Here is a 57,671-nt window from a genome sequence, read left to right on the forward strand (position 1 = left end):
CAGGACCTTGCCGAACTGATCGCTGAAGCTCGGCGCCTGGGCTACTACACCAACCTGATCACCTCCGGCATCGGCCTGACCGAACAGAAGATCGCCGCCTTCAAACAGGCCGGGCTGGACCATATCCAGATCAGCTTCCAGGCCAGCGACGAGCAGGTAAACAACCTCCTGGCCGGCTCGAAAAAGGCCTTCGCGCAAAAGCTGGAGATGGCCCGGGCGGTGAAGGCCCACGGCTACCCGATGGTGCTCAACTTCGTCACCCATCGGCACAACATCGACCGGATCGACCGCATCATCGAGCTGTGCATCGCCCTTGAGGCCGACTTCGTGGAGCTGGCCACCTGCCAGTTCTACGGCTGGGCGCACCTCAACCGCCTTGGCCTGCTGCCGACCCGCGCCCAGCTGGAACGGGCCGAGCGCATCACCAATGAGTACCGCGACAAGCTCAAGGCCGAAGGCAGCCCGTGCAAGCTGATCTTCGTCACCCCCGACTACTACGAAGAGCGCCCCAAGGCCTGCATGAATGGCTGGGGCAGCCTGTTCCTGACCATCACCCCGGACGGCACCGCCCTGCCCTGCCATGGCGCGCGCCAGCTGCCGGTGCAGTTCCCCAATGTGCGCGACCATGACCTGCGCCACATCTGGTACGACTCGTTCGGCTTCAACCGCTTCCGAGGCTATGACTGGATGCCCGCGCCGTGCCGCTCGTGCGACGAAAAGGAAAAGGACTTCGGCGGCTGCCGCTGCCAGGCCTTCATGCTCACTGGCGATGCCAGCAAGGCCGACCCGGTGTGCGCCAAGTCACCGGACCACGGCATCATCCTCAAGGCCCGCGAGGAAGCCGAGCACGCCACGTTGGAGATTGAACAGATGACCTTCCGCAACGAGCGCAACTCCCATGTCATTGCCCGCGGCTGAGTTCAGCGCCACCCAGGCGGTGGCCGCCGGGACCGATTTCGCCGAGCTGAAGGTCGGCGAACAGGGTGTGTTCTGGAACGAGTTCCGGCCCGCCGATGGCGCCTGCCGCATCTGGCATTGGCTCGACCACCAGGCTCGCTGCCTGACCCCGGACGGCTACAGTGTGCGCAGCCGGGTCTATGAATACGGCGGCGGCAGCTTTTGCCTCGGTGGCGACGGGCTGGTGTTCGTCAACGAACAGGACCAGCAGGTCTACACCCAGGGTTTCGACGGCAGCCCCCCGCGTCCGCTCAGCCACGCCGGCGATTGTCGCTACGGCGATGTCCAGTGGCATGCCGGCCAGGTGCTGGCCGTCGAGGAACGCCATGCCCAACAGGTCGAGCATCGCCTGGTCAGCCTCGCGGCGGGTCATCGGGAAGTCCTGGCCGAAGGCGCCGACTTCTACGCCTCGCCAACGCTGAGCCAAGATGGCTGCCGCCTGGCCTGGATCGAATGGGACCGCCCGGCGCAACCCTGGACCGTTACCCGGCTGATGTGTCGCGAGCGCGCCCCGTCCGGTGCCTGGGGAACGGCACGCTGCATCGCCGCGCAGGACGAATCGTTGCAGCAGCCGCGCTTCGATGAGCAGGGCCGCTTGCACTGCCTGTCCGACCGCGAGGGTTTCTGGCAGCCTTGGGGCGAACTCGACGGGGGCTGGCAACGCCTCCCCGCAGCGGCCGCCGATCATGCCACCGCGCCCTGGCAACTGGGCGCCAGCACCTGGCTGGCCCTCGGCCCCACCAGCTACCTGGCCAGCTGGTTCGAGAACGGCTTCGGGCAACTGGGGTTGCGCCGTGACACTGGCGAAGTGGAGCGTTATGCCAGTGCTTACACACGGTTCCGTAGCCTGGCCTTGGACAACGAGCGCATCTATGCAGTGGCCGCCTCGCCGATCAGCCCACCGGCGGTGATCGCCATCGACCGGCGCAGCCACGAAGTCGAAGTACTGGCAGGCGGCGCCGAGGTGCTGCCGGTGGAATACATCAGCCGCCCGCACCCGATCCACTATGCCAGTGGCGATGGCTCGGCCCACGGTTTCTTCTATCCGGCCATGCAAGGTACGGCCGGCCTCCCCCCACTGGTTGTGTTCATCCATGGCGGCCCGACCTCGGCCTGCTACCCGGTGCTCGACCCGCGCATCCAGTACTGGACCCAACGCGGCTTCGCCGTGGCCGACCTCAACTACCGAGGCAGCAGCGGCTACGGTCGCGCCTACCGCCAGGCGCTGCACCTGCGTTGGGGCGAATGCGACGTCGAGGACGCTTGCGCTGCGGTCAGGCATCTTGCCGAGCAGGGCTTGATCGACCCGGCCCAGGCCTTCATCCGCGGTGGCAGCGCCGGCGGCTACACCACCCTGTGCGCCTTGGCCTTCCAGGATGTGTTCCGTGGCGGCGCCAGCCTGTACGGCGTCAGCGACCCCGAGGCGCTGGGCCGGGCCACCCACAAGTTCGAAGGCGACTACCTGGGCTGGCTGATCGGCGACCCGCAGCGCGATGCCGAGCGGTATCGCCAGCGCACACCATTGCTGCACGCCGGGCAGATCAAGGTACCGGTGATTTTCTTCCAGGGTGAGCTGGATGCGGTGGTGGTACCGGAGCAGACACGCTTGATGCTCGAGGCCCTACAGGCCAATGGCATCCAAGCCGAGGGGCATTTTTATGCGGGCGAGCGGCATGGGTTCCGCCAGGCGGCGAATCTAGCGCATGCGCTCGACGCAGAGTGGAAGTTCTACTGCCGGCTGCTTGGCCGGTAGGGCAAAACATAGCTTCAGGCTTCAACTGCAACGGCGTGGGAGCGGCGGTGCGCCGATGCGACTTGCCCCGCGAACACGGGCAAAGCCGCTCCCACGCTGATCATGCTTGCAGCGCGGTCTATGCGCTCAGCGCTTGGCAATGATGTACACCGCGTGCACGATCCCGGGGATGTAACCCAACAAGGTCAGCAGGATGTTCAGCCAGAACGCGCCACCGAACCCTACCTGGAGGAAAACGCCCAGCGGCGGCAGGAGGATGGCGATGATGATGCGGATGAAGTCCATGCGGTGTGCTCCTTGAAGGTGTATCAAAACAGACTAGCCGTACCTGCCGGAGGTTCCACCGGGCAAAAAAACGCCCCTGGCCATGTATTTCAGACCAGAGGCGATGCGCAGGAACGCGAGACGGTTCGTTGAAATTCTGTACGTCGGCTGCCGGGTCAGGCCGGCACTTCACGGCGATTGTGCTGCTGGGCATGCAGCCGGGTGAACGCCCGGGCCAGGCGCAAGAGCATCTCGTCGATGTTGCCCTTGCTCACGGTCAATGCCGGCGAGAAGCGCACCACGTCGGCCTGCGGCGCATTGAGCAGCAAGCCTTCCTGCAACGCAGCCTCGACCAGCTGCGCCGCGGCACCCTCGCGCAGTTGCAGCCCCCATAACAGCCCCTGGCCGCGCACTTCGCCCTGGCCATAGCGACCAGCCAGGCGGCTGAGGCCATCGCGCAGGTGGCGACCACTGTCCATCACCTGCTCGAAGAACCCCGTCTCCAGCACGGCCTGCAGCACAGCCAGCCCGGCAGCGCTCATCAATGCGTTGCCATGGTGGCTGCCTTCCAGCTCGCCCGGCTCGGCGCAGCAGGCACGCCCACGGGCCAGCAGTGCGGCCAATGGCACACCACCACCGAGTCCCTTGCCGAGAGTGATGATGTCAGCCCGCACGCCGTAGGTTTCTTCTGCCAACAGGGCGCCGCAACGTCCTACACCGGTCTGCACCTCATCGAGGATCAGCAGAATGCCCAGTTCACGGCACAAGCGCTCGACACCTTGGAGGTACTCACGGGTGGCCGGGATCACGCCGGCCTCACCCTGTATCGGCTCGAGCATGATCGCCACGGTGCGCGAGTCGACCGCCGCATGCAGCGCCGCCAGGTCGTTGAATGGCACCTTGCTGAAGCCCGGCAAGCCGGGCTCGCAACGGTTGCATGGCAGCGGGTCGGACGCCGACAACGCCCCGAGCGTGCGCCCATGGCAGCCTTGGCTCGCGGTAATGATGTGATAGGCGCCGTTGCGGTGCAGCTGGCCCCATTTACGCGCCAGCTTGATCGCACCCTCACAGGCCTCGGCGCCACTGTTGAGCAGGTAGGCCTGATCACTGCCGGTACGCTGGCACAGCAGCTCGACCAGGCTCAGCAGGCCGCGGCTGTGGTAGCCCGCGCCGGGATTGACCAACGCCTGGGCCTGGTCGCCCAGGGCCTTGACCAGCACGCTCGGGCTGTGACCCAGACTGTTCACCGCACAACCCTGGGTGAAGTCCAGGTAGGCGTGCCCTTCGTCATCCCACAACCACGATCCCTGACCGCGCACGAACACGTGCGGCGCACGTTCGATGCTGGGCATCAGCCGCTCGCGGGAGCACTGCGCTGCGGCCGGCACGCTCACCAAGGCACGCTTGGGCTCGGCGACGGCGGGTGCCGAACGGCGCAGGTTGAACAGGTTCATCGGGACTCCGGCCAATCACGGTGGTGGGCGGTCAAGGTTCCGGTCTGGCGCCGGAATTGAATATTCTGCCTTGCCTATCAAAAGTGTTTTTCACCTGGGGTAACAATCGCCGGGATGAGCGCTGTAACCCGTTGGAATACGGCGATAGACTAGGCCTCTGGTCGATTCGCGGCCATTTCGTTTTCTCAGCTTTTTCGATAAGTATCACTTATGGATTTTCGCCAACTGCGCTACTTCGTCGCGGTCTATGAAGAAGGCCATGTGGGCCGCGCCGCCGAACGCCTGTCACTGTCCCAGCCAGCGCTGTCGCAGCAGATTCGCCAGCTGGAGCACAGCCTCGACCTGAGCCTGTTCGAACGCAGCAACAAACGCCTGCTGCCCACACTCGCCGCGCATACCCTGTACAACCACGCCGTGCCCTTGCTCGATGGCCTGCAACGGGCCCACGAGGCCATGGGCAATTTCAAGGGCCAGTCGCTGCGCACCCTGGCCATCGGCGTGCTGCAGACCGTACGGCCAAGTCTGGTACCGCAACTCCTGGAGCGGGTGCGCAAAGCCCAACCGCACCTGGTGGTACAGATCTATGAACTGTCGGGGTCGGAGATCGAACGGCGCCTGCTCAACGGTAGCCTGGACATCGGCATCAGCTACCTGCCACCACGCCAGCCGGGGCTGCACGGCTTGCTGCTGTACGAAGATGAACTGCAGTTGGTCATCCCCCGTACCCACCCCTTGAAAGACTTCAAGAAGGTCTCGATCCGTCAGGCGGCCGAGTTGCCGATGTTGATGCTTGGCGAGGAGTTCCAGATCCGCCAGATCTGGAAGGCGCAGCTGGCCAGCCAAGGGCGCAGGCCGCAGGTGCAGGCCGAGATGAACAACATGGCGGGGATCCTCGACAGCCTGGCGCACACGGCGCTGGTGACCATCCTGCCGGGCCGGGCCAAGGATGCCGCACAGGACGACCAGGAGCTGCTGTGGAAGCCTCTCAGCGAGCCACGTATACCGCTGAAGGTAGGCCTGGTGTTTCGTGACGCGCAACGTCAACAGGCCTCGGTCGAGCTGCTGCGTAGCTTGCTGGAGGAAGAGGCCGAGCCACGCCAGCTGGGTGTTTCGCCGCTGGACGTGCTTGGCTGAAACACGCGCACAAAGAAAACCCCGCCTAAGCGGGGTTTTCCAGACTGTTTCCCTTCGACATCCTTATCACCCCGCCATCCTGGCAGGAAATCCTTCTTGTCCCTGTTCTATCTTTTCGCGCTTCCTGCGCAACTTCCTTGTAAGGCGTCCTGCTCTGTCCATTGCGCATCCTGCGCTACGTCCATGTAAGAAAGAGTAACCGTGGATCCAATCGTAGGAAAGAGGCGAAACGTCACCACGTCGTGTAAGCCAAAGCTTACAAAAGAGGTCCATTCACAAACATGCGTCGCCGACAAAACAAAAAGGCCGCCCCCGCAGCCGGAAATTTATCCGGTGCGGGGGCGACCTCATACCGCAATAGGGCTGCCAGGCAGCTCGGCGGGATCAGAACTGCGCGGCGTCCAGCAGGTACAGCGACTCGCTACCGGCCTTTACCGAAGCTGCCAGCGAATGAACTCGCGGAAGCAGACGGGCAAAGTAGAACCGTGCCGTGCCCAGCTTGGCGCCGTAGAAATCAGCATCCCCTTCGCCGGCCTTGGCGGCACGCGCCATCAGGGCCCACATGTAGGCATAGGCGACATAACCGAATGCGTGCAGGTACTCGACCGAAGCCGCGCCGATCTCATTGGGGTTGCCCTTGGCCTGATCCAGCACCCAGTTGGTCAGCTCGTCGAGCTGGTCGAGGGAGACTGCCAGGGGCTTGGTGAACTCGCCAAGATCAGCAGCATTGGCGGCGATGAACTGGCGGATCTCGTCGGCGAACAGCTTGTAATAGGCGCCACCGCTGGCCACCACCTTACGGCCGACCAAGTCCAGTGCCTGGATACCGTTGGTGCCTTCATAGATCTGGGTGATGCGCACATCGCGCACCAACTGCTCCTGGCCCCACTCGCGGATGTAGCCATGGCCGCCGAAGACCTGCTGGCCATGCACGGTGCACTCCAGGCCCAGGTCGGTGAGGAAGGCCTTGGCCACCGGGGTCAGCAGCGCCACCAGCTCTTCGCTGCGCTTGCGGGTGGTGGGGTCTTCGCTGTACTTGGCGCTGTCGAGCTGCATCGCCACATAGGTGGAGAACGCCCGGCCGCCTTCGGTCAGCGCCTTCATGGTCAGCAACATGCGCCGCACGTCCGGGTGGACGATGATCGGGTCAGCCACCTTGTCCTTGGCCTGCGGACCGGTCGGGGCGCGGCTCTGCAGACGGTCACGGGCGTATTCCACGGCATTCTGGTAGGAACGCTCGGCCGAGGCCAGGCCCTGGATGCCGACACCCAGGCGCTCGTAGTTCATCATGGTGAACATGGCCGCCAGGCCCTTGTTCGGCTCGCCGACGATATAGCCGACCGCTTCGTCGAAGTTCATCACGCAGGTGGCCGAGCCCTGGATGCCCATCTTGTGCTCGATCGAGCCGCAAGTGGCCGGGTTGCGTGCGCCGAGGCTGCCATCTTCGTTGACCAGGAACTTGGGTACCAGGAACAGCGAGATGCCTTTCGGGCCTGCCGGTGCATCCGGCAGCTTGGCCAGTACCAGATGGATGATGTTCTCGGTGAGATCGTGCTCGCCGCCGGTGATGAAGATCTTGGTGCCGCTGACCTTATAGCTGCCATCAGTCTGGGGCTCGGCCTTGGTGCGGATAATACCCAGGTCGGTACCGGCGTGGGGCTCGGTGAGGCACATGGAGCCGGCCCAGACACCCGAGTACATGTTCGGCAGGTACTTTTCCTTGAGCGCTTCACTGGCGTGGGCGTTGATCGACAGGCAGGCGCCGGCGGTCAGCATCGGGTACAGGCCGAAGGCCAGGCTCGAGGCATTGACCATTTCCTCGACCTGGGCCGAGACGACCTTGGGCATGCCCATGCCACCGAAGAGCGGATCTCCGCCAACGCCGACCCAGCCCCCTTCGGCATAAGTGTTGTATGCCTCGATGAAGCCCTCCGGGGTGCGCACCGAGCCGTTGTCCCAGTGGCAACCCTCTTCATCGGCGGCACGGCTCAGCGGCGCGATGGTCTTGCCGGTGACCTTGCCCGCCTCCTCCAGCACGGCCATCGCCGTGTCGGCATCGACTGCCTCGGCAAGGCCGGGCAGTTGCGACCAGAGCGTGGCCACGTCGAAGACTTCATTGAGGACGAAGCGCATATCGCGCAGGGGCGCTTTATATTCAGCCATGACAACCTCTCGCTATAAGGGTCGGGGCGGCCCGTGAGGGCCGCGGCACTGGGATGAACGCAGTGTAACCGAACAACTTTTACGAGACATAGGGTCATCATGCGACCGAATAGTCAGGCATAGTCACGCCCTAACTCGCCATGCGCACGGCCCCACGCCGCGACTGCTGACCGAACGTCATGACGCAGTTACGCCCCGCGCCCTTGGCGCTGTACAGCGCCTGGTCGGCGGACTTGAGCACTTCCTCGGGGTTGCGGTGCTCGACCTGGCGCTCTGCGACGCCGATGCTGATAGTTACCGATACCGTGGTGTTGGCTCCTCCGCCACGGCGCTGGCGACCGGTGGAGTCATCCTGCGGGCGGCTGTTCTGGTCGCGCAACTGGATCGCATAGTTGGCGATCATCTCGCGCACCGCCTCCAGGTGCGGCAGGCATTCTTCGGCGGTCTTGCCGGCGAACACCAGGGCGAACTCCTCGCCACCGTAACGGTAGGCGCGCCCGCCCCCGGTCACCTTGGACAAGCGGCTGGCGACCAGGCGCAACACCTGGTCGCCGACATCGTGACCATGGGTGTCGTTGAATTTCTTGAAGTGGTCAACGTCGGTCATGGCGATCACATAGTTGCGCCCCAGGCGCTGCATGCGCTCGTTCAGGGCGCGCCGCCCCGGCAGGCCGGTCAGCTCGTCGCGGAAGGCCATCTGGTAGGCCTCGTGGGATACCGCGGCGGCGATCATCAGCATCACCTGGCTGCACATGATGTTCAGGGTGAACGGCAGGATGAAGGTCTTGGGCAGCATCCAGAAGATGCCGATAAGGCCAATGATCTGCGCGGCATGCAACGGCCTGGGCTCACGCAAGTACTGCACCACCAGCAGGATGAACACCGCCAGGAACAGCGGATAGGCCAACTGGATGAGGCTCATCCACTGGCCATGCAGCGAGGGCCAGCGGATCTCGGCCAACCAGCCCAGCAGGGCCTCTGGGAAGCTCTGCTCCAGGGCCACCGCCACGCTGCTCACGGCGAACAGCACGGCGAAGCGGGCCAGCAGATCCTGGGCCAGGTGCGTGCGTTCCTGCCACGCACCGTACAGGCCGAACAGCGCGGGTAGCAGCAGACAGACCAGGTGGAAGATCACCGCGGCATCCTCGCGGACCCGGCCATTGTCGCGATAGAAGTCGGTCTGGGTATCGAGCAGGAAATAGGCGATGTAGACCGTGACCATCAGGAACAGCTCGCGCTGACGGCGGTATACGGCGCAGTAGGCGCCACCCAGCAAAAGCACCAAGGTGGGTAGAACGTTGAACAGCGATGTGAAGAAGACGCTGAGGTCCCTTACATAGGCTGCCGCAAGCCCTGCCAGCAACAGAATCAGCGAAGGCAGGAAGTGGCTCGCGCGTACAGCGGATAGACGAAACAAGGGTAATCTCCGACCCGGCAGATCAATAATGGCATTGTGCCCCTACTTCATCGGCAGTGCACATGAATAGATGAATACAGATGCCCGCTTTAACGGCAGATCAGGGGCGAAGCTTGAGACTTTCTCGTTACTGGATGCGACACCCGGTAGGATTATTCCTGTTTGTTTACACAAGGCCGCTCCTGCAAGGGCAGGCGTAGACTGCAAAAAAGAGGCAAAAAAAAACCGCCTACCGGTAAGGGCAGGCGGTTTTCTTACAACCGGCGAGCTTAGATGGACAGACCGAAGTCTTCTTCCTTCATCGCCATGAGGTTGTCGGCGCCAGACAGAATCGCCGCAACGTGGCTGCGGGTACGCGGCAGGATGCGCTGGAAGTAGAAGCGCGCAGTCTGCAGCTTGGCGGTGTAGAACGCCTCTTCGCTGGTGCCGGCCGCCAGTTTCTCGGCTGCCAGGCGGGCGATGTCGGCCCAGAAGTAGGCCAGGCACGCATAGCCGGAGTACATCAGGTAGTCCACCGAAGCGGCACCCACTTCCTCGCGGTCCTTCATCGCGGCCATGCCGATCTTCATGGTCAGCTCGCCCCACTCCTTGTTGATCGCGGCCAGTGGCTCGACGAACTCCTTGGTGGCGGCGTTGCCTTCCTGGGATTGGCAGAACTTGTGAACGATCTTGGTGAAGCCCTTGAGCGCCTCGCCCTGGGTCATCAGCACCTTGCGGCCGAGCAGGTCGAGCGCCTGGATGCCGGTGGTGCCTTCGTACAGCATGGAAATACGGCTGTCGCGCACGTTCTGCTCCATGCCCCACTCGGCGATGAAGCCGTGGCCGCCGTAGATCTGCACGCCGTGGTTGGCAGACTCGAAACCGACTTCGGTCATGAACGCCTTGGCAATCGGGGTCAGGAAGGCCAGCAGCGCGTCGGCCTTCTTGCGCTCTTCCTCGTCCTGGCTGTACTTGACGATGTCCACCTGCTTGGCGGTGAAGTAGACCATGGCGCGGTTACCTTCGGCGAAGGCCTTCATGGTCAGCAGCATGCGGCGCACGTCCGGGTGGACGATAATCGGGTCAGCGGCTTTTTCCGGTGCTTTCGGGCCGGTCAGCGAGCGCATCTGCAGGCGATCGCGGGCATATTTCAGGCCGCCCTGGAATGCCACTTCGGCGTGGGCCAGGCCTTGCAGCGCGGTACCCAGGCGAGCAGTGTTCATGAAGGTGAACATGCAGTTCAGGCCCTTGTTGGCGGGGCCGATCAGGTAGCCGGTGGCGCTGTCGAAGTTCATCACGCAGGTGGCGTTGCCGTGGATGCCCATCTTGTGCTCGAGCGAGCCGCAGCTCACGCCGTTGCGCTGGCCCGCGCCGCCTTCGGCGTTGGGCAGGAACTTCGGCACGATGAACAGCGAGATGCCCTTGGTGCCGGCCGGTGCGTCGGGCAGGCGGGCCAGGACGATGTGCACGATGTTGTCGGCCATGTCGTGCTCACCGGCCGAGATGAAGATCTTGGTGCCGGACACTTTGTAGCTGCCGTCGGCCTGAGGTTCGGCCTTGGTGCGCAACATGCCCAAGTCGGTGCCGCAGTGCGGTTCGGTCAGGCACATGGTGCCGGTCCATTCGCCGGACACCAGTTTGGTCAGGTAGGTCTCCTGCTGCTCGGGGGTGCCGTGCTCGGAGATGGTGTTCATCGCGCCATGGGACAGGCCTGGGTACATGCCCCACGACCAGTTCGACTCACCGACCATTTCGCTCAGGGCCAGGCCCAGCGACTCAGGCAGGCCCTGGCCGCCGTGCTCGGCGTCGTGGGCCAGGCTCGGCCAGCCGCCTTCGACGAACTGCTGGTAGGCTTCCTTGAAGCCGGTCGGGGTCTTCACACCCGCCTCGCTCCAGGTGCAGCCTTCCAGGTCGCCGACGCGGTTCAGCGGGGCCAGTACCTCTTCACAGAACTTCGCGCCTTCCTGCAGGATCGCGTCGACCATGTCGGGCGTGGCGTCCTGGCAGCCCGGCAGGCTCTGATAATGCGCCTCATAGCCGAGCAGTTCGTCGCGGACGAAGCGGATATCACGCAAGGGGGCTTTGTAATCAGGCATTGCGATGAACCTCTGTGATGAGTTCGGTAGGGAGACCGCGGGTACCGACCAGCTCTTGGCGGCTTTCGGTCAAACAGTTGTTTGAAACTTACGTTTAGGAGGCCTCGCTGTCAAGGTGGGCTAACAATGGCATTTATGCCGCCGAATATGACGATTCAGCCAAGCACCCTCAAACGCATCGCGGGGCAAGCCTGCTCCCACGAATGGAAGCGGGCTTGCCCCGCGAAGTAAGCGAATGGGGTTCAGCGAGTCAGGCGTAGGTGTCGATGAACCGACCGAGCATTTCATCGGAAGCCTTGGCGACTTTGGCACCCAGTTCGACTTCGTGCTTGCCGATGGCCAGTTGCACGGTGCTGGTGGCCAGATCCATCTGCTGGCTGCGGTCAACGCCGCGCAGGCGCTCGGCCTGGTAGTCGGTGGACTGCCCGCTGGTGCCACGCTCGACGGCGCCGCTGGCGATCTGCTGGGCGGCCTGGTCGACACGGTTCTGGCCGTTCTGGATGGCACCCAGGCCCGCGTAGTAGGCGGAGCTCGCATTGATTTCCATGTCAGGACTCCATGACGCTGGATGATGAACAGGCCTTATTAAAGCAGCAGAACGGGAAAAAGGCCCGTTGAAATCCCTAATAGCCTTGTGCCAGCCGATAGACAGTAGGCCTAATCCAACAGGTCCAGGTGCAAATGCTCGGCCACCGCAGCCGCGCCCGCCACCTTCAACCAGGGCACGCGCCCCAGGCATGGTGCGGGCAGCCGCTCGGCCAGGCTCGACAGGTTCTCCTCCAGACGCGATGTCCGCGGATCGACGATGTTCGCCACCCAACCGGCCAGTTGCAGGCCGTCGCGGGCGATGGCCTCGGCGCTGAGCAAGGCATGGTTGATGCACCCCAACCGCACCCCTACCACCAGGATTACCGGCAGTTTCAGGGCAATGGCCAGGTCTGACAGGTTGGCATGATCGGACAACGGCACCCGCCAGCCGCCGGCCCCTTCGATCAAGGTGAAGTCGGCGTGCTGCGCCAGCACCTGCTGCATCGCATCACGCAGCACCGGTACGCTCAACACCACCCCCGCCTCGTGCGCCGCCACGTGTGGAGCGATGGCCGGCTCGAAAGCGAAAGGGTTGACCGATTCATAGGGCAGTTTGACCGAGCTTTCGTCAATCAATGCCAGGGCATCGCTGTTGCGCAACCCTCTGGGCGTCACCATGCACCCGGATGCCACCGGCTTGGCCGCCAACGTGCTCAGCCCCGACTGCATCGCTGCATGCAGCAGACCCGCGGCGATGGTGGTCTTGCCGACATCGGTGTCGGTGCCGGCAATGAAATAGGCCTGGCTCATGTCACTGCTCCCCGGCCAGCGGTTTGCGCAAGACGCCATACACCACCTGATAGGTGGCAGGCAGCCCCTGAGGCTGGCGGAACTGTTCATAGGCCTGCAACAGGCCCTGCATCCGCGCACGTCCGGTCAACCCCGATGGGCGCCCCGGATTGAGGTTGTGCGCACCCAGCGCCTTGAGCTCGTGGGTCAGGCTGCGCACGTCGGGGTAATGCAGTACATGGGGATGTCGCTCCAGGCCGATCAGCTCCAGACCGCTTTCCCCGCATAGACGCTGGTAATCCTCGAAACGCCGGAAGCGATTGACGTGCACCATGCCATCGACGGCTTGCCAGCTGGCACGCAACTCATCAAGGGTGCCCACGCACAAGCTGCTGAATGCCAGCACCCCGCCTGGGCGCAGCACCCGCCGCGCCTCACCCAGCACGCTGGCGAACTGGCCGCACCACTGCACCGCCAGGCTGCTGAACAGCAGATCGACACTGCCATCGCGCAACGGCAGACGCTCGGCGTCACCCGTCACATGGTGCCGAGCGCCGCCTTGCTCACGGGCATGGCGCAACATGCCCTCGGCAATGTCCACCGCCACACCGTCGGCATCGCTGAAGCGCTCGGCCAGGACCCGGCTGAAATGGCCGGTGCCACTGCCCATGTCCAGCCAGCGCGCTGGGACGAGCCCTGCGGGCAGTTTCCCCAACAGCGCCATGCCTACTGCGCGCTGCAAGGCCGCGACACTGTCATAGCTGGCCGCGGCGCGGGAAAACGAAGCCGCCACCTGGCGCTTGTCCGGCAGGGCACCGGGCAAGGTGGGCTGGGAAAGATCAGTCATCGCCACTCTCATGCAGGAAACTCTTGATGCCCGCCGCCAGCTCCTGCGGGTACTCCAGCAGGAAGGCGTGGGAACTGTCTTCGACCAGGCCGACTTCCACGTCGGGCAACAGGTCGCTCAGGGCCTTGGCAGCCTCCACCGGCACCAGCGCATCACTGCCGGCGAACAGGTGCAGCTGCGGGCCGCCGTATTGCTCCAGGGCAGCGCGTGTATCAAGGCTGGCCAACACGTCCAGACCGGTGGCCAGGTACAGCGGATCGGTGTCGGGCACGCCGACGCCCAGTTGGCGCAGCAAGGTGCGCGGTTGCTGCGCGCCATCGCTGCACAAGGTGCGAAAGCGCTTGAGGGTCACCTGGGTATGGCTGCGGCAGCCATCGAGGAAGGTACCGAAGGTATCCGGTGCCATCCCGTGCGGCCAATCCGGCCGAGCGACAAAGCTGGGATTGCTCGCCAGCGTGAGCAAGCCGCAGCAATGATCGCCGCGCTTGTGGGCCAGGGCGCTGGCGAGCATGCCACCCAGCGACCAGCCGCCAAGCCACACGTCGTTGGGCAGCTTGCGGTCGAGGTAGTCGACCCAGGCCAGCGGGTCGCTGTCGGCCAGGTCCGGCAACGGCATCAGTTCGACCTGCAGGCGCGGGTCCTGGGCACGCAGGCTGGCGGCCAGCGGCTCCAGTGAGGCGGTGCCCAGCCCCCAGCCGGGCAGAAGGATCATTCGGTTACGCATCGGCGGACTCCAGCTGTGGATAACACTCGGCCAATGCATTCAACAATAGCTGCACCTGTGCCTCACTGTGGGCGGCGCTCAGGGTCACCCGCAGACGGGCGCTGCCAGCGGGTACGGTGGGTGGGCGAATCGCCGTGACCAGCAGACCGCGTTCACGCAGCAAGCGGGACAATGCCAGCGCCCGCCCCGCATCGCCGATAAGGATCGGCTGGATCGCGGTGTGGCTGTCCATCAGGGTCAGGCCGATCTGCTCGGCGCCGGTGCGGAACTGCTGGATCAGCGCGGCCAGGTGCTCGCGCCGCCAGCGCTCCCGACGCAGCAGCTCCAGCGCCTTGAGTGTGGCGCACGCCAATGCCGGTGGCTGGCTGGTGGTGTAGATGTAGGGCCGGGCGAACTGCACCAGCGCCTCGATCAGATCCTCGCTGCCGGCAACGAAGGCGCCGGCGGTACCACAGGCCTTGCCCAGCGTGCCGATCAGCACCGGCACGTCATCGACACCCAGGCCGAAATGCTCGACCAGGCCGCCGCCGTTGGCGCCCAAGGTACCAAAGCCATGGGCATCGTCGACCATCAGCCAAGCGCCGCGGCCGCGGGCGGCCTTGGCCAACGCCGGCAGGTCGGCGCAATCGCCGTCCATGCTGAACACGCCATCGGTGACCACCAGGGTATTGCCGGTGGCTTTCTCCAGGCGACTGGTCAGGCTGGCCGGATCGTTGTGCAGATAGCGGCTGAAGCGGGCGCCACTGAGCAGCCCGCCGTCGAGCAGGGAAGCGTGGTTGAGGCGGTCCTGCAAGACTGTGTCGCCCTGCCCCACCAGCGCGGTGATGGCCCCGAGGTTGGCCATGTAGCCAGTGGAAAACAGCAACGCGCGAGGGCGCCCGGTCAACTCGGCCAGTGCTTCTTCAACGTCATGGTGCGGCGTGCTGTGGCCGATCACCAGGTGCGAGGCGCCACCGCCGACACCCCAGCGCTCGGCGCCATCGCGCCAGGCCTTGATCACCTCGGGGTGATTGGCCAGGCCCAGGTAGTCATTGCTGCAGAAGGCCAGCAGCGGCTGGCCATCGACCACCACCTGCGGCACTTGCGGGCTTTCCAGCAGCGGCCGTTGCCGATAGAGGTCCGCGGCACGCCGTTCGGCCAGCCGCGCGGCGAGATCGAAGGCCATGCTCAGGCCGAGGCTGCGTCGTAGAACAGCTCGCTGCTGCGCTGCTCGACCAGCGCCTGTTCGATGGCGGCCTGGTGCACTTCGTCGGCGTGCTCTTCACGGGCTTCCGGCTGGATACCCAGGCGGGCGAACAGCTGCATGTCCTTGTCGGCCTGCGGGTTGGCCGTGGTCAGCAGCTTCTCGCCGTAGAAGATCGAGTTGGCCCCGGCCATGAACGCCAGGGCCTGCATCTGCTCGTTCATCTGCTCACGGCCGGCCGACAGGCGCACGTGGGACTTGGGCATGAGGATCCGGGCCACGGCGAGCATGCGGATGAAGTCGAACGGATCGACGTCTTCCTCGTCGGCCAGCGGCGTGCCGGCAACCTTGACCAGCATGTTGATCGGCACCGACTCCGGGTGCTCGGGGAGGTTGGCCAGCTGGATCAACAGGCCGGCGCGGTCGTCCAGCGACTCGCCCATGCCAAGGATGCCCCCGGAGCAGATCTTCATGCCGGCGTCACGCACGTAGGCCAGGGTCTGCAGGCGTTCGCTGTAGGTGCGGGTGGTGATGATGCTGCCGTAGAACTCCGGCGAGGTGTCGAGGTTGTGGTTGTAGTAGTCCAGGCCGGCTTGGGCCAAGGCCTGGGTCTGCTCCTGGTCGAGCTTGCCGAGGGTCATGCAGGTTTCCAGGCCCATGGCCTTGACCCCTTTGACCATCTCCAGCACGTAGGGCATGTCCTTGGCCGAGGGATGCTTCCACGCCGCGCCCATGCAGAAGCGGGTCGAGCCGATGGCCTTGGCCCGGGCGGCCTCCTCCAGCACCTTCTGCACTTCCATCAGCTTCTGTTTTTCCAGCCCGGTGTTGTAGTGGCCGGACTGCGGACAATATTTGCAATCTTCCGGACAGGCGCCGGTCTTGATCGACAGCAGCGTGGAAACCTGCACGCGGTTGGGGTCGAAATGTGCACGGTGAACGGTCTGGGCCTGGAACAGCAGGTCATTGAACGGCTGCTGGAACAGTGCCTTGACCTCGGCCAGGGACCAGTCGTGACGGGTTGTTGCAATTGCGCTGGCGCTCATCGGCGTTTCCTTATCTATGGTCTGACTGACGCCGGGACAGGGAAACCCACCAGCGCATCACGGATAGCTCGCATAGTCACGGAAGGCCCCATGAACTGTCAACCAATCAAGAACACACTGGTTTACATCTGTACAAATATCGAACAATCCTGTTTGCTTTGCGATGAGCTCGCGGGGCAGCCCTACCCACTGTGCGTCGCCTGCGAGCAGGCGCTGCCCTGGCTGCAGGAGCAATGCCGCCGTTGCGCGCTGCCCCTGGCCCTGGACGACCTTCTCTGCGGCAGTTGCAGCCGCCGCCCACCGGCATTCAAACGGGTGATCGCGCCCTGGCATTACGGCTTTCCCGTCGACACCCTGATAAGCCGCTTCAAACACAACAGCCAGTGGCCCCTGGGGCGGTTGCTCGCCCAACTGCTCGGCCAGAACCTGAGCCACCACTATCACGAGGGCTTGCCGCGGCCGGATCGCTTGTTGCCCGTTCCCCTGGCCGGGCGTCGACTGCGCCAGCGCGGCTTCAACCAGGCGGCGATGCTCGCCCGCTGGCTCGCCAGGCAATTGCGCCTGCCCTGCGACGAGCACCTGCTCCAGCGGGTACGCGATACACCGGCGCAACAGGCGCTTGGTGCCAAGGCCCGGCAGCGCAATCTGCGCCAGGCCTTTGCCCTCACCCCGGGCAGTGAACTGGAGGGCCTGCACCTGGCGCTGGTCGACGACGTGCTGACCACCGGGGCGACCGCGCAGACCATCGCCCGGTTGCTGCGCAAAGCCGGAGCCCGGCAGGTGGATATCTACTGCCTGGCGCGCACACCGCGCCCGGGCCAGGCTTGACTTGACCCGGTGACGGCGGCAACGTCGCGGAACCTTCACCACGCCTGATGCCCACCCATGTCCCTGCCCGCCTTGCTCACCCAGCACATCGCCCGCCGCCCACAGCGCATCGCCCTGTTGCAACATGTCGCCGAACAGGGGTCCATCACCCGCGCCGCCAAGGCCGCGGGGATCAGCTACAAGGCCGCCTGGGATGCCATCGACGAACTCAACAACCTGGCGGCGCAGCCCCTGGTGGAACGCAGCACCGGCGGCCGGGGCGGTGGTGGCGCCCGGTTGTCCGCCGAAGGCGAACGGGTATTGCGTCTGTACCAGCGCCTGCAGGCGTTGCAGGCAGAGATCCTGGAGTCCGCCGAGGACAGCAGCGACTTCGCCCTGCTTGGCCGGCTGATGCTGCGCACCAGTGCGCGCAACCAGTTGCAGGGACGCATCAGCGGGCTGCGCCGCGAAGGCCGGCATGACCGTATCAGCCTGGACCTGGGCGGCGGCCTGGAGATCGAGGCCTTGATCACCCGGGGCAGTACCGAACGCCTGGAACTGGCACTTGGGGGCACGGTGGTGGCGCTGCTGAAGGCGGGGTGGGTGCAGTTGCTGGGGCCGGACGAGCTGGCGGAGCAAGGCAGCAATTGCCTGAAGGCCAAGGTCGAGGAGCTTGTCGGTGAGCAGGACGGTCCAGTCGAGGTGCGCCTGGCACTGGGTAACGGGCAGACTTTGTGCGCTTTCGCCGAGGCTGACTGGCTGGCGCAGTATCAAGTCGGGCCGCAGAGCATGATGCGAGTGCAGTTCCATCCGTCGTTCGTGTTGCTGGGGGTGCCGGTCTAACCGGCTACGACAAGGGCGGGGCCTGCCTTGTGATTGGGGTAACATGCAGCCACGCCGTCCCCGCGCCTGGAGCCTTTCATGTCCCACCCCTTCGACACCCTCACCCCCGACCTCGTGCTGGACGCCGTGGAAAGCCTTGGCTTTCTCAGCGATGCGCGGGTGCTGGCGCTCAACAGCTACGAAAACCGTGTCTATCAGGTGGGCATCGAGGGGGAACAACCGCTGATCGCCAAGTTCTATCGCCCTGGGCGCTGGAGCGATGCGGCAATCCTCGAAGAACATGCCTTCACCGCCGAACTGGCGGAGTGCGAAGTGCCCGTGGTGGCGCCGCTGCTGCACGAGCGCCGCTCCCTGTTCGAGCACCAGGGGTTTCGCTTTGCCCTGTTCCCGCGCCGTGGCGGCCATGCCCCGGAGCCGGGCAACCTCGACCAGTTGTACCGCCTGGGTCAGTTGCTCGGGCGCTTGCATGCCGTGGCGGCCATCCGGCCATTCGAACACCGTGAACAGCTGGCTGTGGACAACTTTGGCCATGCCTCGCTCAACACTCTGCTGGACGGTGGCTTCGTCCCTCGCGAGCTGCTGCCGGCCTTCGAGTCCGTGGCCCGCGACCTGCTCAAGCGGGTCGAGGATATCTACGCCCGCACCCCGCACCAACTGATCCGCCTGCACGGCGACCTGCACCCCGGCAACCTGATGCATCGCGACGATATCTACCACGTCGTCGATCTCGACGACTGCCGCATGGGCCCGGCGGTGCAGGACCTGTGGATGATGCTCGCCGGCAGTCGCGAAGAGCGCCTCGGCCAGCTGGCCGAGCTGATCGACGGCTACAACGAATTCCACGACTTCGACCCGCGTGAACTGGCCCTGATCGAGCCACTGCGCGCCCTGCGCCAGTTGCACTACAGCGCCTGGCTGGCGCGGCGCTGGGATGACCCGGCGTTCCCCCGCAGCTTCCCGTGGTTCGGCCAACCACGCTACTGGGGGGACCAGATCCTGGCGCTACGTGAGCAGATGGCCGCCCTCGATGAACAACCGCTGAAATTGTTCTAGGTGCACGTCGCGCTCTGTCTACAATAGGCGTCGCTTTATTTAGCTACCTAAGCAAGGATTCTGCATGCACGCCGCAAACCCGCGTCGCGGGTATATTCTGGGCCTCGGCGCCTACATCATCTGGGGCCTGTTCCCCCTGTACTTCAAAGCCATCCAGAGCGTCCCGGCGGTGGAGATCATCGTCCATCGGGTGCTTTGGTCGGCGCTGTTCGGCTCGCTCCTGCTGCTGGTATGGAAGCACCCCGGCTGGTGGCGCGAACTGCGCGACAACCCCAGGCGCCTGGCCATCCTGGCCCTGAGCGGCACTCTGATCGCCGGCAACTGGCTGACCTATGTATGGGCGGTGAACAACGGGCGAATGCTCGAGGCCAGCCTGGGCTACTACATCAACCCGCTGATCAACGTGCTACTGGGCATGTTGCTGCTCGGTGAGCGCCTGCGCCGCCTGCAATGGCTGGCAGTGGGCCTGGCGGCCCTCGGGGTGGCGCAACAAGTCTGGCAGGTCGGCAGTCTGCCCTGGGTATCGTTGGCGCTGGCACTGTCCTTCGGCTTCTACGGGCTCATCCGCAAGCAGGCGCCGGTCGCGGCACTGCCCGGCCTGGTGGTCGAAACCTGGATGCTGGTACCGCTGGCGATCGGCTGGCTGCTGCTGCACCCAACGGCCAACAGCGCCAGCCTGGAATTTTTCAACAGCAGCGAGGCGCTGTGGCTGATCGCCGCCGGCCCGGTAACCCTGATACCCCTGGTGTGCTTCAACGCCGCCGCGCGCCACCTGCCGTACACCACCCTGGGTTTCCTGCAGTACCTGGCGCCGACCTTGGTGTTGCTGCAAGCGGTGTGGCTGTTCGATGAGCATCTTTCGTCCAGCACACTGATGGCATTTGCGTGTATCTGGGCAGGCCTGGCGGTCTACAGCGTCGATGCCTGGGTGAGTTTGCGCAAGCGCGCCTGATCAATTAATGATCAAATAGCTGCAGACCACGGAGTGCGTGGCCTGCAGCAAGGTCTCCAGAGGTTATCCACACCCTCGTCCCCGTGGTTTGTGCACAAGCGACTGATTACTGGGTGTTTTTTGCTCAATGCTGGCTAACCGGCGCGGGCTCTGGGCTGGCGGCGAAGGCCCCCAGGTTATCCACAGGGGCATCCCCGTAGAATCTGGATAAAGAAGCTGGGTCACGCCCGACAACTCGCCTCATTCCTCAGGCCGCAAACTCAACTCCACCATCAGATCGTCCGCCAGGTTCTCAAGCCGCTGTTGCAGTTCGTCAAGCGACAGGGTCAAGGGCAGCGCCAGCAGCGCATCGGCCTGGAACAACGGCTCGCTGCTCATCGGTGCCGGGCGCACCTCGGTGCTCAGGCGCTCCACATTCACCCCAAGCTCCGCCAGCAGGCGGGTGATGTCACGGACAATGCCCGGCCTGTCGTTGCCCACCAGCTCCATGGCGATCGGTTTCCAGGTGCAGGACGGCTCGATGCCGCTTTCGGCGATCAACACTCGAATGCCGTGGTCGCCCAGTTTCTGCAACGACTCGACCAGTTCGGCGTAGTTCTCCGCCGGTACCGCCACCCGCAGGATCCCGGCGAACTGGCCGGCCATGCGTGACATGCGGCTTTCCAGCCAGTTGCCATTGTGATCGGCGATGCATTGGGCGATACGCTCTACCTGCCCGGCCTTGTCAGGGGCGATCACGGTCAGTACAAGATGGTCCACGGGGCCACTCCTTCATTCGTCTGCAAGCGCCGCCGCAGATGGGGGCGATACGGGGATCGAATCAGTATAGGCAAGGCGCGGCAACCTGCCGCAGGACAGCCAGGCCAACTAATCGTGTACTGTTTCAAGATTTATCTGGAACAATCCACCTGTTTTTTGCGAACATGTCGTCTCCCAGCGTGACCCTATGCGACCAATCGGTCGCAGAGCGACGCTTTTAGTCTGATGTTTACCTGCCTGCTGCTTCATGTAGTATGCATCGGCGCGGACTACAAAAACGTCGTTTCGATGTCTGCCAAGGCGCCTGTGAAAATACGCCAACCGCCCGCCGGCCCGTCTGGCGAGCCGCACCCAGCCGCCCCGGAATGCGCGGGCATGCACTGGTGCCGTGTTTAGAGAAGCGCTACAGGCTTAATACAGAAGAGCGAAAGCGAAATAGCTGAGCAGAGGTGAGGCAAGCAATGACTGGATACGTTCAAGTCGGTGGCCTTCAGGTCGCCAAGGCCCTGTACGACTTCGTCAACGACGAAGCGATTCCTGGAACCGGCATCGAAGCCGACAAGTTCTGGGCCGGGGCGGCAGAGATCATTAAAGACCTCGCTCCCAAGAACAAAGCCCTGCTCGCCAAGCGCGACGAGCTGCAAGCCAGGATCGACGCCTGGCACCAGGCCCGCAAAGGCCAGGCCCATGACGCCGTCGCCTACAAGGCATTCCTCCAGGAGATCGGCTACCTGCTGCCACAAGTCGAGGACTTCCAGGCCACCACCCAGAACGTCGATGACGAGATCGCGGTCATGGCCGGCCCGCAGTTGGTGGTGCCGGTGATGAACGCCCGTTTCGCCCTGAACGCCGCCAATGCCCGCTGGGGCTCGCTGTATGACGCGCTGTACGGCACCGATGTCATCAGCGATGAAGGCGGCGCTGAAAAAGGTCAGGGCTACAACAAGGTCCGTGGCGACAAGGTCATCGCCTTCGGCCGTGCCTTCCTCGACCAGGCCGCGCCGCTGGCCGCAGGCTCCCATGTCGACTCCACCGCCTACCGCATCGACGGCGGCAAGCTGGTGGTCGCCCTCAAGGGCGGCAGCAACAGCGGCCTGCGTGACGACGCCCAGCTGATCGGTTTCCACGGCGATGCCACCGCGCCGACTGCCGTGCTGCTCAAGCACAACGGCCTGCACTTCGAGATCCAGGTCGACGCCAGTACCCCGGTCGGCAGCACCGACGCCGCCGGCGTGAAAGACATCCTGATGGAATCGGCACTGACCACCATCATGGACTGCGAAGACTCGGTCGCCGCCGTCGACGCCGACGACAAAGTGATCGTCTACCGCAACTGGCTGGGCCTGATGAAAGGCGACCTGGCCGAAAGCGTGAGCAAAGGCGGCAAGACCTTCACCCGCACCATGAACCCGGATCGCGAATACGCCGCGCCCAACGGCGGCAGCGTGACCCTGCACGGCCGCTCGCTGCTGTTCGTGCGCAACGTCGGGCACCTGATGACCAACCCGGCGATCCTTGACGCCCAGGGCAACGAAATCCCCGAAGGCATCCAGGACGGCCTGTTCACCAACCTGATCGCCCTGCACAACCTCAACGGCAACACCAGCCGCAAGAACACCCGTACCGGCAGCGTCTACATCGTCAAGCCGAAGATGCATGGCCCTGAAGAGGTAGCGTTCGCCGCCGAGATCTTCAGCCGCGTCGAAGACCTGCTGGGCATGCAGCGCAATACCGTCAAGGTCGGCATCATGGACGAGGAGCGCCGCACCACGGTCAACCTCAAGGCCTGCATCAAGGCTGCGGCCGAGCGCGTGGTGTTCATCAACACCGGCTTCCTCGACCGCACGGGTGACGAGATCCACACCTCCATGGAAGCCGGCGCCGTGGTGCGCAAGGGCGCCATGAAGAACGAGAAGTGGATCGGCGCCTACGAGAACAACAACGTCGACGTCGGCCTGGCCACCGGCCTGCAGGGTCGCGCGCAGATCGGCAAGGGCATGTGGGCCATGCCCGACCTGATGGCCGCCATGCTCGAGCAAAAGATCGCCCACCCGCTGGCCGGGGCCAACACCGCCTGGGTACCGTCGCCGACCGCCGCCACCCTGCACGCCCTGCACTACCACAAGGTCGACGTGCAGGCCCGTCAACGCGAGCTCGCCTCGCGCACCCCGGCTTCGGTCGACGATATCCTGACCATCCCGCTGGCGGCCAACACCAACTGGTCGGACGAGGAAATCCGCAACGAGCTGGACAACAACGCCCAGGGCATCCTCGGCTACGTGGTGCGCTGGATCGACCAGGGCGTGGGCTGTTCGAAGGTACCGGACATCAACGATGTCGGCCTGATGGAAGACCGCGCCACCCTGCGGATTTCCGCCCAACTGCTGGCCAACTGGCTGCGCCATGGCGTGGTCACCCAGGAGCAGGTGCTGGAAAGCCTCAAGCGCATGGCCGCGGTGGTGGACAAGCAGAACGCCGGTGACGCCCTGTACCGCCCGATGGCGCCAAACTTCGATGACAACATCGCGTTCCAGGCGGCGATCGAGCTGGTGATCGAGGGTGCCAAGCAACCGAACGGCTACACCGAGCCGGTCCTGCACCGTCGTCGTCGCGAGTTCAAGGCGCGCAACGGGCTGTAGGTCATCAAGGGGCCGCTTTGCGGCCCAATCGCCGGCAAGCCGGCTCCCACAGGTCAACACTATCCTTGTGGGAGCCGGCTTGCCGGCGATTGGGCTGCGAAGCAGACCCAGTACGATTAGTCCATTCTCAGTTCTTTGCGTACCAGCTCCAGCAACTTGCCCAGGTCCACCGGCTTGAGCAAAAAGTCCACCACCCCCAGGTGCATCACGTCCACCGCCTCCTTCACATCGGTGTCGCCCGACACCACGATGATCGACAGCGCCGCCCGCTCGGACTCGCGAATCTGGCGAATCAACTCCAGGCCATCCTTCGGCTCCATGCGCAGGTCGGTGATCATCAGCGCGATCCGCGGTTCGTAATGCAGCTTCAACATCGCTTCCTGCGCGCCGTCAGCCGTCATGCAGGCGACACCTCGACTCTTCAGGTACAGGCTCAGCGCCTCGCTGTTCACCGGGTTGTCGTCCACCACCAGCACCACGGGACGAGCCGCGACAGGCGCACTCACCCCAGCCAGTGCCTCGCGCTCGGCGTCACTCAGTATGTCGTCATGCTCGGCCATGGCCCATCTCGTCAAAAAAATCTCGTTCACAGCTTAGGACCGCGAAATTTACATAGCCCGGTTCGCCTTTCGTCGGGTCCTTGACAGCCTCGCTCTAGACTTACGTCCAATGGGCACCACAGTACGGCCAGCCGACCATGGAGGCCGAGAACAACAAAGCCGACCCCTATAGATAGATATATATAGTTCGGCGTAGCGATACGGTCAGCTTCATGAGCAAAAAGGACGCCTACACCCAGGCCGGCAGGACAGCGGTACTGCAAAACATCCAGGGCACCCTGCAGTTCCTGCAGCGTTTCCCACCGTTCAACCAGATGGAACACAGCCACCTGGCCTACCTGGTGGAACAGTGCCAGCTGCGCTTCTACGCGGGCGGCGAAAGCATCATCACGCCGGCCGAGGGCCCGGTCGAGCACTTCTATATCGTCAAGCAGGGGCGCGTGGTCGGCGAACGTCACCATGTCACCAAACCAGGCACCGAGACCACCTTCGAGATCACCAGCGGTGAATGCTTCCCGCTGGCGGCCTTGCTCGGCGAGCGGGCCACCCGCACCGAGCACCTGGCCGGCGAAGACACCTTCTGCCTGCAACTGGACAAGGCCGCGTTCATCCGTGTGTTTTCCATGTCCGAGGTATTCCGCGACTTCGCCTTGCGCGGCGTCAGCAGCCTGCTCGACCAGGTCAACCAGCAAGTGCGCCAGCGCGCCGTGGAGACCCTGGGTACCCAGTACTCGCTCAACACACCGCTGGGCGAACTGGCGCTGCGCCACCCGGTGGTGTGCACGCCAGACACGCCACTGCGCGAAGCCGTGCGGCAAATGCACGAGCAACAGGTCGGCAGCATCGTGATCATCGATGAGCAGCGCCACCCCATCGGTATCTTCACCCTGCGCGACCTGCGCCAGGTGGTGGCCGACGCCAGCGCCGAACTGACCGCGCCCATCGAGCGCTACATGACCGCCAAACCGTTCTACCTGAGCCCCCAGGCCAGTGCGTTCGACGCCGCCATGGCGATGACCGAACGCCACATTGCCCACGTCTGCCTGGTGGACAACCAGCGCCTGTGCGGGGTGATTTCCGAGCGCGACCTGTTCTCCCTGCAGCGCGTCGACCTGGTGCACCTGGCCCGCACCATCCGCCATGCACCGCGGCTGGACAGCCTGGTGGCACTGCGCGGCGAAATCGGCCAACTGGTCGAACGCATGCTCGCCCACGGCGCCTCCTCGACGCAGATCACCCAGATCATCACCCTGCTCAACGACCATACCGTGTGCCGGGTGATCGAACTGGCCATCGCCGAGCGCGGCGACCCCGGCGTGCCGTTCAGCTGGTTGTGCTTCGGCAGCGAGGGCCGCCGCGAGCAGACCCTGCACACCGACCAGGACAACGGCATTTTATTCGAGGCCCGTGACGGCGCCGAAGCCGAGGCGATCCGCGCACGCTTGCTGCCGTTGGCCCAGCAGATCAACCACAACCTGGCCCAGTGCGGCTTCACCCTGTGCAAAGGCAACGTGATGGCCGGCAATCCCGAGCTGTGCCTGTCGCGTGGCGAATGGGCGCGGCGCTTCGCCGGCTTCGTGCGCGAAGCCAGCCCCGAAAACCTGTTGGGCTCAAGCATCTACTTCGACTTGCGCGTGGTCTGGGGCGACGAGCAGGGCTGCGAGCAACTGCGCCAGGGCCTGCTGGAGCAAGTCGCGGACAACCGCATCTTCCAGCGCATGCTGGCCGACAACGCCCTGCGCCAGCGTCCGCCGGTCGGGCGCCTGCGCGAGTTCGTGCTGACCCGCCAGGGTGACGACAAGGCCGCCACCCTCGACCTCAAGGTGCAGGGCCTGACCCCGTTCGTCGATGGCGCCAGGCTGCTGGCCCTGGCCAACGGCATCACGGCGTGCAATACCCTGGAGCGGCTGCGCCAGCTGATCGCCAAGGGCATCATCGACCCGCTCGACGGCGCCGCCTATGAAGAGGCCTACCACTTCATCCAGCAGACCCGCATGCAGCAGCACCAGCGCCAGAGCCGCGAGAACATGCCTTACTCCAACCGGCTCGACCCCGACAGCCTCAACCACCTGGACCGGCGCATCCTGCGCGAGTCCCTGCGCCAGGCCCAGCGCCTGCAGAGCAGCCTGGCCTTGCGGTACCAGTTGTGAACCTGTTCGCCTGGTTGCGCCCCACAGCCCCCGAACTCGATGCGGCGCTGCAGCGGCGCCTGGCCGCGCTGCCCAGCCCTGCGCCCCTGGGCGTGTGCTCCCTGCGCGAACAGCGCTGGGTGGTGCTGGACCTGGAGACCAGCGGCCTGAATCTCAATCGCGACCAGGTGCTGTCGATCGGCGCGGTGGCCATCGAGGACGGTGCCATCGACCTCGGTCGGCCGTTCGAGCGGACCCTGCGCCGCCCCGAACAGAAAACCAACGCCAGCGTGCTGATCCACGGCCTGGGCCCCAGCGCCCTGGCCGCCGGCTGCGAACCGGCCGAAGCACTGCTCGACCTGATGACGTTCATCGGCGACAGTCCGATACTGGCGTTCCATGCCCCTTTCGACCAGCGCATGCTGGCCCGGGCGTTGAAGGACAGCCTGGGCCTGCGCCTGCAGCATCCGTTTCTCGACGTGGCGGAGCTGGCGCCGATGCTCAACCCCGACACAGTGCTGCGCGAGGCCGGGCTGGACGACTGGATCGCCCGTTTCGGCCTCGAGGTCCAGGCCCGCCACCATGCCAGCGCCGATGCCCAGGTGACCGCGGAACTTGCGTTGATCCTCTTCAGCCAAGCGCGCCGCCAGCAACTGGACAGCCCGCTGCAGCTGGAGCAGCGGGTGCGCCAGTGGCGACGACGCAAGACGCAGCACCACGGTCTCTGATTTTTTTTGCGCTTTCCCCGCCATGCTGGCAATCCGATAAGCGTCAATTGCGCCCTCCCCCCTGCCTCTGCCACAATCGCGAATAATTATCGTTAGTTAACGCATTCTTTCCCGGGGAGCGCTTCTTGACGTCTGCGCACAGTCCACATGCCGAACTGGTCGGCGCGCTGTACCGCGACCATCGCACCTGGCTGCTGGCCTGGCTGCAGCGCAGCACCGCCTGCCGCCAGCGTGCCGAGGACCTGAGCCAGGACACCTTCGTGCGCCTGCTCGGCCGCGAGCGTTTGGACGCCCCCCGCGAACCCCGCGCCTTTCTGGTCGCCGTGGCCAAGGGCCTGTTGTTCGACCACTTCCGCCGCGCCGCCCTCGAGCAGGCCTACCTCGCGGAACTGGCGCTGCTGCCCGAAGTCGAGCACCCGTCACCGGAACAGCAACACCTGATCCTCGAAGACCTCAAGGCCATCGACCGCTTGCTGGGCAAGCTCTCGAGCAAGGCCCGGGCAGCCTTCCTGTACAACCGCCTGGATGGCCTGGGGCACGCCGAGATCGCCGAGCGCCTCGGGGTGTCGGTCTCGCGCGTGCGCCAGTACATCGCCCAAGGCCTGCGCCAGTGCTATGTCGCCCTTTATGGGGAGCCGACATGAAGCATGCCCCGGTGTCCAGCAAGGTGCTGGAAGCGGCCATCGCCTGGAAGCTGTGCCTCGACGAAGGTAGCGGTACCCCGGACGAACGCAGCGAGTTTACGCGCTGGCACGCCGCCCACGAGGAGCACGCCCGCGCCTGGCTGCAACTGGGCATGCTCGACCAGCGCGTCAACACTGCCGCCGGGCCGGTACGCCACACTCTATTGCAATCCCGGGCCGGGTTGCGCCAGCGTCTGGGCGGCCTTGCCGGCATGCTGCTGCTCGGCGGCCTGCTGGCCTGGGCCGGCGCACCGTCACTGTCGCCCACCTACTGGCTGGCCGACCAACGCACCAGTACCGGCGAGCTGCGCACCCTGCGCCTGGAAGACGGCACCCTGCTCAGCCTCAACAGCCAGACCGCAGTGGACATCGACTTCCAGGGCGAACAACGGCTGATCGTCCTGCACCAGGGCGAGATCTCGGTGGAAACCGGCCACAAGGACAGCCGCCCATTGCTGGTGCGCACCGAGGAGGGCCGTCTGCGCCCACTGGGTACCCGCTTCCTGGTCAAGCGCGAGGAGGCCGGCACACGCCTGGAGGTGCTACAGGCATCGGTAGCTGCCAAACCCCAGCACAGCGGCGACGAGCAGGTGCTGCGCGAAGGCCAGCAAGTGCTGATGAGCGCCGACGGCCTGGGCAGTGTCACCCCCGTGGCGGTCGGCAGCGACGCCTGGACCCGCGGCATGCTGGTGGTGGACAACGTGCGCCTGGCCGACCTGGTGGCCACCCTCGGCCAGTACCGCAGCGGCCATCTGGGTGTCAGCGACGCAGTGGCCGAGCTGCGCGTGAGCGGCAGTTTCCCGCTGACCGACACCGACCTGGCCCTGGCCTCGCTGCAACCGGTGCTGCCGGTGAAGATCGAGCGGCATACGCCGTGGTGGGTCACCGTTACCGCCAAATAGCCCCAGCCAGACCGCCCTTTGGGAGCCGGCTTGCCGCCTCCCAAAGGTTTTTGCAAATCAGTCGTATTTTTTTTCACACCCCCCTGTCACTTTCCCACTCTCGCTCGGCAAGGAAGCAGTCAGCACTATTTCGTCGAGGAGCCGCTGAATGTCCCGTGCCGTTGATGCTTTGCTTCGCCCCAGCCTGATGGCCCTGGCCATCAGCCTGGCCACCCCGTTGGCCAGCACCGCCCTGTTCGCCGCCGAACAGTCCGCCATGCGGGCCTACAACCTGCCCAGCGCACCGCTGGCCAGCACTTTGAACCAGATCGCCAGCCAGGCCGGTATCGCCCTGGCGCTGGATCCGGCGCTGGTCAGTGGGCGTAATTCGGCGCCGGTCAGCGGCCAGTACAACGGTATTGGCGCGCTACAGGCGGCCCTGCGTGGTACCGGCCTGCAGTTGCAGCAAAGCAGTGCCGGCAGCTACAGCCTGGTGGCGGAAGGCAGCCTGGCGCTGCCGGAGACCAACATCGACGCCAACAGCAGTTTTGAAAGTGCCTGGGGCCCGGTGGAGGGCTACACCGCCAAGCGCACCGCCGCCGGCACCAAGACCGACACCGCGCTGGTCGAAGTCCCACGCTCCATTTCCGTCGCCACCCGCCAGCAGATGAGCGACCGTGGCGTGCAGAGCCTGGATGATGCGGTGAAGTACATGCCAGGCATCGTCTCGGCCAGTTTCGGCAGCGACACCCGCTATGACTGGATGCGCGTGCGCGGCTTCGAGCCGACCCAGTTCCTCGACGGCCTGCCTCTGCCCCGCGGCGTGTATGCCAACCCGAAAGCCGAAACCTGGAACCTCGACCGCCTTGCGCTGCTGCGTGGCCCGGCCTCGTCGGTGTATGGCCAGACCCCGCCCGGCGGCCTGCTGGACATGGTCAGCCGCCGCCCCCAGGCCGAGAGCAGCCACGAGATCCAGCTGCAGTACGGTAGCGACAACCACCGCCAGATCAGCTTCGCCAGCACCGGCAAGCTTGATGAGCAGGGCCAGTTCCTCTATGGCGTCAGCGGCGTGGTGCGCGACAGCGGCACGCAGATCGACCATATCGACAACAAGCGCTACAACATCGCCCCAAGCCTGACCTGGAACATCGACGACGACACCTCGCTGACCTTCCTCAGCCAGTTCACCCGCGACGATACCGGCGCCACCAGCCAGTTCTACCCGATCCAAGGCACCAAGATCGACATGCCGTTCGGCAAAGTCTCCCGCCACAAGAACCTGGGTGATCCGGATTACGAATACTACGACCGCACCTACTACGCGCTGGGCTATGCCTTCGAACATCGTTTCAACGATGTCTGGCAGTTCCGCCAGAACGTGCGCTACACCAAGAGCGAGTTGTCGTTCCAGACGATCACCGTTGGTAGCTACTACCAACCCGGCGGCCCGGTGGACAACGAGGGCAATGCCAGCCGCATGTCCACCAACGTCAATGAGGACATCAGCCAGTTCGCGCTCGACAACAACTTCCAGGCCGACTTCAGCACAGGCCATATCAGCCATACCGTGCTGATCGGCCTGGACCACCAGCGCACCGAATCCGACTTTCTCTCCATCTATGGCTTCAACGTACCGCCCACCAACGTCAACAACCCGGTGTACGGTTTGCCAATCACCCGCCCGGACCGCTCCGCGGCCTATATGGACTACAACCAGAAAACCGTGCAGACCGGGCTCTACATCCAGGACCAGATGGCGCTCGACAAATGGCGCCTGACCCTGGGCGGGCGTGAAGACTGGGTGCATACCGGCACCACGTTCCTCAACAAGGGTAATGCCACCAACACCCAGCGCGACAAGCAGTTCAGCGGTAACGCGGCGCTGAGCTACGTGTTCGATTCAGGCTTTGTTCCCTACCTGTCCTATGCCGAGTCGTTCCAGCCAAGCACCGGCTCGGACGCGGACGTCGAGAAGTCGTTCAAGCCGACCGAAGGCCAGCAATGGGAGCTCGGCATCAAGTACCAGCCACCTGGCTCCAACACCCTTTTGTCGGCGGCCGTGTATGACCTCACCCAGAAGAACGTGACCGTCACCAACAACGTGGGTGGGGTGCCGGTCTCCAGCCAGACCGGGGAGGTCAAGGTCCACGGCCTGGAACTGGAAGCCGTCTCCGACGTCACCGACAACCTGAAAGTGATCGCCGCCTATACCCTGGCCAAGTCCGAAGTCCAGAAAGGGCAGTACAAAGGCAACCGCCTGCAACAGATGCCCAACCAGCAGGCATCCTTGTGGGCCGACTACACCTGGCATACCGGTGTGCTTGACGGCTTCGGCATTGGCCTTGGCGCACGCTACACCGGCAACCGCTACGGCGACGAAGCCAACACCTGGCTCGGCAAGAGCAAGGCCTACACTGTGTTCGACGCTGCGGTGCACTACGACCTCGGCCGCCTGGACAGCAGCCTCAAGGGGGCCTCGGTGGCGGTCAACGCCAGCAACCTGCTGAACAAGGACTACCTCTCGACCTGCGACGGCTACTACTGCTACTACGGCGACCAGCGCAGCGTCGTCGCCAGCGCCACCTACAAGTTCTGAGTGACCGAAGCCATCGCGGGGCCAGCCCGCTCCCACGGTCAGTGGGGGCGGGCTGGCCCCGCGATGCGTAAGGAGCCGTGATGAAAAGCCAAACCATCCGCCGCTGGTCAGCGATCCACACCTGGAGCAGCCTGGTGTGCACGCTGTTCCTGCTGCTGCTGGCCCTCACCGGCCTGCCGCTGATCTTCCACCACGAGCTGGAACACCTGCTGGGCGATGCCCCCGAACTGCGCGAGATGCCCGCCGGCACCCCGCACCTGGACCTGCAGCAACTGGTGCTCAAGGCCGAGCAACACCGCCCTGGCGAAGTCATGCAGTACTTCGGCTACGAAGAGGACGAACCCAACGGCGTGGTGGCGATCATGGCCGCCACCGCCGGCACCCACCCCGACCAATCGCACACCTTCATGCTCGATGCCCGCACCGGCGAGGCCGTGGCCATGCCGGCGGCCAATGGTGGTTTCATGATGCTGATGCTTCGTCTGCACGTGGACATGTTCGCCGGGCTGCCCGGCAAGTTGTGGCTGGCCTTCATGGGCGTGCTATTCGTCGTCGCGATCGTCTCCGGCACGGTGCTGTACGCGCCGTTCATGCGCCGCCTGGAGTTCGCCACAGTGCGCCACGACAAATCCCGGCGCCTGCGCTGGCTCGACCTGCACAACCTGATCGGCGTGGTCACCCTGACCTGGGCCCTGGTGGTCGGCGTCACCGGTGTGATCAGCGCCCTGTCCGACCTGGTGATCGCGACCTGGCGCAACGACAGCCTGGCGGCCATGGTCGCGCCCTACCGCGATGCCCCGCCGCTCACCGAACGCGCCCCGGCCAGCCAGCTGTTGACGATCGCCGAACAGGCGGCACCCGGCATGCGCCCGGACTTCATCGCCTTTCCAGGCACGCGTTTTTCCAGCGAGCACCACTACGCGGTATTCATGAACGGTGCCACACACCTGAGTTCGCACCTGTTCACGCCGGTACTGATCGATGCTCGCACCCTTGCAGTGACGGCCGTAGGCGACCGTCCCTGGTACATGGATGCGATGGGCCTGTCGCAGCCTTTGCATTTCGGCGATTACGGCGGGCGACCGATGCAGATCCTCTGGGCTTTGCTGGACGTGCTGACAATCATCGTGCTCGGCAGCGGCCTCTACCTGTGGTGGGGCAAGCAGCGCAAACCCAGAGGGTCGCGCGCATGAGCCACAGGTCGCAAGCCACTGTACGCATCTTCGCCTGGCCAGCGTTGATTGCCATACTTGGGCTCCTGGGCCTGTTCGCCGCACTGCTCGGCGACGGTGGCTGGGACATTCTGGCATGGGCCGGCCTGGGTCTGCCGGCCCTGGTGAGCTTGCGCGGGCTGCTCTGGCGTCGGGTGCGCTAGCCCGCTACCACCCCGCAACCGCAGGTATTGCCAAGCATGGGGGTTTTCCTCAACCCAGGACCCGCCCCATGCGCCCCCTCGAACAACTGGAACAGATCGACCGACAGATCAGCGACCTGCTCGGCGGCCTCCCGACCCTTGACCCTCAGCACCCCATCAACCCCGATACACGCACCTGGCTGCACGGCCAACTGGCCAGCTTCTGGACAACGGCCGATGAGCATGGCGAAACCCCAAGACAAAAGCTGCTGGCACTGCGCAAGGCGCTGATGCTGGCCGAGGTTGAATTGCGCCTGGGCGACCAGACCTTGGCCAACGGGTCAGCCGAGCAGCTGCGGGCGTGCCTGGAACAGCCGCTTCCCTCTCAGCGCAGGCAGCTGCCGCTGGCCAGCAGGCCACAGGTCTATCGCGTGCTGCTCGACGGCATACGGCCCAACTGGCGCAGCTACCTGCCAGGCACACTGATCATCGTTGCCGGCACCGCCGAGGGCCCTATGCTCACGCCTCAGGATGCCGCAGGCATGGCCTTGCTATGCAGCCTCTCACAAGGCATAGAGGCCTTCGACTCCCTTGCCGCACTGCACCAGGAACTTTGCGAACGCCTGGAGGACCCACTCCAGAGCAAGCCTCTGCTGCATCTGTATCCTGACCCACAGGCGGACCGCGTTCGTCGGTCACAGCGCCTGCGCTATGACTGGTACACCGATAGCCTGCTGGAGGCCCAGATCGACAGTGCGATAGAAGCCCAGCGCCAACGCTTGAGTGACGCCGGCTTGTGGAGCAACGGCTCACCCGACCAGCACACCCGAATACATAAAGCCATGCAACTCTGGCACGAAGTCGGCGCCAAACCCATCCTGCTGACACGTTACTCCCGATTACTTGAGAAGAACCTGCCGAACTGGCTGCGCAACACCTCTGCGCAAGGCCTGAGCCATATGATGCAGGCCATGCAAGAGCTGGTGGCAATCGCCGAGCAGGCTGCTGCCCCGGGAGTGCTGACCCTTAACGACTTCAAGCAACGCAATAGCCTGCTGGCCTGGGCCAACGCACGCCTTCGCGAGCGCCTTAGCCATAACCTGGGGTACGACACAGATCCTCGCGATATCAAGATCAGGGTCGTGCGTGCCCGCCGCACCGGCGCCATCATGCATCCCTTCGCCATCTCATCCTATGTCACCTATGTCGGCATGCGACGCGTGGGCCACGAGATGGTGGAAATGGTCGAAGAAATCAACACGCTCGAAGAGATCGCCCTCAAGAACTTGCCGTGGTTCGATACCGACTACTGGCTTACTGCTCGGGTGAGCCATGCCCACGGCAAAGCCATGCCCGCCGGGCTCACGCCGTAGTATGTCAAGCACATGGTCCGGGAACTGAACGTAGGTGACAGCTACGCAAAGTACCTGCACACCCAACTTGTCAGTTCCAGAGTGGGCAAATGGCGCCTGACCGCGCACAGCAAGGTCAACCGTGCACGCATGCACGCTGAAGCAGTCAAGGCGCGCTACGCCGGGCACTTTGGCGAAGACCCTTTCGAACACGGCTACAACTGGGTGCGCGCAGTGTTGGACCAACCACACAATGCCTTGCGTGCGCCAGTCGCAGGCTACCCGGTCACTGTTCGGCAGCTAAACATCATGGGCCATACCCTGCAGGGCGTGCTTCTGCTCAACAGCACCCCCTACAAGTCTCCGGCATGCGTGCTGTACACCCCGGATGCCCCGGACCGCAGGTCCTGGCGTCGTTTTCGAACAACCCGCGAACTGCTTCGCACGTTGCGCCAACAGCCCACGTTGAGAGCATACGTAGCCCAGCGCCTGCCATTGTTGCCTGCCGCCACGGTGCAACGGCTGCTGGACAAGGGGCGCATGAGCACACATTTGACGACACCCGAGATCAAGGACGACCTTTTCTTCGTCTACTACATCGCCGAAGCCCGGGCGCTGATCGCTCAGGCCGATGCCGACAGCATGACGACCAGGGAAGTGAACGTGGCATCGGTCATGGCGCTGAGCTGGCGCTTGCTGGACTTCATCAGCCTCCTGCTGCCGAACCGTGCGCTGCTGGTGCTGTCGATCGGCCGCATGGCAATCGATATTTGGGACGGCGTCGAGGCCTTCAAGCAAGAGGATGTCGAAGGAGTGATGCGGCATGCCTATCAAGCGCTTAGCCACCTCAACGATGCGGGTACCAGTTTTCTTGGTTCCAGAGTGCTACGCCGATCCCTGCGCGGGATCCCCAAACAACCGCCACTGCCACTGCCCGCACGCCTCCAGGTACAACCAGGGAGCAGCCTGCGCTATCGCATAGACGGCATCTACGGTGAAGGTGTATACGAGCAAAGCTCGGCGTTTGGCGGGCACTCACTGTACTTCGTCAAGGACAACGACAACCGCTATTACCAGGTCAGCTTCGACGGCTACCGCTGGCGGGCGATCGACCCTGACCAGCCAGACGTCTACCTGCAGCAACCGCTCAAGCGCAAGTCCGACGGGCAGTGGGTCATAGACTCACCGGTACTTTGGTACGACGGGCTGCCCGACCTGAAGCAGTTACTGCAAGACTGCTACCTGCAGGTGCCTGTGGCCGGCCTGCCACTGAACATCGAACAAGGGCTCTTTGAGGCTGACGATCAGCTGTACCTGGCGCTCGAGAACGGACAGTTGCCGGTGCGTCGCCACCTGCTGCCGGATCATTACCACTTGCAGATTACTGTCGCCAACAACGCCGGGGTGGTGCCGTGGGCGGTGATGCGTCACGAAAACGGCCAGTGGCTGATACGCGTTCGCCAGGCAGGGCGCAGCAGTGACTGGCTGACACTGCCAGACCAACCACCGCCCGCCCAATGAAAGCCCGAACCAGCTGCCTTACTCGACCCGTTTTGGCAAAAGCCGGTCCAGTCGCTGATGCAAGGCGCTGCCGCTCGGCCAGTTGCGCAGCAACCGCGCCCGGTCACGGGCAAACGCCGGGGCGAAGCTGAGCTGAGTGGCGTGCTGACACATGGCGTCGAGGTCGATCAGCGACCACTGGCCGGCCTGCCAGAACAGGTTATGGCCTTTGAAGTCGCCATGGCTGATGCGCTCGCGGATCAGCTGCTGCATCACCCGCACCAGGGCCTCGACCTGCTCGTCGGGCGCCTCGCCGCTTTCCACATAGGGCGCGAAGCATTCGATCAGGTCCGGCCCGTCGGCGTACTCGGTTACCAGGTAGGCCGTGCTGCGCAGCCCCATCACCCGCTGCTCCAGCACCGCCAATGGCCGTGGCGTGGCAATGTCGAGAAACTCAAGGCGATGCCCTTCGATCCACGAATGCCAGGCCCGGCTCGGGCGCCAGAAGCGCTTGAACCAGTGCGCGGTGTTCTTGATGTTGTAGCGCTTGAGCACCAGCGTGCGGCCACCCACCTCGATACGCGCCACGCTGGCCGCGCCACCGGTCTTGTACAGGTGGCCCTGGTCAATCAACGCATCGGCCTGCTCGAGCACCGGCAGCAGCGCCTCGACCTCGCCGCGGCGGATGGCGCGCAGGCCCGACAGGTTGCGCGCAACGCTGAACAGCGTGCATTCACGCCCGGCCTTGTCCAGGTAGTCCTTCAGGCGCCAGTTGCGCACCTTGTCCACCTGCTTCTGCAACGCCTCAAGCGGCAACGCATGCTCGGCGTTGGCCAGGATGTAATGCACCAGTGCCTCTTCGATGTACGGCTCCAGGCGCTTGGGCAACTGGGCGAAGAACACCCCGAGGTTTTCCAGCACGCGCTGGCGCGACAGCTGCTGGCCGGGCGTTTCGGCCTTGATGCCGGCGCCGTCGATCAGGTACAGCTGACCGTCCTGGCGCAGCAGGTTGTCCAGGTGCAGGTCCTCCTGCCACAGGCCCTTGGCATGCAAGTGTGCGATGGCGGTCAACGCCTCGCCCAGCACCAGGTGCTGCTCGTCGGCGAGCATCGGCAATGATTCCACCTTGGCCCAGGCGTCACCCAGGCTTTCGGCGTGATCAAGGTATTCGAACAGCAGCCAGCCACCTTCGCCTTCCTTGAGGCCGTCGACCAGCAGGCGCGGCGTGGTCAGGCCCTGATCGGCCATCAGCCGGGCGCCATCGCGTTCGCGCTGGAAGTGGCGGGCGGCATTGCCGCCGACCAGCAACTTGGCCAGGACCTTGGTGCCACGCCAGATGCCGGGGCCGACATAGCGCTGGCCCGGCAGCACGCGCAGCAGGCTGAGCAGCTGCAAGTCGGCGCTGCCTGCGGCGTCGGCGAGGGTGATGGTCAGGGGCAGGCTTGGGCTGCGCCCGGCCTCCTTCAGTTCGGACAGGCGCATCAGCGGGCCTCTTTGTGACGGCGGCGTTGGGTCAGGCGTTGCAGCCAGGTGGAAACCAGGGCGCTGTCCGCCGGTTGCTCCAGGTAGGCGGCCAGCAGCACGCGCACGTCGCCCTCACCCCAGGCCCGGGCACGCCGTAGCAGCGGCTCGAGGTCCTTGACCCGGTCACGCATGCCGAACAGCAGCGGGCGGGTCTTCTCCAGGTCGATCAACTTTGCCTGCCAGCCTTCGCGGCGCTCACGCAGGAAAATGTGCTTGGGGTAGAAGCAACCGTGCATCTGCCCGGCGCCGTGCAGTGTGCGCGCCAGCTGGCCACAGGCCTGGAGGATGCCCTGGCATTGCGGCGCGGATGTCTGCGGCCAATGGCCGAGCAAATGCTCAAGGTCGGTCCATTCGTCCAGCGCCCGGGTCATGAGGATCGCCCGGTGTTGGCCGGCCTGTTTGCGCTCCCCATAGAAAACCGCCTGCAAGGCCGGGATATCGAGCTTCTGGTAACGGCTGATGTTGCGAAACTCACGGGCGAAGGTAGGCTCGCCGAACGGCCGGTGCAGGCTGCGAGTCAGGTAGTCGCTCTGGCGCTTGAGGTAGTACCCCTTGCCCTCGAGCTCGAGGCGGAACACGCTGCTCCAGCCGCCGCGGCCGGTGTTGGGTTCGTCCACGGCGTCAAGTTGCAGGGCCCAGAGCGCCTCGAAGTCGCCCAGTCCGTGCCGTTGCAGCAGTGCCTGGTCGGCACTGGCCAGGTAGTCGGTCATTCCCTTCCCTCGAAAAAGCTCAGCACCTGACGGATGCGCTTCTTGTCGCGCGCATGCAGGCGCGCATGCCCCCGGTACTGCAGGTAGAAGCGCAGGCGCTGGGTCGCCGACAGGTGATACTTGGCGACCTTGTCCAGGCAGGCCAGGTCCTTGATCAACCGGTGGCGCAGCATGAAACCACGCCAGAAGTCGCCCGTCGGGCAATCGATGAAGAACAGCGTGCCCTGGTCATCGACCAGCAGGTTGCGCCACTTGAGATCGTTGTGGGCGAAATGGTGATCGTGCATTACCCGGGTGTGCCGCGCCAGCTGACGGCTGACATGATCGACCCAGGCCGCGTCACGCAGGCGCGGGTCATTGCGCTCGGCCAACGCCGAGAGGTCCTCGGTGCGTGGCAGTTCGCGAGTGATCATCGCCCCACGGCCAAACGCCAGGCCCTGGCGCTCGAGGCCCCAGGCGACCACGTCGGCGGTGGGGATGCCCCATTTGGCGAACTGCTTGAGGTTCTGCCACTCAGCCTTGACTCGCGGGCGCCCCAGGTAGCGGCGCATGTGCTTGCCGGCTCCGGTGTAGCGTTTGACGTAGTAGTTGACCCCGTCCCGTTCGATGCGGATGACCTCGCTCAACGGGTCGCGGGTCAGACGCTCGCCCTTGATGGCGAACACCGCGTCGATACTGCCGAAATCGGCCGCCAGGTGCGCATACTCAGGCGCCAGGTTCCAGCTCGCCATCAGAGTGCGTCCCCGTAACGTTGCTTGCGGTCGTAGAGCTTCTGCGCCTTGCGCTCCAGCCAGGCGAGCAGTGCAGCCTCGTCCTTGAGCACCTGGCGCAACGGGCGCTGGAAGTAGCCGCGCAAAAAGCGCAGCTTGTCGCGACGGGTCAGACCGATGTCCAGGGCCGAGAAATACAGGGCCGCCAGGTCCTTGTCGCGCCAGCGGCGGCTGACCGTCGCCCGAGTCTGGGCACGGTGCAGGTCGATCACCGACAGCCGGAAGTCGTCCGCCGTCACCGGGCGATCGGTGTGCAGCAGGAAGTGGCAGATGTAGCAGTCGCGGTGGTTGACCCCGGCGCGGTGCATGCCGCCGGTCATCTTCGCCACCTCGGCGATCAGCGCACGCTTCAGGCGCGGCTCGGGTGGCTGCCTAACCCAGTCGATGCTGAAGTCTTCCAGGCTGACCGTCGGCGCCAGCTCCTCGGTGACGATGAACGAATGCTGGGTGGCCGGATTGCCGCCGCGCTCGCCGTAGGCGACCGCGGTCATGGTCGGCACGCCGACTTCATGCAAGCGCTGGATAGCACGCCACTCCTGGCCGGCGCCGAGCACCGGCAGCTTGGCGCTGAACAGGTTCTTGAAGATTTCACCCCAGCCGATGCCACGGTGGATCTTGACGAAGAAGCCTGCGCCATCGACCTCGGTACGCAGGGTGCGACGGCCTTCCAGTTCGCGGTACACCTCGCCCTGCAGGGCCTCGACGGCATCGAAGGGGTCACGCCCGGCCCACAGGCGCTTGAACGGTTCGGCCAGTATCAGCTTCATGCGGTCTCCTGCCCAAGGATCACGTCGGCGGCATGCTGCGGCATGCTGTACAGGTCGGCGGTGGCGGCGAATGCCACGCCGTTGCTCGACCAGGATGCACGGGCCGCGGCGTCCTCGAGCATGCGTTGCAAGTAGGCGTTGAGCTGGTCCTGCTCGAACGGCTCGTCCAGCACCAGGCCGCTGTCGGCCTCGGCGATGTAGTGGGCGTAGCCGCACACCTGCGACACCAGCACCGGCAGGCCGGCGACCAGCGCCTCGAGCAATACGGTACCGGTGTTTTCGTTGTAGGCAGGGTGGATCAGCAGATCGGCGCCGAGCAGGAAGCGTGGGATATCGCTGCGCCCCTTGAGGAACTGCACCTGTTCACCCAGGCCGAGCGCAGTACTCTGCACCTGGAACAGCTTGGGGTCGTCCTGGCCGATGACCATCAGTTTCGTGCGTTTGCGCAGGCTCGACGGCAGCGCCGCGAGGGCCTTGAGGCTGCGGTCAACGCCCTTGGTCTTGAAGCCCGAGCCGATCTGCACCAGCAGCAGCTCGTCGTCGGCCAGGCCGAACTCCTGACGGAAGGCGGCGCGGATGGCCTCGGCGTCGGCCGGGCGCCGGCGGTCCTGGGAAATGCCCGGCGGCAGCAGGTGGAAACGCGCCTCGGGAGTGCCGTAGTGCTTGATGAACAGCGGCTGCTGCACCTCGGAGATCATCAGGATCTCGGTACGTGCGTCCTTGGCGAACACCGCCCGCTCGTATTCGGCGAAGTGGCGATAGCGGCCCCAGCGGCGGTAGAGGCCGCCGCGCAGGGTCTGGGCCTTGTCTTCGAAGCAGCCGTCAGCGGCGTAGTAGACGTCCAGACCAGGCATCTTGTTGAAGCCGATCAGGCGATCGACCGGGCGCTTGGCCAGGTCCGCCGCCATCCACGCACTGAGCTTCTCGTTGCGGCGGTGGTTGAACAGCGCCTTGACCGGCGCCACCAGCACCTCGAAGCCCGGCGGAATGTCACCTTCCCAGATCAGCGTGTACACACGGATCTGGTGGCCACGCTTCTGGCATTCGAGGGCGATGCGCATGAAGTCACGCTGCAGCCCGCCAAAGGGGAAATACTTGTAGAGCACAAAAGCCAGTTGCATCAACGAACATCCTCAGCCAGCAGCAGCGCGCTCAAGCGGCCCGCCACATGCTCGGGATTCAGGCGAGTGAAGCACAGCGGCCACTCGCGTTTGAGATCGAACCGGCGCAGGTCCTCGGCGCTCGGTTTGTAGGTGCACTTCTTCTGCAGGCACGGGGCGCAGGGGAAGTCGCTCGCCTGGTGGATCTGGGCGCGTCCGTAGGCACCGGTCAGACCAGGGTTGGTGGGGCCGAACAGGGAGATGGTCGGCACATCCAGGGCGGCGGCCAGGTGGCCCAGGCCGGTGTCGACCGCCACGCAGGCCTTGGCGGCGGCCAGCACACGGGCCACGCCCGCCAGGTTCAATTTGGGCAGCACCTGGCAATTGTTCAAGCCCTGGGCGATACGCTCGGCGCGGGCTTTTTCCGCAGGGTTACCCCATGGCAGCATCACCTGCAGCTTGCGCCGGCCCATGCGCTCGGCCAGCTCGCGCCAGTAAGCCTCGGGCCAGTGTTTGGTGGCCCAGGTTGTGCCATGCAGGAACACCACGTAGGGCGCGGCGGGTGGCAGTTGCAGGCGATTGAGGTCAAGGCCGTAGTTGCCCAGCCCTTCCGGCAGATCATAGGCCAGGGCCAGGGCGAACAGTTGCCGCACGCGCTCAACGGCATGCTGGCCGACAGCGACCGACAGCCGCCGGTCGTAGAAGCGGCTGGCCCAGCCCTCACGGGCCGAGTAACGGTCCAGGCCGGCTACCGGCGCTTTCACGTAACGGGTCAGCCAGGCCGACTTGACCAGGCCCTGGGCATCGATCACCAGGTCGTACTTGTGCTCGCGCAGGCGCTGTTTGAAAGCCTTCCATTCGCCGCTCATGAGCGTCTGCCAGATATTCTTGCGCCAGCGGCGGATCGCCACCGGGATCACCTGGTCGACCGCCGGATGCCAGCTGGGGATCTCGGCGAAACCTTCCTCCACCACCCAGTCGAAACGGATGCCGGGAATGGCGTGGGCGGCGTCGGTAAGCGCTGGCAAGGTATGGATGACGTCACCCAGCGACGACGTCTTGATGATCAGGACCCGCACTCAGTCGACCTCGGCCACGGTATCGATCAGGTCGGAGCCACCCAGGCTGTGCAGGGCGGCGATCACTTTCGCCGGCTCCAGCAGCCGCAGGCAGTTGTAGTGGCCGAAGCGGCACGTGCGGTCGAAGCAGGGGCTGCATTCGATACCGGTGCGCACCACCTCCACCTGGTCGGCCAGCGGCGGGGTGAAGCCCGGCGAGGTCGAACCATACACCGCCACCAGCGGACGGTTGAGGGCGGCGGCCACGTGCATCAGCCCGGAGTCATTGGACACCACGGCGCTGGCGCAGGACATCAGGTCGATGGCCTCGGCCAGCGAGGTCTCGCCGGCCAAATTGCAAGATTCTTCGCGCAGGCCCGGGATCAGCCGATCACGGATCTGCTCGCCCACCGGATGGTCGTTCTTCGAACCGAACAACCACACCTGCCAGCCCTGGCGGATCATCGCCTCGGCCACCTCGGCGTAATGCTCGGCCGGCCAGCGCTTGGCCTCGCCGAACTCGGCGCCGGGGCACAGGGCGAGGACCGGGCGGTCCAGCTCCAGGCCGAACTTGGCCAGGGCGGCCTCGCGGCTGGCGGCCTCGATTTGCAGGGCCGGCCGCGGATACGGCTTGGGCAGTTCGGTACCGGGGGCGTAGGCCAGGGCCATGAAGCGCTCGATCATCAGCGGATAGCGCGCCTTGTCCAGCTTGCGCACATCGTTGAGCAGCAGGTAGCGCATCTCGCCGCGCCAGCCGGTGCGCTTGGGAATGCCGGCGAAATACGGCACCAGCGCCGACTTGAGCGAGTTGGGCAACAGGATCGCCTGGTCGTACTGGCCGGCCAGCGACTTGCCGATGCGCCGCCGCGTGGCCAGCTCCAGCGCGCCGTGGCCGAGCGGGAAGCTCAAGGCCTGGCGCACCTCGGGCATGCGTTCGAGGATGGGCCGGCTCCACTCGGGTGCCAGCACGTCGATCACGCAGTCGGGGTGCTGCTGTTTGAGGCTCTGGAACAGGGTCTGCGCCATCACCATGTCGCCGACCCAGCTGGGGCCAATGATCAGTATTCTCATGCTTTATCCAGAAACATTCGGGGAGGCTGCAGGCTGCGCTACAACCTGGCCTCCCCTCTTTATATTCAGGCTATGTGGCGGACAGTGTACCACCGAGGGCGCATTGCGCCCTTTTCGCCGCAGCGCGGCCCCGGCAAGCTCAGGTCAACCCAAGCTGCCCCCAGATCCGCCTTACCTCACGGCGCTCCTCGGCGAACTGCGCCGCGTCGATCATCCCGGCCTGCTTCTGCAAGGCCTGGCGGTGCGAGGCCGAGCGGAACGCCTTGTACAGCTCGCGCAGCAGCACGGCGTCGGCGGCGGGCATCAACCCGGCCTGTTCGAGCTCTTCGAGGATGCGGATGTTGTCGGTCCAGCGCAGTATGGCCGGATGGTCGTGGGACCAGGCCAAAGCGGCGTATTGCACCATAAATTCGATATCCACGATACCGCCGGCATCCTGCTTGATATCGAAGGGCTGGCCGGCATCGAAGGCATTGCCCGCAGTGCCTGCGCCGGTGGCCTTGGTGCCCAGGTTGTCGCGCATCTTGGCGCGCATCTCGCTCACTTCGGCGCGCAGTTTGCCCAGGTCGCGGGGCTGGCCGAGCACCTTGGCCCTAACGCCCTCGAAGGCCGTCGCCACCTGCGGGCAGCCGACCAGCACCCGGGCCCGTACCAGGGCCTGGTGTTCCCAGGTCCAGGCCTCGTTCTGCTGGTAGCGCTCGAAGGCGCCCAACGAGCTCACCAGCAACCCCGAGGCGCCGGACGGGCGCAAGCGCATGTCCACGTCGTAGAGCTGGCCGGAGTTGGTCTGGGTGGTCAACAGGTGGATGATGCGCTGGCCCAGGCGGGTATAGAACTGCGCGCTGTCGATCGGCTTGGCGCCGTCGGTCTCGGCGTTGGGGTCACCATCGTGGATGAACACCAGGTCCAGGTCCGAACCGTGGCCCAGCTCGAGGCCGCCGACCTTGCCGTAGCCGACGATGATGAAGCCAGGGTCGCACAGGCTGCCGTCGCTGCGCTTGGGCTGGCCATGGCGCGCCACGGTTTGGCGCCAGGCCAGGGCCAGCACCTGGTCGAGAATGGCCTCGGCCAGCCAGGTCAGGTAGTCGCTGACCTTCATCAGGGGCAGGTTGCCGCTGATCTCCGAGGCGGCCACGCGCAGGCTGTGGGCCAGCTTGAAGTGGCGCAGCGCCTCCATCTGCTGCTCAAGGTCATCCTCGGGGATGCGGGTGAGCCGCTCACGCAGCTCGGCAGCCAGCTCCGGGGCCAGCGGCGGGCTGAACAGCCGACCTTCATTGAGCAGCTCGTCAAGCAGCAGCGGGTAACGGGCAATCTGCTCGGCAATCCACGGGCTGGCTGCGCACAGGGTCAGCAGACGGCGCAGCGCGCCGGGATTTTCGGTGAGCAGCACCAGGTAGGCCGAGCGGCGCGCGACCGCCTCGACCAGGGGCAGCACCCGCTCCAGCACCAGGTCAGGGTTGTCGTGCTCGACCGCCTGGGCCAGCAGACGCGGGATGAAGGCATCCAGGCGTTCACGACCAATGCGCTGCATCGAGCGCAGCGTCGGGCTGACACGCAAGGCGTTGAGCCGGCGCAGCGCCTCGGCAGGCTGGTGGAAACCGGCTTCCTGCAACTGGCGCCCGGCGGCTTCTTCATCCTGGGCCTGCTCCCACAGGGGCGACCATTCGCCACCGACTACGAGTTCGCCCTCGGCCTCATCCTCATCCGGATCGGCGATCACCTGACGGAAATGCCAGTCGATCCGCCCACGCCAGTGCATCAGTTGGGCATGGAAGCCCTCCCAGTCGGCAAAGCCCAGCATGTAGGCGATGCGCGCGCGGTCGGTCGGGTCATCCGGGAGCATCTGGGTCTGGCGGTCGGCGATGGCCTGGATCGCGTGCTCGGTGTAACGCAGGAACTCATAGCCGTCGCGCAGCTCGGCGACCACCGCTGGCGGCAGGTAGCCCTGGCCCTCCAAGGTGGTCAGCACCTTCAGCAGCGGCCGCTGCTGCAGGCTCAGGTCGCGGCCGCCATGGATCAGCTGGAATGCCTGGGCGATGAACTCGACTTCGCGGATGCCGCCGGCCCCCAGCTTGATATTGTCGGCCATGCCCTTGCGGCGCACCTCCTGCTGGATCAGCTGCTTCATGGTGCGCAGCGCTTCGATCGCGGAGAAGTCCAGGTAGCGCCTATAGACGAAAGGCCGCAGCATTTCCTGCAACTGCGCGCCGGCCGCCTGGTCGCCGGCCACCACCCGCGCCTTGATCATGGCGTAGCGTTCCCAGTCGCGCCCCTGATCCTGGTAGTACTGCTCCAGGGCATTGAAGCTGAGCACCAGCGCGCCGGCCGAACCGTACGGGCGCAGGCGCATGTCGACACGGAACACGAAGCCATCGACGGTGACCGGGTCAAGCGCCTTGATCAGACGCTGGCCGAGGCGGGTGAAGAACTCCTGGTTGTCCAGCGAGCGCTTCACGCCCTCGGTTTCACCGCCCTCGGGGAAGGCAAAGATCAGGTCGATGTCCGACGACAGGTTCAGTTCCACCGCGCCCAGCTTGCCCATGCCCAGCACCACCAGGTGCTGAGGCTGGCCGCTGCGGTTGCCGATGGGTGTGCCGAACTGCTGGCAATGGCGCGGGTACAGCCACTGATAGGCCTCGTCGATGCTGGCGTCGGCCAGGTCGGACAGGTCGCGGCAGGTCTCGGCCAACGCTGCCTGGCGGCTCAGGTCGCGCCAGATGATGCGCAACTGCTGGCGATTGCGCTCGCGGCGCAGGTTGCGCGCCAGTTCGTCCTCGCTTTGCGCAGCCTGGGCGACGACGTGGATGTGAGCACGCAGTTGGCCCGGTGTGTATGCCCGGTCCATCGCGCCACTGGCCAGCAGCTCGAACAGCACCGCCGGATCGCGCTGGGCCTGCGCCAGGACGAAGTCGCTGGCGGCGGCAACCTGGTCGAACTGGCGCCGATGCTCGGCGCCCAGGCTGTCCAGGTGCAGATCAGCATGACCGGCCAAGGCATCGCGGAGAAATTGCTGGTTGCGAGCGACCAGTGGTTGGAGAGCGGCAGGCAGATCGAGCGGCAAAGGCAGGCGCATGGTCTATCCTTGATCGGCGTGAAAGAGAGCGGTTGGGGAGGTCAAACGGGGGTTGGACCACGGTTGGACTGTCGTACAAAAGTTGGAAATAGCTGATAAAGCCGAAAAATTGGCAAAACCCATCAAGATTCACCTGCTCGCGACACACCGCCAACCAACATGAACGTTTTTCCTCACAACCCGGGATGCGACCAAACGTCGCATTTGTGTAGTTTTACTACTACGCCCAACGTGCAAAAGCATGAAATGCGAAAGCATTTGTAGTAAAACTACACCGCGCCGGATGACTGTCCGGTAATCCAAGAATTCACGACGTCTGCCCATAAGGCCAGTCGCAAACTCAGGCCATCGATTCTGGTGGCCTTTCCGCCCTGGAGCAAGCCATGCAAGACCTCGATCCAATCGAAACCCAGGAATGGCTGGATGCCCTGGAGTCGGTCCTCGACAAAGAAGGCGAAGACCGCGCTCATTACCTGATGACCCGTATGGGCGAGCTGGCCACCCGCAGTGGCTCCCAGCTGCCATATGCCATCACCACGCCGTATCGCAACACCATCCCTGTCACCCACGAAGCACGCATGCCCGGCGACCTGTTCATGGAACGCCGCATTCGCTCGATGGTGCGTTGGAACGCCCTGGCCATGGTCATGCGCACCAACCTGAAAGACTCGGACCTGGGCGGACACATCTCCAGCTTCGCCTCCAGCGCCACCTTGTATGACATCGGCTTCAACTACTTCTTCCAGGCCCCGACCGACGAACACGGCGGCGACCTGATCTTCTTCCAGGGCCACGCATCCCCTGGTGTCTACGCCCGCGCCTTCATGGAAGGCCGCATCAACGAAGAGCAGATGAACAACTTCCGCCAGGAAGTGGATGGCAACGGCCTGTCTTCGTACCCGCACCCATGGCTGATGCCTGACTTCTGGCAGTTCCCGACCGTTTCGATGGGTCTGGGCCCGATCCAGGCCATCTACCAAGCGCGCTTCATGAAGTACCTGGAAGCCCGCGGCTTCATCCCGGCCGGCAAGCAGAAGGTCTGGTGCTTCATGGGCGACGGCGAGTGCGACGAGCCGGAATCCCTGGGCGCAATCGCCCTGGCCGGCCGCGAGAAGCTGGACAACCTGATCTTCGTCATCAACTGCAACCTGCAGCGCCTCGACGGCCCGGTTCGCGGCAACGGCAAGATCATCCAGGAACTCGAAGGCGTGTTCCGTGGCGGTGGCTGGAACGTCAACAAAGTCGTCTGGGGCCGCTTCTGGGACCCGCTGCTGGCCAAGGACACCAACGGTGCCCTGCAGCGCCGCATGGACGAAGTCATCGACGGCGAGTACCAGAACTACAAGGCCAAGGACGGCGCGTACGTCCGTGAGAACTTCTTCAACACCCCAGAGCTCAAGGCCATGGTCGAAGACCTGTCCGACGAGGAGATCTGGAAGCTCAACCGTGGCGGCCACGACCCGTACAAGGTCTACGCGGCCTACCACCAGGCCGTGAACCACAAAGAGCAGCCAACCGTCATCCTGGCCAAGACCATCAAGGGTTACGGTACCGGTGCCGGCGAAGCCAAGAACACCGCGCACAACACCAAGAAGGTCGACGTCGACAGCCTGCGTCACTTCCGTGACCGCTTCGACATCCCGGTCAAGGATGCCGACCTCGAGAACCTGCCATTCTTCAAGCCCGAAGAAGGTTCCGCCGAAGCCAAGTACCTGGCCGAACGCCGTGCTGCCCTGGGCGGTTTCGTGCCGCAGCGCCGCGCCAAGAGCTTCAGCGTGCCGACCCCGCCACTGGAAACGCTGAAAGCGATCCTCGACGGCTCGGGCGACCGCGAAATCTCCACCACCATGGCCTTCGTGCGCATCCTGGCGCAGCTGGTCAAGGACAAGGACATCGGCCAGCGCATCGTCCCGATCATCCCGGACGAAGCCCGTACCTTCGGTATGGAAGGCATGTTCCGCCAGCTGGGCATCTACTCGTCGGTCGGCCAGCTCTACGAGCCAGTCGACAAAGACCAGGTGATGTTCTACCGCGAAGACAAGAAGGGCCAGATCCTCGAGGAAGGCATCAACGAAGCCGGCGCCATGTCGTCGTTCATCGCTGCCGGTACCTCGTACAGCTGCCACAACCAGCCGATGCTGCCGTTCTACATCTTCTACTCGATGTTCGGCTTCCAGCGTATCGGCGACCTGGCCTGGGCTGCTGGCGACAGCCGCACCCGTGGTTTCCTGATCGGCGGTACCGCCGGCCGTACCACCCTCAACGGTGAAGGCCTGCAGCACGAAGACGGTCACAGCCACATGATGGCGGGCACCATCCCGAACTGCCGCACCTACGATCCGACCTACGGCTACGAGCTGGCGGTGATCATCCAGGACGGCATGAAGAAGATGACCGAAGAGCAACAGGACATCTTCTACTACATCACCGTGATGAACGAATCCTACCAGCAGCCAGCCATGCCGGCCGGTGTCGAGGAAGGCATCATCAAGGGCATGTACCTGCTCGAAGAAGACACCCGCGAAGCCGCGCACCACGTTCAGCTGATGGGCTCCGGCACCATCCTGCGCGAAGTCCGCGAAGCGGCGAAGATCCTGCGTGAAGAGTTCAACGTCGGCGCCGACGTGTGGAGCGTCACCAGCTTCAACGAACTGCGTCGCGACGGCCTGGCCGTGGAACGCGCCAACCGCCTCAAGCCTGGCCAGAAGCCTCAGCAGACCTACGTCGAAGAGTGCCTGGCCGGTCGCAAGGGCCCGGTCATCGCCTCCACCGACTACATGAAGCTGTTCGCCGAGCAGATTCGCCAGTGGGTGCCGAGCAAAGAGTTCAAGGTCCTGGGTACCGACGGTTACGGTCGCAGCGACAGCCGCAAGAAGCTGCGTCACTTCTTCGAAGTCGACCGCCACTTCGTGGTGCTGGCTGCCCTGGAAGCCCTGGCTGACCGTGGCGAGATCGAACCCAAGGTTGTGGCTGACGCCATCGTCAAGTTCGGCATCGACCCGGACAAGCGCAACCCACTGGACTGCTGAGGAGTATTTTTAAGTGAGCGAACTCATTCGCGTACCTGACATCGGCAGCGGTGAAGGTGAAATCATCGAGCTGTTCGTCAAGGTCGGTGACCGTATCGAGGCCGACCAGAGCCTGCTGACCCTGGAGTCCGACAAGGCCTCCATGGAGATTCCGGCCCCCAAGGCCGGCGTGGTCAAGGAACTGAAGGTCAAGCTGGGCGACCGCCTGAAAGAAGGCGACGAGCTGCTGGTCCTGGAAGTCGAGGGTGCCGCTGCCGCGGCTCCTGAGGCCCCTGCTTCTGAACAGAAGCCCGCTGCCGCGCCTGCCCAGGCTGCTGCCCCAGCGCCTGCCGCCGAAGCCGCCCCTGCTCCGGCCGCAGCCCCGGCTGCCGCCAGCGTGCAGGACATCCACGTGCCGGACATCGGCTCGTCGGGCAAGGCCAAGATCATCGAAGTGCTGGTCAAGGTTGGCGACACCGTCGAAGCCGACCAGTCGCTGATCACCCTGGAGTCCGACAAGGCCTCCATGGAGATCCCGTCGCCTGCCGCTGGCGTGATTGAAGCCGTGCTGTGCAAGCTGGAAGACGAAGTCGGCACCGGCGACCTGATCTTCAAGATCAAAGCCGCTGGCGCTGCTCCTGCTGCTGCTCCGGCACCAGCCGCCGCCGCTCCGGCCAAGGCTGAGGCTGCTCCGGCCGCAGCGCCTGCCGCTGCTGCTCCGGCTGCCGCCCCTGCACCGGTCGCCACCGCGCCGGCCGCCGGCAGCAACGCCAAGGTCCATGCCGGCCCTGCCGTTCGCCAGCTGGCCCGTGAATTCGGCGTCGACCTGGGCTCGGTCGCGGCCACTGGCCCGCACGGCCGTATCCTCAAGGAAGACGTGCAGGTCTACGTCAAGGCGATGATGCAGAAGGCCAAGGAAGCCCCGGCTGCCGGCGCCACTGGTGGTGCTGGCATCCCGCCGATCCCGACCGTCGACTTCAGCAAGTTCGGTGAAGTGGAAGAAGTCGCCCTGACCCGCCTGATGCAGGTCGGTGCCGCCAACCTGCACCGCAGCTGGCTGAACGTGCCGCACGTGACCCAGTTCGACTCCGCCGACATCACCGAGCTGGAAGCCTTCCGCGTCGCGCAGAAGGCCGTGGCCGAGAAGGCTGGCGTCAAGCTGACCGTGCTGCCACTGCTGCTCAAGGCCTGCGCCTTCCTGCTCAAGGAACTGCCAGACTTCAACAGCTCGCTGGCGCCAAGCGGCAAGGCGATCATCCGCAAGAAGTACGTGCACATCGGCTTCGCCGTGGACACCCCGGACGGCCTGCTGGTCCCTGTGATCAAGAACGTCGACCAGAAGAGCCTGCTGCAACTGGCTGCCGAAGCCGCCGCGCTGGCAGAGAAGGCCCGCACCAAGAAGCTCTCGGCCGACGACATGCAAGGCGCCTGCTTCACCATCTCCAGCCTCGGTCACATTGGCGGCACCGGCTTCACGCCGATCGTCAACGCGCCGGAAGTGGCGATCCTCGGTGTGTCCAAGGCGACCATGCAGCCAGTCTGGGATGGCAAGGCCTTCCAGCCGAAACTGATGCTGCCGCTGTCGCTGTCCTACGATCACCGTGTGATCAACGGCGCCGCCGCCGCGCGCTTCACCAAGCGCCTGGGCGACGTGCTGGGCGATATCCGCACCATGCTGCTGTAATAGCTGCACGCTGCCCCTCACTCGAGGGGCAGCACCGTTTTCGAGCTGCCACGCTCGTACCTCAACCCCGCCAATTGGCGGGGCTTTTTTTATCAGCTGCAAGCTGCAAGCTCCTGACCTTCAGATTCCCCCCCACCAGCCGACAACCTGTTCACAGCATCCCGCATGGCCGCTTGCCAGCCCACGGGACATGATGCAACCTTGCCCGATACGCCGTGCCTCAGGCCGCGCCCCAGTTCAAGCGAGTCTTCGATGAAAAGCCAACCCGATGCCGCCAGCCGTGTGGCGGCCGAGGTCGTGACGCAGCTCCCCGTGCCCTCGCGGCTCGGCATGCTGCGTTTCGAACGGCTGAACGAAGCCAGTTGGGCGATGCTTTACCTCGATCCGGCCTGCGACCGCCAGTTCGGCCTGCCCGCCGCCGAGCTCTGCGCCCTGATCGGCTCGCCCTATGCCAGCCTCATGGAGCCGGAGGCGCGCTACAAGCTGCACGACGAGATCCAGTTGCAACTGGCCCAGCGCGGCTATTACCGGGTGTGCTACACCCTGCACGCCAGCCCTGCGCCACTGCGCCTGCTGGAGGTCGGCGAAAGCTACAAGCAGCACAACCGCCAATTGTTGCGTGGCTACCTGACGGCCTTCGATGACCACCAGCAGGACGCCCCCGACCTCGACGCCAACGACCTGGAATCGCGCAACAACCGCCTGCAGCTGGCCCTGCAGCTGAACCAGCGCGCCCAGCAGGAGCAGCTCGAGCACCTGGACCGGGTACGCGCCCAGCAGGACCTGATCCTGCGCCTGGCGCGACAGCGCTACAGCGTCGGCAACTCGCTGCTCGAAGCCGCCGAGCTAATCACTCGCAGCGCCTGCGAGATCTACCGGGTCGACTGCGCCAGCATCTGGTACCTGAACGACCAGCGCCTGGAGCCGATCAGCGCCTGGTACCGCCGCGAACAGCAGCACCGCATGCCCGAAGCGATCGACGCCAGCCGCTTCCCCGACTACCTCGAGGCCCTGCACGCCAGCCGCGCCATCGACGCCCACAACGCCAGCCACGACCCGCGTACCCGCGAAATGGCCGAGTCGCTGTACAGCACCGGCGACAACGCCATGCTCGATGCCAGCATCCGCATCGATGGCCAGGTAGTCGGCGTGCTGTGCCTGGAGCAGACCGGCCAGCCACGTGCCTGGCAGTCGGACGAGATCGCCTTTGCTGGCGAGCTGGCCGACCAGTTCGCCCAGGTCATCAACAACCACAACCGACGCACCGCCGCCAGCGCCCTGCACCTGTTCCAGCGGGCCGTGGAGCAAAGCGCCAGCGCCTTCCTGCTGGTCAACCGCGACGGCGTAGTGGAGTACGTCAACCCCAGCTTCACGGCGATCACCCAGTACAGCACCGAGGAAGTCCAAGGCCACCACCTGGCCGAACTGCCAGCGCTGGAAAACCTCAGCGAACTGCTGTTCGACTCGCCGTCGAGCCTGGCCATGGGCAACAGCTGGCAGGGCGAGTTCAAGAGCCGGCGCAAGAACCTCGAGCCCTACTGGGGACAACTGTCGATCTCCAAGGTGTACGGCGACAATCGCGAACTGACCCACTACATCGGCATCTACGAAGACGTCACCCAGAGCAAGCTGGCCCAGCAGCGCATCGAGCGCCTGGCCTACACCGACAACCTGACCAACCTGGGCAACCGCCCGGCGTTCATCCGCAACCTCGACGAGCGCTTCGCCCGCGACAGCAACAGCCCGATCTGCCTGCTGCTGGTGGACATCGACAACTTCAAGCGGATCAACGACAGCCTCGGCCACCAGACCGGCGACAAGTTGCTGATCAGCCTGGCCCGGCGCCTGCGCAACAGCCTGGCCAACGGCGGCAGCCTGGCGCGCTTCGCCAGCAACGAGTTCGCCGTGCTGCTCGACGACACCAGTCTCGATGACGGCCAGGGCGTGGCCCACCAGCTGCTGCGCACCCTCGACAAGCCGATGTTCGTCGACAACCAGTTGATCAACGTCACCGCCTCCGTGGGCCTGGCCTGCGCGCCAGTGCACGGCAGCGACCCGGCCACGCTGATGAAAAACGCAGGCCTGGCCCTGCACAAGGCCAAGGCCAACGGCAAGCACCAGGTCCAGGTGTTCACCGAAGTGCTCAACGCCGAAGCCAGCTACAAGCTGTTCGTCGAGAACAACCTGCGTCGCGCCCTGACCCAGAACGAACTGGAAGTGTTCTACCAGCCCAAGCTGTGCCTGCGCAGCGGTCGGCTGCTGGGCCTGGAGGCGCTGCTGCGCTGGAACCACCCTGAGCGCGGCATGATCCGCCCCGACCAGTTCATCAGCGTGGCCGAGGAAACCGGCCTGATCATCCCCATCGGCAAGTGGGTGGTGCGCCAGGCCTGCCGCATGAGCCAGCAGCTGCGCGAGGCAGGTCTTGGCAACCTGCACGTGGCCATCAACCTGTCGCCCAAGCAGTTCTCAGACCCGGAGCTGGTAGGCTCGATAGCCGGCATCCTCAAAGAGGAAGCCCTGCCGCCGCACCTGCTGGAACTGGAGCTGACCGAAGGCCTGCTGCTCGAAGCCACCGAAGACACCCACCGCCAGCTCGACGAGCTCAAGGCCCTGGGCCTGACCCTGGCCATGGACGACTTCGGTACCGGTTACTCGTCGCTGAGCTACCTGAAGAAGTTCCCGATCGACATCATCAAGATCGACCGCAGCTTCATCAACGAGATCCCCGACAACCAGGACGACATGGAGATCACCTCGGCGGTGGTAGCCATGGCCCACAACCTCAAGCTCAAGGTGGTCGCCGAGGGCATCGAGACGCCCGAGCAGCTGGCATTCCTTCGCCGCCACCGCTGCGATGTCGGCCAGGGCTACCTGTTCGACCGCCCTATTCCGGGGCGAGAACTGAGCGAAAAACTGCGCCGCTATCCGCGTGGGCCGGTGGACTGACAGCGGCACAAACCTCGGGCACTATAGAAGCCATCCAGGCCTCATCGCCGGCAAGCCGGCTCCCACAGTTGAACGTATGACCCTGTGGGAGCCGGCTTGCCGGCGATTGGGCCAACACCTGTCCAACTGAAAAAACACAGAGGAACGGCCATGGTCCTGCGTTCGGAAATCCTGGTGAACAAAAACGTCCTGCCCACCGCGGAACAGGCCCTGCCTGGCCGTGAAACCCCGATGACCCTGCCCGAGTTCCACTACGTGTTCGAAGGCACCCCGCTGCTCGGCCCGTTCTTCGAAGGCGACATCGACTTCGCCATCTTCGGCCTGGGTTGCTTCTGGGGCGCCGAACGGCGCTTCTGGCAGCGCGAAGGCGTGGTCAGCACCGTGGTCGGCTATGCCGGCGGTTTCACCCCCAACCCGACCTATGAAGAAGTCTGCTCGGGCCTGACCGGCCACACCGAAGTGGTGCTGGTGGTGTTCGACAAGAACAAAGTCAGCTACCGCGAACTGCTGGCGATGTTCTGGGAGCTGCACAACCCGACCCAAGGCATGCGCCAGGGCAACGATGTCGGCACCCAGTACCGCTCGGCGATCTACTGCACCTCGCCGCAGCAGCTCGAGGAAGCCCAGGCCAGCCAGGCCGCCTACCAGGCCGAGCTGAGCAAGGCAGGCTTCGGCGAGATCACCACCGAGATTGCCCAGGCGCCGACCGTGTACTTTGCCGAAGCCTATCACCAGCAGTACCTGGCCAAGAACCCGGACGGCTACTGCGGCATCGGTGGCACCGGTGTGTGCCTGCCGCCCAGCCTGCAGGGCAACTGAGCCATGATCCTGTTCCATTCGCCGTTGTCGCCCTTCGTACGCAAGGTGATGATCGTCTTGCACGAGACCGGCCAGCTGGAGCGCGTCACCGTGCAGGGCGTGAACATCAGCCCGGTGAACGGCGACGAGCAGCTCAACCGGGGAAACCCGATCGGCAAGATTCCGGCCCTGCGCCTGGACGATGGCAGTGTGCTGCACGACAGCCGGGTTATCTGCGAGTACCTCGACAGCCAGCATGTAGGCCTGCCGTTGATCCCCCGCGAGGGTTCGGCGCGCTGGCGGCGGCTGACCCTGGTCTCCCAGGCCGATGCGATCATGGATGCTGCGGTGGCTACCCGCTATGAAACCTTCCTGCGCCCGGCGGACAAGCAGTGGACGGGTTGGGTCGAGGCCCAGGGCGAGAAGATCCGTCGCAGCCTGGCCAACCTGGAGCAGGAACACCTGGCGGAGCTGGCCTCGGGGTTTGATTTGGCCGCGATTGGCGTGGCCTGTGCGCTGGGGTACCTGGACCTGCGCCAGCCTGAGTTCGGCTGGCGTGAAAGGCAGCCAGGGCTGGCGGCGTGGTATACCGAGGTGTCGAAGCGGCCGTCGATGGTGGCTACAGCTCCTGTAGCCTGATCCACCGCAATCGCCGCGGTTCGTCGCCACGACAAGCCGGCTCCCACAGAGTTCAGCGCAATCCTTGTGGGAGCCGGCTTGCCGGCGATTGGGCTGCACAGCAGCCCCAGCATCAACGCCGTATCACAGGAAACAACTGCCCAATCCTCTGCGCCAACCAGCGCCCGATCTCTCTATCCTCCCTCATACGCCCCTCCCCACCCGCGACCAATCCAGCCGGCGGGTCAGCACCATGAACACACCCAGCAGGCCGAAGCACAGCAACGAGCCCATCAGCAATGCGTAGTCCTCGGCGCTGAGCAGCCCGTAGAGCATGCCGTACAACGCCGCCAAACCCGCCGCAAAGCCCACCCCCCGCCCAAGGCTGCGCAGCACGTGCACCAGATAGAAGCCGATCAGCAGCACACAGCCCGACGCCGACAGCCCATAGGCCAGGCCGAACCCCAGGTGCTCCGACAACGACAGCAGCAGCAGGTAGAAGAACGCCAGGGCCACGCCCACCAGGATGTACTGCACCGGGTGCACGCTGAGGTTCTTCAACACCTCGAACAGGAAGAAGCCGGCGAAGGTCAGGGCTATGAACAGCAGCGCGTACTTGATCGCCCGCTCGCTCTTGAGGTACTGGTCCACCGGGTCGACGAAGCTCACGCCGAACGCCCGGTCGGTGAAGTCAGCGCACTTCTGCGCCGTGGCGCACAGGCGCACCGCCTCTTCCAGGTTGGTGGCGAAGAACGTGGTCTGCCAGTGGGCGCTGAAGCCTTTCTCGTCGATGGCGCGGCGGCTGGGCAGGAAGTTGCCGATGAAGCTCGGGTGCGGCCAGTTGGCGCGCATGTCCACGGTACTGCTGCGCCCGACCGGCAGCACGGCCAGTTGCCCGGTGCCCAGCAAGTCCAAATCGAAGGCATAGGTGAACTCCCGGGCCTGCGGTTCGCTGAACTGCGGCAGGTCCACATGCACGCCGCCCGGTAACCAGTCGACACCGTTGCCGGGCTGGAACGGCAGGCGCTGGTCGTCCAACTTCAGTTCAAGGCTGTTCTCGATGCCGCGGATATCACTGATGCCGACCATCAGCCGCGGCTTGTCGAAGCGGTAGTCGTCGTAGTCCTTCTCGATCCCCCAGCGCTCGGGCAGCTTGAAGCGGCCGCTGATCCTGCTCTTGGCATGGAACAAGCGCGCCTGATAGATGCCACGGGCACGCAGCTCGGTATCAACGCCCACATCCATTTCGAAGGTTTCCGGCAAGAAGTACAGCTGGCCATGGACCGTGCTGGTTTCCTGGACACTCTTGCCGTCCTTGTCGATCCAGCGGCGCTCGTACTTGCGATAGGGCACCACCACGACCGGGCCGCTGACCAGCTGGTCAAAGCTGGAGCTCGCGGCGATCTCGCCGAGCACGTTGTTGCGCAGTTGCTGACGTTCGTCGATCAAGCCGCCGATCATCAGCAGGGGAATCAGCAGCAGCAGGATCAGCACGGCGATCAGGCCGAGCTTGAAACCTAGGGTCTTGTTCATGGGGTTGGGCTCCGTTTGCGATGCGGGCAGTGTCTGCCCGCTGCGTGGAGCCCTTGGGGAGGGAATGTGGAGATTGTGTGGAGATTCAGGCTGCTACCCGCGCGCATGCCATGCGCAAATCCCTGTGGGAGCCGGCTCGCCGGCGAAAGGGCCGCAAAGCGGCCCCCGGTAACTCAACTGACGCGCCGCGCCGGCAGCCACAACCTCACTCGCACGCCACCCTCGACGTTGTCCACCGCCAGCGCCCCGCCATGCAACTGCATCACCTCGGCCACGAAGTTCAGCCCCAGCCCGGTGCTCTTGCGCCCGGTCCCGGGCCTTGGCAGCGAATAGAACCGCTCGCTGACCCGGTCCAGGGCATAGTCGGGGATCGCCTGCCCCTGGTTGAACAGGCTCAATGCCACACGCTCGCCATCGCGCTCCAGCTCGAAGGCCAGCGCGCCTTGCTGCGGAGTGAAGTCCAGCGCATTGTCCAGCAGGTTGGCCAGTGCCTGGCGCATCAGGAATGGATCGCACAGCAGCCTGAGGCCCGCCGGAATGCGCTGGCGCACCTGCAACCCGGCACCGTCTATCCTCGTGCCATGGGCCAGCAACAGCTCATCGATCAGCGCCGCCACCGCCACCTGCTGCTCGTCCTCCAGGGCCTGCATCTGTTCGACCCGGGCCAGGTTGAGCAGCCGCTCGATCATCTGCTGCAAGCGGTCGCTCTCGCGCTCGATGTTGCCGGCAAAGCGCGCCCGCTGCTCTTGCGGCATGTCGCCCTGGAGCAGCTCCGAGGCGCCACGGATCGCCGCCAGCGGGCTCTTGAGCTCATGGGTGAGTGTGTGCACGTAGCGTTCGACGTAGGCCTTGCCTTCGAGCTGGGTGCGCATGCGCTCCACCGCCGTGGCCAGTTGCAGCAGCTCGCCGCCCTTGTAGTGCGGCAGCGCGGCACGCTGGCCCTCGCTGACCGCCTGGGCGTAATGAGTGAGGCGGCGCAACGAGCGAGTCAGCCACCACGACAGCGCCGCCCCCACCAACAGGCCGAGCACGATCAGCCCGAGGCCGAGGATCAGCAGGCGCCGCTCGGAGCGGTCGATGTACGGCTGCAGCGAGCTGTTGGGCTTGGCCACGGTGACCACGCCAATGATCTGGCCGCCATCGAGGATCGGCGCCGCCACATGCATCACCGAGGTGCTTTCGTCATCCGGGTCGCTGCGAGTCGAGCGTGCACCGTACTGGCCACGCAAGGTCAGGTAGACGTCATTCCAGCGCGAATAGTCCTTGCCCACGTCCCGGCCGCTGGAGTCGAGCAGTACGACGCCCTTGGCATCGGTCACGTAGATCCGGTGGCTGACCTGGTTTTTCGCCAACCCCCAGATCTGCGCGCTCGGGCGCCGCTCGCCATAGGAGGCCAGTACCTGCGACAGGCGGCTCTGGGTCAGGGTGCCGTTCTTCACATCGTCATGAAGGATCTCGGCCAGCAGGTTGGCTGTGTCCACCAGGGTTTCTTCCGATGACTGACGCACCACCGGGCGGATCTGCTCGCGCACCGTGTTGAGCAGGAAGTAACCCGCCAGGCCGACGAACAGGAAGTACACCAGGAAGATGCGAATCCCCAGGCGCATCAGGCGTGCTCCGGGCTGTAGCTGTAGCCCAGGCCGCGGTGCGTCTGGATCGCCTCGGCGTCGGGCGCAACCTGGCGCAGCTTGGCGCGCAGGCTCTTGATATGGCTGTCGATGGTGCGCTCGTAGCCCACGTCCGAGGCCACGCCCAAGCCATCGAGCAGTTGCTCGCGGCTGAACACCCGGCGCGGTTGCTCGAGCAGGCTTTGCAGCAAACGGAACTCGTGGCGGGTGAGCGCC

43 protein-coding genes and 2 pseudogenes (2 of these 45 only partly in view) are annotated in these 57,671 nt (G+C 64.8%); 21 read left to right on the forward strand and 24 right to left on the reverse strand.

What is annotated here, in order from left to right; genetic code table 11:
• Nucleotides 1-918 carry the 3' portion of a pyrroloquinoline quinone biosynthesis protein PqqE gene (gene pqqE, locus ACVWY1_RS10035; RefSeq protein WP_457378206.1) on the forward strand. Its footprint begins 231 nt before the window's first position, so the window shows 918 of its 1,149 coding nt (coding positions 232-1,149); its start codon lies beyond the left edge, outside the window; its stop codon occupies nucleotides 916-918.
• The gene (locus ACVWY1_RS10040; RefSeq protein ID WP_457378207.1) at nucleotides 899-2,710 is read left to right on the forward strand and encodes a prolyl oligopeptidase family serine peptidase; all 1,812 of its coding nucleotides are present in this window, start codon (nucleotides 899-901) and stop codon (nucleotides 2,708-2,710) included. The genes pqqE and ACVWY1_RS10040 overlap by 20 nt, the downstream gene beginning before the upstream one ends.
• A gap of 126 nt (nucleotides 2,711-2,836) precedes the next feature.
• Here the strand turns inward: ACVWY1_RS10040 and ACVWY1_RS10045 are convergent, their stop codons facing one another.
• Together ACVWY1_RS10045 and ACVWY1_RS10050 are read right to left on the reverse strand one after the other, a co-directional pair.
• Nucleotides 2,837-2,995, reverse strand: coding sequence for a YqaE/Pmp3 family membrane protein (locus ACVWY1_RS10045; protein WP_003177654.1), 159 nt, complete (start codon nucleotides 2,993-2,995; stop codon nucleotides 2,837-2,839).
• 155 nt (nucleotides 2,996-3,150) lie between these two features.
• Complete coding sequence (locus tag ACVWY1_RS10050) at nucleotides 3,151-4,428, reverse strand: aspartate aminotransferase family protein (RefSeq protein ID WP_457378208.1); 1,278 nt, start codon at nucleotides 4,426-4,428, stop codon at nucleotides 3,151-3,153.
• A gap of 210 nt (nucleotides 4,429-4,638) precedes the next feature.
• Between ACVWY1_RS10050 and ACVWY1_RS10055 the strand changes: the two genes are divergently transcribed.
• Nucleotides 4,639-5,562: a LysR family transcriptional regulator gene (locus ACVWY1_RS10055; protein ID WP_139668024.1), complete on the forward strand. Its 924-nt coding sequence runs from the start codon at nucleotides 4,639-4,641 to the stop codon at nucleotides 5,560-5,562.
• Nucleotides 5,563-5,946: 384 nt separating this feature from the next.
• Here ACVWY1_RS10055 and ACVWY1_RS10060 read toward each other — a convergent pair whose 3' ends face one another.
• The 9 genes from ACVWY1_RS10060 to bioB all read right to left on the reverse strand — a co-directional run bounded on the left by ACVWY1_RS10060 (nucleotide 5,947) and on the right by bioB (nucleotide 16,331).
• A complete protein-coding gene (locus tag ACVWY1_RS10060; protein WP_457378209.1) occupies nucleotides 5,947-7,725 on the reverse strand; it encodes an acyl-CoA dehydrogenase C-terminal domain-containing protein in 1,779 nt (592 codons plus the stop codon).
• A 130-nt stretch (nucleotides 7,726-7,855) separates the two neighbouring features.
• Complete coding sequence (locus ACVWY1_RS10065) at nucleotides 7,856-9,142, reverse strand: GGDEF domain-containing protein (RefSeq protein WP_102681904.1); 1,287 nt, start codon at nucleotides 9,140-9,142, stop codon at nucleotides 7,856-7,858.
• 269 nt (nucleotides 9,143-9,411) lie between these two features.
• Nucleotides 9,412-11,217: a phenylacyl-CoA dehydrogenase gene (locus ACVWY1_RS10070; protein ID WP_277502544.1), complete on the reverse strand. Its 1,806-nt coding sequence runs from the start codon at nucleotides 11,215-11,217 to the stop codon at nucleotides 9,412-9,414.
• A 250-nt stretch (nucleotides 11,218-11,467) separates the two neighbouring features.
• Entirely contained in the window at nucleotides 11,468-11,764 is a 297-nt protein-coding gene (locus ACVWY1_RS10075) for a pyrroloquinoline quinone biosynthesis protein PqqE (protein ID WP_277502543.1), read from the reverse strand.
• 110 nt (nucleotides 11,765-11,874) lie between these two features.
• Complete coding sequence (gene bioD, locus ACVWY1_RS10080; RefSeq protein WP_102681901.1) at nucleotides 11,875-12,555, reverse strand: dethiobiotin synthase; 681 nt, start codon at nucleotides 12,553-12,555, stop codon at nucleotides 11,875-11,877.
• Between the two features lies 1 nt (nucleotide 12,556).
• Nucleotides 12,557-13,381, reverse strand: coding sequence for a malonyl-ACP O-methyltransferase BioC (gene bioC, locus ACVWY1_RS10085; RefSeq protein WP_277502541.1), 825 nt, complete (start codon nucleotides 13,379-13,381; stop codon nucleotides 12,557-12,559).
• Nucleotides 13,374-14,105 carry an alpha/beta fold hydrolase gene (locus ACVWY1_RS10090; RefSeq protein ID WP_277502540.1) on the reverse strand — a complete coding sequence of 244 codons (732 nt, stop codon included), beginning with the start codon at nucleotides 14,103-14,105 and terminating at the stop codon, nucleotides 13,374-13,376. Before ACVWY1_RS10090 ends, bioC begins: the two co-directional genes overlap by 8 nt.
• Nucleotides 14,098-15,270: an 8-amino-7-oxononanoate synthase gene (gene bioF / locus ACVWY1_RS10095; protein ID WP_457378210.1), complete on the reverse strand. Its 1,173-nt coding sequence runs from the start codon at nucleotides 15,268-15,270 to the stop codon at nucleotides 14,098-14,100. The genes ACVWY1_RS10090 and bioF overlap by 8 nt, the downstream gene beginning before the upstream one ends.
• Before the next feature lie 2 nt (nucleotides 15,271-15,272).
• Nucleotides 15,273-16,331: a biotin synthase BioB gene (bioB, locus tag ACVWY1_RS10100; RefSeq protein ID WP_110697436.1), complete on the reverse strand. Its 1,059-nt coding sequence runs from the start codon at nucleotides 16,329-16,331 to the stop codon at nucleotides 15,273-15,275.
• A gap of 90 nt (nucleotides 16,332-16,421) precedes the next feature.
• Between bioB and ACVWY1_RS10105 the strand changes: the two genes are divergently transcribed.
• From ACVWY1_RS10105 to rarD, 4 genes are all read left to right on the forward strand, one after another.
• Nucleotides 16,422-17,159: a ComF family protein gene (locus tag ACVWY1_RS10105; RefSeq protein WP_277502539.1), complete on the forward strand. Its 738-nt coding sequence runs from the start codon at nucleotides 16,422-16,424 to the stop codon at nucleotides 17,157-17,159.
• 57 nt (nucleotides 17,160-17,216) lie between these two features.
• The gene (locus ACVWY1_RS10110; RefSeq protein ID WP_277502538.1) at nucleotides 17,217-17,981 is read left to right on the forward strand and encodes a TOBE domain-containing protein; all 765 of its coding nucleotides are present in this window, start codon (nucleotides 17,217-17,219) and stop codon (nucleotides 17,979-17,981) included.
• A gap of 78 nt (nucleotides 17,982-18,059) precedes the next feature.
• On the forward strand, nucleotides 18,060-19,034 hold the full coding sequence (locus tag ACVWY1_RS10115) for a serine/threonine protein kinase (protein ID WP_277502537.1): 975 nt from the start codon (nucleotides 18,060-18,062) through the stop codon (nucleotides 19,032-19,034).
• Nucleotides 19,035-19,098: 64 nt separating this feature from the next.
• Nucleotides 19,099-19,986 (forward strand): EamA family transporter RarD, encoded by an 888-nt coding sequence (gene rarD / locus ACVWY1_RS10120; protein WP_139668006.1) that lies wholly within the window; start codon nucleotides 19,099-19,101, stop codon nucleotides 19,984-19,986.
• A gap of 240 nt (nucleotides 19,987-20,226) precedes the next feature.
• Here the strand turns inward: rarD and ACVWY1_RS10125 are convergent, their stop codons facing one another.
• On the reverse strand, nucleotides 20,227-20,745 hold the full coding sequence (locus ACVWY1_RS10125; RefSeq protein ID WP_457378211.1) for a glycine cleavage system protein R: 519 nt from the start codon (nucleotides 20,743-20,745) through the stop codon (nucleotides 20,227-20,229).
• Between the two features lie 461 nt (nucleotides 20,746-21,206).
• Here ACVWY1_RS10125 and ACVWY1_RS10130 point away from each other — a divergent pair, with 461 nt between their 5' ends.
• Nucleotides 21,207-23,384 carry a malate synthase G gene (locus ACVWY1_RS10130; protein ID WP_457378212.1) on the forward strand — a complete coding sequence of 726 codons (2,178 nt, stop codon included), beginning with the start codon at nucleotides 21,207-21,209 and terminating at the stop codon, nucleotides 23,382-23,384.
• A gap of 116 nt (nucleotides 23,385-23,500) precedes the next feature.
• Here ACVWY1_RS10130 and ACVWY1_RS10135 read toward each other — a convergent pair.
• Nucleotides 23,501-23,951, reverse strand: a pseudogene (locus ACVWY1_RS10135) (response regulator).
• A gap of 205 nt (nucleotides 23,952-24,156) precedes the next feature.
• On the opposite strand from ACVWY1_RS10135, the gene ACVWY1_RS10140 reads away from it, so the two are divergent.
• The 8 genes and pseudogenes from ACVWY1_RS10140 to ACVWY1_RS10175 all read left to right on the forward strand — a co-directional run bounded on the left by ACVWY1_RS10140 (nucleotide 24,157) and on the right by ACVWY1_RS10175 (nucleotide 35,188).
• Nucleotides 24,157-26,094 carry a putative nucleotidyltransferase substrate binding domain-containing protein gene (locus ACVWY1_RS10140; RefSeq protein ID WP_457378213.1) on the forward strand — a complete coding sequence of 646 codons (1,938 nt, stop codon included), beginning with the start codon at nucleotides 24,157-24,159 and terminating at the stop codon, nucleotides 26,092-26,094.
• The gene (locus ACVWY1_RS10145; RefSeq protein ID WP_277502533.1) at nucleotides 26,091-26,801 is read left to right on the forward strand and encodes a 3'-5' exonuclease; all 711 of its coding nucleotides are present in this window, start codon (nucleotides 26,091-26,093) and stop codon (nucleotides 26,799-26,801) included. The genes ACVWY1_RS10140 and ACVWY1_RS10145 overlap by 4 nt, the downstream gene beginning before the upstream one ends.
• 125 nt (nucleotides 26,802-26,926) lie before the next feature.
• Nucleotides 26,927-27,445, forward strand: coding sequence for an RNA polymerase sigma factor (locus ACVWY1_RS10150; protein ID WP_277502532.1), 519 nt, complete (start codon nucleotides 26,927-26,929; stop codon nucleotides 27,443-27,445).
• Entirely contained in the window at nucleotides 27,442-28,386 is a 945-nt protein-coding gene (locus ACVWY1_RS10155) for a FecR domain-containing protein (protein ID WP_277502531.1), read from the forward strand. Before ACVWY1_RS10150 ends, ACVWY1_RS10155 begins: the two co-directional genes overlap by 4 nt.
• A gap of 148 nt (nucleotides 28,387-28,534) precedes the next feature.
• Nucleotides 28,535-30,961 carry a TonB-dependent siderophore receptor gene (locus tag ACVWY1_RS10160; protein WP_457378214.1) on the forward strand — a complete coding sequence of 809 codons (2,427 nt, stop codon included), beginning with the start codon at nucleotides 28,535-28,537 and terminating at the stop codon, nucleotides 30,959-30,961.
• 80 nt (nucleotides 30,962-31,041) lie between these two features.
• On the forward strand, nucleotides 31,042-32,154 hold the full coding sequence (locus ACVWY1_RS10165; protein ID WP_277502529.1) for a PepSY-associated TM helix domain-containing protein: 1,113 nt from the start codon (nucleotides 31,042-31,044) through the stop codon (nucleotides 32,152-32,154).
• A complete protein-coding gene (locus tag ACVWY1_RS10170) occupies nucleotides 32,151-32,336 on the forward strand; it encodes a hypothetical protein (RefSeq protein WP_139667991.1) in 186 nt (61 codons plus the stop codon). Before ACVWY1_RS10165 ends, ACVWY1_RS10170 begins: the two co-directional genes overlap by 4 nt.
• Nucleotides 32,337-32,404: 68 nt before the next feature.
• A pseudogene (locus tag ACVWY1_RS10175) lies at nucleotides 32,405-35,188 on the forward strand (dermonecrotic toxin domain-containing protein).
• A gap of 18 nt (nucleotides 35,189-35,206) precedes the next feature.
• Here ACVWY1_RS10175 and ACVWY1_RS10180 read toward each other — a convergent pair.
• The 8 genes from ACVWY1_RS10180 to glnE form a co-directional block, all read right to left on the reverse strand.
• Nucleotides 35,207-36,649 (reverse strand): lipopolysaccharide kinase InaA family protein, encoded by a 1,443-nt coding sequence (locus ACVWY1_RS10180; protein ID WP_277502527.1) that lies wholly within the window; start codon nucleotides 36,647-36,649, stop codon nucleotides 35,207-35,209.
• Entirely contained in the window at nucleotides 36,649-37,401 is a 753-nt protein-coding gene (locus ACVWY1_RS10185) for a lipopolysaccharide kinase InaA family protein (protein WP_457378215.1), read from the reverse strand. The genes ACVWY1_RS10180 and ACVWY1_RS10185 overlap by 1 nt, the downstream gene beginning before the upstream one ends.
• Nucleotides 37,398-38,132: a lipopolysaccharide kinase InaA family protein gene (locus tag ACVWY1_RS10190; protein ID WP_102681882.1), complete on the reverse strand. Its 735-nt coding sequence runs from the start codon at nucleotides 38,130-38,132 to the stop codon at nucleotides 37,398-37,400. Before ACVWY1_RS10190 ends, ACVWY1_RS10185 begins: the two co-directional genes overlap by 4 nt.
• Nucleotides 38,132-38,938, reverse strand: a complete 807-nt coding sequence (gene rfaP / locus ACVWY1_RS10195; RefSeq protein ID WP_457378216.1) for a lipopolysaccharide core heptose(I) kinase RfaP — start codon at nucleotides 38,936-38,938, stop codon at nucleotides 38,132-38,134. The genes ACVWY1_RS10190 and rfaP overlap by 1 nt, the downstream gene beginning before the upstream one ends.
• Nucleotides 38,935-40,059 (reverse strand): glycosyltransferase family 4 protein, encoded by a 1,125-nt coding sequence (locus ACVWY1_RS10200; RefSeq protein ID WP_457378217.1) that lies wholly within the window; start codon nucleotides 40,057-40,059, stop codon nucleotides 38,935-38,937. Before ACVWY1_RS10200 ends, rfaP begins: the two co-directional genes overlap by 4 nt.
• Nucleotides 40,059-41,117 carry a lipopolysaccharide heptosyltransferase I gene (gene waaC / locus ACVWY1_RS10205; RefSeq protein ID WP_457378218.1) on the reverse strand — a complete coding sequence of 353 codons (1,059 nt, stop codon included), beginning with the start codon at nucleotides 41,115-41,117 and terminating at the stop codon, nucleotides 40,059-40,061. Before waaC ends, ACVWY1_RS10200 begins: the two co-directional genes overlap by 1 nt.
• Nucleotides 41,118-42,167: a lipopolysaccharide heptosyltransferase II gene (gene waaF, locus ACVWY1_RS10210; RefSeq protein ID WP_139667984.1), complete on the reverse strand. Its 1,050-nt coding sequence runs from the start codon at nucleotides 42,165-42,167 to the stop codon at nucleotides 41,118-41,120.
• 139 nt (nucleotides 42,168-42,306) lie between these two features.
• Entirely contained in the window at nucleotides 42,307-45,240 is a 2,934-nt protein-coding gene (glnE, locus tag ACVWY1_RS10215; RefSeq protein WP_457378219.1) for a bifunctional [glutamate--ammonia ligase]-adenylyl-L-tyrosine phosphorylase/[glutamate--ammonia-ligase] adenylyltransferase, read from the reverse strand.
• 383 nt (nucleotides 45,241-45,623) lie between these two features.
• On the opposite strand from glnE, the gene aceE reads away from it, so the two are divergent.
• The 5 genes from aceE to ACVWY1_RS10240 all read left to right on the forward strand — a co-directional run bounded on the left by aceE (nucleotide 45,624) and on the right by ACVWY1_RS10240 (nucleotide 54,315).
• Entirely contained in the window at nucleotides 45,624-48,269 is a 2,646-nt protein-coding gene (gene aceE, locus ACVWY1_RS10220) for a pyruvate dehydrogenase (acetyl-transferring), homodimeric type (RefSeq protein WP_110697399.1), read from the forward strand.
• Nucleotides 48,270-48,282: 13 nt separating this feature from the next.
• Nucleotides 48,283-49,932 (forward strand): dihydrolipoyllysine-residue acetyltransferase, encoded by a 1,650-nt coding sequence (gene aceF, locus ACVWY1_RS10225; RefSeq protein ID WP_457378220.1) that lies wholly within the window; start codon nucleotides 48,283-48,285, stop codon nucleotides 49,930-49,932.
• A gap of 252 nt (nucleotides 49,933-50,184) precedes the next feature.
• Entirely contained in the window at nucleotides 50,185-52,878 is a 2,694-nt protein-coding gene (locus tag ACVWY1_RS10230) for a putative bifunctional diguanylate cyclase/phosphodiesterase (RefSeq protein WP_277502521.1), read from the forward strand.
• Between the two features lie 150 nt (nucleotides 52,879-53,028).
• Nucleotides 53,029-53,697, forward strand: coding sequence for a peptide-methionine (S)-S-oxide reductase MsrA (gene msrA / locus ACVWY1_RS10235; RefSeq protein WP_102681873.1), 669 nt, complete (start codon nucleotides 53,029-53,031; stop codon nucleotides 53,695-53,697).
• A 3-nt stretch (nucleotides 53,698-53,700) separates the two neighbouring features.
• A complete protein-coding gene (locus tag ACVWY1_RS10240) occupies nucleotides 53,701-54,315 on the forward strand; it encodes a glutathione S-transferase (protein WP_198753782.1) in 615 nt (204 codons plus the stop codon).
• A gap of 183 nt (nucleotides 54,316-54,498) precedes the next feature.
• Here ACVWY1_RS10240 and creD read toward each other — a convergent pair whose 3' ends face one another.
• From creD to creB, 3 genes are all read right to left on the reverse strand, one after another.
• On the reverse strand, nucleotides 54,499-55,827 hold the full coding sequence (creD, locus tag ACVWY1_RS10245) for a cell envelope integrity protein CreD (protein ID WP_046857437.1): 1,329 nt from the start codon (nucleotides 55,825-55,827) through the stop codon (nucleotides 54,499-54,501).
• Nucleotides 55,828-56,000: 173 nt separating this feature from the next.
• Entirely contained in the window at nucleotides 56,001-57,434 is a 1,434-nt protein-coding gene (gene creC / locus ACVWY1_RS10250; protein WP_457378221.1) for a two-component system sensor histidine kinase CreC, read from the reverse strand.
• Nucleotides 57,434-57,671 carry the 3' end of a two-component system response regulator CreB gene (creB, locus tag ACVWY1_RS10255; protein WP_038707205.1) on the reverse strand. 443 nt of this gene lie beyond the right edge of the window, so the window shows 238 of its 681 coding nt (coding positions 444-681); the start codon falls outside the window, past its right edge — the gene reads right to left on this strand; its stop codon occupies nucleotides 57,434-57,436. Before creB ends, creC begins: the two co-directional genes overlap by 1 nt.

The sequence above is a fragment of the Pseudomonas sp. TE6288 genome, assembly GCF_054062095.1.

Excerpts from the sequence above, each read along its gene's own strand:
- ACVWY1_RS10105 (WP_277502539.1), top strand. The coding sequence starts at position 16,422 with ATGAACTGTCAACCAATCAAGAACACACTGGTTTACATCTGTACAAAT.
- bioD (WP_102681901.1), bottom strand. The coding sequence starts at position 12,555 with ATGAGCCAGGCCTATTTCATTGCCGGCACCGACACCGATGTCGGCAAG.
- rfaP (WP_457378216.1), bottom strand. The coding sequence starts at position 38,938 with ATGAAGCTGATACTGGCCGAACCGTTCAAGCGCCTGTGGGCCGGGCGT.
- ACVWY1_RS10155 (WP_277502531.1), top strand. The coding sequence starts at position 27,442 with ATGAAGCATGCCCCGGTGTCCAGCAAGGTGCTGGAAGCGGCCATCGCC.
- ACVWY1_RS10060 (WP_457378209.1), bottom strand. The coding sequence starts at position 7,725 with ATGGCTGAATATAAAGCGCCCCTGCGCGATATGCGCTTCGTCCTCAAT.
- ACVWY1_RS10130 (WP_457378212.1), top strand. The coding sequence starts at position 21,207 with ATGACTGGATACGTTCAAGTCGGTGGCCTTCAGGTCGCCAAGGCCCTG.
- rarD (WP_139668006.1), top strand. The coding sequence starts at position 19,099 with ATGCACGCCGCAAACCCGCGTCGCGGGTATATTCTGGGCCTCGGCGCC.
- ACVWY1_RS10110 (WP_277502538.1), top strand. The coding sequence starts at position 17,217 with ATGTCCCTGCCCGCCTTGCTCACCCAGCACATCGCCCGCCGCCCACAG.
- ACVWY1_RS10160 (WP_457378214.1), top strand. The coding sequence starts at position 28,535 with ATGTCCCGTGCCGTTGATGCTTTGCTTCGCCCCAGCCTGATGGCCCTG.
- ACVWY1_RS10180 (WP_277502527.1), bottom strand. The coding sequence starts at position 36,649 with ATGCGCCTGTCCGAACTGAAGGAGGCCGGGCGCAGCCCAAGCCTGCCC.
- ACVWY1_RS10240 (WP_198753782.1), top strand. The coding sequence starts at position 53,701 with ATGATCCTGTTCCATTCGCCGTTGTCGCCCTTCGTACGCAAGGTGATG.
- ACVWY1_RS10140 (WP_457378213.1), top strand. The coding sequence starts at position 24,157 with ATGAGCAAAAAGGACGCCTACACCCAGGCCGGCAGGACAGCGGTACTG.
- bioF (WP_457378210.1), bottom strand. The coding sequence starts at position 15,270 with ATGGCCTTCGATCTCGCCGCGCGGCTGGCCGAACGGCGTGCCGCGGAC.
- ACVWY1_RS10050 (WP_457378208.1), bottom strand. The coding sequence starts at position 4,428 with ATGAACCTGTTCAACCTGCGCCGTTCGGCACCCGCCGTCGCCGAGCCC.
- bioC (WP_277502541.1), bottom strand. The coding sequence starts at position 13,381 with ATGACTGATCTTTCCCAGCCCACCTTGCCCGGTGCCCTGCCGGACAAG.
- ACVWY1_RS10200 (WP_457378217.1), bottom strand. The coding sequence starts at position 40,059 with ATGCAACTGGCTTTTGTGCTCTACAAGTATTTCCCCTTTGGCGGGCTG.
- glnE (WP_457378219.1), bottom strand. The coding sequence starts at position 45,240 with ATGCGCCTGCCTTTGCCGCTCGATCTGCCTGCCGCTCTCCAACCACTG.
- bioB (WP_110697436.1), bottom strand. The coding sequence starts at position 16,331 with ATGAGCGCCAGCGCAATTGCAACAACCCGTCACGACTGGTCCCTGGCC.
- ACVWY1_RS10190 (WP_102681882.1), bottom strand. The coding sequence starts at position 38,132 with ATGGCGAGCTGGAACCTGGCGCCTGAGTATGCGCACCTGGCGGCCGAT.
- waaF (WP_139667984.1), bottom strand. The coding sequence starts at position 42,167 with ATGAGAATACTGATCATTGGCCCCAGCTGGGTCGGCGACATGGTGATG.
- msrA (WP_102681873.1), top strand. The coding sequence starts at position 53,029 with ATGGTCCTGCGTTCGGAAATCCTGGTGAACAAAAACGTCCTGCCCACC.
- ACVWY1_RS10170 (WP_139667991.1), top strand. The coding sequence starts at position 32,151 with ATGAGCCACAGGTCGCAAGCCACTGTACGCATCTTCGCCTGGCCAGCG.
- creD (WP_046857437.1), bottom strand. The coding sequence starts at position 55,827 with ATGAACAAGACCCTAGGTTTCAAGCTCGGCCTGATCGCCGTGCTGATC.
- ACVWY1_RS10230 (WP_277502521.1), top strand. The coding sequence starts at position 50,185 with ATGAAAAGCCAACCCGATGCCGCCAGCCGTGTGGCGGCCGAGGTCGTG.
- ACVWY1_RS10185 (WP_457378215.1), bottom strand. The coding sequence starts at position 37,401 with ATGACCGACTACCTGGCCAGTGCCGACCAGGCACTGCTGCAACGGCAC.
- creC (WP_457378221.1), bottom strand. The coding sequence starts at position 57,434 with ATGCGCCTGGGGATTCGCATCTTCCTGGTGTACTTCCTGTTCGTCGGC.
- ACVWY1_RS10165 (WP_277502529.1), top strand. The coding sequence starts at position 31,042 with ATGAAAAGCCAAACCATCCGCCGCTGGTCAGCGATCCACACCTGGAGC.
- ACVWY1_RS10040 (WP_457378207.1), top strand. The coding sequence starts at position 899 with ATGTCATTGCCCGCGGCTGAGTTCAGCGCCACCCAGGCGGTGGCCGCC.
- ACVWY1_RS10070 (WP_277502544.1), bottom strand. The coding sequence starts at position 11,217 with ATGCCTGATTACAAAGCCCCCTTGCGTGATATCCGCTTCGTCCGCGAC.
- ACVWY1_RS10045 (WP_003177654.1), bottom strand. The coding sequence starts at position 2,995 with ATGGACTTCATCCGCATCATCATCGCCATCCTCCTGCCGCCGCTGGGC.
- ACVWY1_RS10090 (WP_277502540.1), bottom strand. The coding sequence starts at position 14,105 with ATGCGTAACCGAATGATCCTTCTGCCCGGCTGGGGGCTGGGCACCGCC.
- ACVWY1_RS10075 (WP_277502543.1), bottom strand. The coding sequence starts at position 11,764 with ATGGAAATCAATGCGAGCTCCGCCTACTACGCGGGCCTGGGTGCCATC.
- aceE (WP_110697399.1), top strand. The coding sequence starts at position 45,624 with ATGCAAGACCTCGATCCAATCGAAACCCAGGAATGGCTGGATGCCCTG.
- ACVWY1_RS10055 (WP_139668024.1), top strand. The coding sequence starts at position 4,639 with ATGGATTTTCGCCAACTGCGCTACTTCGTCGCGGTCTATGAAGAAGGC.
- ACVWY1_RS10115 (WP_277502537.1), top strand. The coding sequence starts at position 18,060 with ATGTCCCACCCCTTCGACACCCTCACCCCCGACCTCGTGCTGGACGCC.